The organism is Sphingomonas sp. IC-56 (assembly GCF_021043375.1).
Taxonomy (GTDB): Bacteria; Pseudomonadota; Alphaproteobacteria; order Sphingomonadales; family Sphingomonadaceae; genus Sphingomonas.
In genome coordinates this window covers 223,517-277,690 of sequence record NZ_JAJNDV010000004.1, presented here as the reverse complement: position 1 = coordinate 277,690, position 54,174 = coordinate 223,517, and the positions used below count along the sequence as shown (strand labels likewise).

61 protein-coding genes and 2 other RNA genes (1 of these 63 running past the window's edge) are annotated in these 54,174 nt (G+C 66.5%); 39 read left to right on the top strand and 24 right to left on the bottom strand.

What is annotated here, in order from left to right; all coding sequences use genetic code 11:
* Positions 1 to 19 precede the first annotated feature (19 nt).
* From LQ953_RS08035 to LQ953_RS07980, 12 genes are all read left to right on the top strand, one after another.
* Positions 20 to 1,519: an AMP-binding protein gene (locus LQ953_RS08035; protein ID WP_231030189.1), complete on the top strand. Its 1,500-nt coding sequence runs from the start codon at positions 20 to 22 to the stop codon at positions 1,517 to 1,519.
* Complete coding sequence (locus LQ953_RS08030) at positions 1,516 to 2,733, top strand: pyridoxal-dependent decarboxylase, exosortase A system-associated (protein ID WP_231030188.1); 1,218 nt, start codon at positions 1,516 to 1,518, stop codon at positions 2,731 to 2,733. The genes LQ953_RS08035 and LQ953_RS08030 overlap by 4 nt, the downstream gene beginning before the upstream one ends.
* A 114-nt stretch (positions 2,734 to 2,847) precedes the next feature.
* A complete protein-coding gene (locus tag LQ953_RS08025; protein ID WP_231030240.1) occupies positions 2,848 to 3,474 on the top strand; it encodes an XrtA/PEP-CTERM system exopolysaccharide export protein in 627 nt (208 codons plus the stop codon).
* A 2-nt stretch (positions 3,475 to 3,476) separates the two neighbouring features.
* Positions 3,477 to 4,991, top strand: a complete 1,515-nt coding sequence (locus LQ953_RS08020) for an XrtA system polysaccharide chain length determinant (RefSeq protein ID WP_231030187.1) — start codon at positions 3,477 to 3,479, stop codon at positions 4,989 to 4,991.
* A 1-nt stretch (position 4,992) separates the two neighbouring features.
* On the top strand, positions 4,993 to 6,039 hold the full coding sequence (locus LQ953_RS08015; RefSeq protein ID WP_231030186.1) for an AAA family ATPase: 1,047 nt from the start codon (positions 4,993 to 4,995) through the stop codon (positions 6,037 to 6,039).
* Entirely contained in the window at positions 6,036 to 7,628 is a 1,593-nt protein-coding gene (locus LQ953_RS08010) for a hypothetical protein (RefSeq protein ID WP_231030185.1), read from the top strand. Before LQ953_RS08015 ends, LQ953_RS08010 begins: the two co-directional genes overlap by 4 nt.
* Before the next feature lie 15 nt (positions 7,629 to 7,643).
* Positions 7,644 to 8,750 (top strand): AAA family ATPase, encoded by a 1,107-nt coding sequence (locus LQ953_RS08005; RefSeq protein ID WP_231030184.1) that lies wholly within the window; start codon positions 7,644 to 7,646, stop codon positions 8,748 to 8,750.
* 5 nt (positions 8,751 to 8,755) lie between these two features.
* Positions 8,756 to 9,598: an XrtA system polysaccharide deacetylase gene (locus tag LQ953_RS08000; protein WP_231030183.1), complete on the top strand. Its 843-nt coding sequence runs from the start codon at positions 8,756 to 8,758 to the stop codon at positions 9,596 to 9,598.
* Positions 9,595 to 10,668: a FemAB family XrtA/PEP-CTERM system-associated protein gene (locus LQ953_RS07995; RefSeq protein ID WP_231030182.1), complete on the top strand. Its 1,074-nt coding sequence runs from the start codon at positions 9,595 to 9,597 to the stop codon at positions 10,666 to 10,668. The genes LQ953_RS08000 and LQ953_RS07995 overlap by 4 nt, the downstream gene beginning before the upstream one ends.
* Positions 10,668 to 11,876 carry a TIGR03087 family PEP-CTERM/XrtA system glycosyltransferase gene (locus LQ953_RS07990; RefSeq protein ID WP_231030181.1) on the top strand — a complete coding sequence of 403 codons (1,209 nt, stop codon included), beginning with the start codon at positions 10,668 to 10,670 and terminating at the stop codon, positions 11,874 to 11,876. The genes LQ953_RS07995 and LQ953_RS07990 overlap by 1 nt, the downstream gene beginning before the upstream one ends.
* Positions 11,873 to 13,405, top strand: coding sequence for an exosortase A (xrtA, locus tag LQ953_RS07985; protein ID WP_231030180.1), 1,533 nt, complete (start codon positions 11,873 to 11,875; stop codon positions 13,403 to 13,405). Before LQ953_RS07990 ends, xrtA begins: the two co-directional genes overlap by 4 nt.
* A complete protein-coding gene (locus tag LQ953_RS07980; RefSeq protein ID WP_231030179.1) occupies positions 13,405 to 15,297 on the top strand; it encodes an XrtA/PEP-CTERM system amidotransferase in 1,893 nt (630 codons plus the stop codon). Before xrtA ends, LQ953_RS07980 begins: the two co-directional genes overlap by 1 nt.
* Here LQ953_RS07980 and LQ953_RS07975 read toward each other — a convergent pair whose 3' ends face one another.
* Together LQ953_RS07975 and LQ953_RS07970 are read right to left on the bottom strand one after the other, a co-directional pair.
* Positions 15,298 to 15,732, bottom strand: a complete 435-nt coding sequence (locus LQ953_RS07975; RefSeq protein WP_231030239.1) for an MAPEG family protein — start codon at positions 15,730 to 15,732, stop codon at positions 15,298 to 15,300.
* Positions 15,733 to 15,749: 17 nt separating this feature from the next.
* Complete coding sequence (locus LQ953_RS07970) at positions 15,750 to 16,712, bottom strand: alpha/beta hydrolase (protein WP_231030178.1); 963 nt, start codon at positions 16,710 to 16,712, stop codon at positions 15,750 to 15,752.
* Between the two features lie 99 nt (positions 16,713 to 16,811).
* On the opposite strand from LQ953_RS07970, the gene LQ953_RS07965 reads away from it, so the two are divergent.
* Positions 16,812 to 17,582 (top strand): SDR family oxidoreductase, encoded by a 771-nt coding sequence (locus LQ953_RS07965; protein WP_231030177.1) that lies wholly within the window; start codon positions 16,812 to 16,814, stop codon positions 17,580 to 17,582.
* A gap of 169 nt (positions 17,583 to 17,751) precedes the next feature.
* Here LQ953_RS07965 and LQ953_RS07960 read toward each other — a convergent pair whose 3' ends face one another.
* Together LQ953_RS07960 and LQ953_RS07955 are read right to left on the bottom strand one after the other, a co-directional pair.
* Positions 17,752 to 18,831 (bottom strand): 1,9-bis(guanidino)-5-aza-nonane synthase, encoded by a 1,080-nt coding sequence (locus LQ953_RS07960; protein WP_231030176.1) that lies wholly within the window; start codon positions 18,829 to 18,831, stop codon positions 17,752 to 17,754.
* A 109-nt stretch (positions 18,832 to 18,940) separates the two neighbouring features.
* A complete protein-coding gene (locus LQ953_RS07955; protein WP_231030175.1) occupies positions 18,941 to 20,161 on the bottom strand; it encodes a type III PLP-dependent enzyme in 1,221 nt (406 codons plus the stop codon).
* Positions 20,162 to 20,314: 153 nt separating this feature from the next.
* Between LQ953_RS07955 and LQ953_RS07950 the strand changes: the two genes are divergently transcribed.
* From LQ953_RS07950 to LQ953_RS07940, 3 genes are read left to right on the top strand one after another with little or no spacing between them, the layout of a single operon-like run.
* On the top strand, positions 20,315 to 21,283 hold the full coding sequence (locus tag LQ953_RS07950) for a threonine ammonia-lyase (protein WP_231030174.1): 969 nt from the start codon (positions 20,315 to 20,317) through the stop codon (positions 21,281 to 21,283).
* Positions 21,280 to 21,459, top strand: coding sequence for a hypothetical protein (locus LQ953_RS07945; RefSeq protein WP_231030173.1), 180 nt, complete (start codon positions 21,280 to 21,282; stop codon positions 21,457 to 21,459). The genes LQ953_RS07950 and LQ953_RS07945 overlap by 4 nt, the downstream gene beginning before the upstream one ends.
* Positions 21,459 to 21,626: a hypothetical protein gene (locus LQ953_RS07940; RefSeq protein WP_231030172.1), complete on the top strand. Its 168-nt coding sequence runs from the start codon at positions 21,459 to 21,461 to the stop codon at positions 21,624 to 21,626. The genes LQ953_RS07945 and LQ953_RS07940 overlap by 1 nt, the downstream gene beginning before the upstream one ends.
* A 33-nt stretch (positions 21,627 to 21,659) precedes the next feature.
* Here the strand turns inward: LQ953_RS07940 and LQ953_RS07935 are convergent, their stop codons facing one another.
* The gene (locus LQ953_RS07935) at positions 21,660 to 22,316 is read right to left on the bottom strand and encodes an alpha/beta hydrolase (RefSeq protein ID WP_231030171.1); all 657 of its coding nucleotides are present in this window, start codon (positions 22,314 to 22,316) and stop codon (positions 21,660 to 21,662) included.
* A gap of 95 nt (positions 22,317 to 22,411) precedes the next feature.
* Here LQ953_RS07935 and LQ953_RS07930 point away from each other — a divergent pair, with 95 nt between their 5' ends.
* The 7 genes from LQ953_RS07930 (at position 22,412) to LQ953_RS07900 (ending at position 27,488) form a co-directional block, all read left to right on the top strand.
* Positions 22,412 to 23,488: a cysteine desulfurase family protein gene (locus LQ953_RS07930; protein ID WP_231030170.1), complete on the top strand. Its 1,077-nt coding sequence runs from the start codon at positions 22,412 to 22,414 to the stop codon at positions 23,486 to 23,488.
* Positions 23,485 to 24,573, top strand: coding sequence for a cysteine desulfurase family protein (locus LQ953_RS07925; RefSeq protein WP_231030169.1), 1,089 nt, complete (start codon positions 23,485 to 23,487; stop codon positions 24,571 to 24,573). The genes LQ953_RS07930 and LQ953_RS07925 overlap by 4 nt, the downstream gene beginning before the upstream one ends.
* Positions 24,570 to 24,905: a 2Fe-2S iron-sulfur cluster-binding protein gene (locus LQ953_RS07920; RefSeq protein WP_231030168.1), complete on the top strand. Its 336-nt coding sequence runs from the start codon at positions 24,570 to 24,572 to the stop codon at positions 24,903 to 24,905. Before LQ953_RS07925 ends, LQ953_RS07920 begins: the two co-directional genes overlap by 4 nt.
* 52 nt (positions 24,906 to 24,957) lie before the next feature.
* Positions 24,958 to 25,055: signal recognition particle sRNA small type (gene ffs, locus LQ953_RS07915), an RNA gene on the top strand.
* A gap of 139 nt (positions 25,056 to 25,194) precedes the next feature.
* Positions 25,195 to 26,820, top strand: coding sequence for a DNA polymerase III subunit gamma/tau (locus tag LQ953_RS07910; protein WP_231030167.1), 1,626 nt, complete (start codon positions 25,195 to 25,197; stop codon positions 26,818 to 26,820).
* Positions 26,817 to 27,140 (top strand): YbaB/EbfC family nucleoid-associated protein, encoded by a 324-nt coding sequence (locus tag LQ953_RS07905; RefSeq protein WP_231030166.1) that lies wholly within the window; start codon positions 26,817 to 26,819, stop codon positions 27,138 to 27,140. Before LQ953_RS07910 ends, LQ953_RS07905 begins: the two co-directional genes overlap by 4 nt.
* A 66-nt stretch (positions 27,141 to 27,206) precedes the next feature.
* Entirely contained in the window at positions 27,207 to 27,488 is a 282-nt protein-coding gene (locus tag LQ953_RS07900; protein WP_231030165.1) for a hypothetical protein, read from the top strand.
* A gap of 45 nt (positions 27,489 to 27,533) precedes the next feature.
* Here LQ953_RS07900 and mtgA read toward each other — a convergent pair whose 3' ends face one another.
* From mtgA to LQ953_RS07880, 4 genes are all read right to left on the bottom strand, one after another.
* Positions 27,534 to 28,190, bottom strand: coding sequence for a monofunctional biosynthetic peptidoglycan transglycosylase (gene mtgA, locus LQ953_RS07895; protein WP_231030238.1), 657 nt, complete (start codon positions 28,188 to 28,190; stop codon positions 27,534 to 27,536).
* Between the two features lie 125 nt (positions 28,191 to 28,315).
* Entirely contained in the window at positions 28,316 to 28,828 is a 513-nt protein-coding gene (locus LQ953_RS07890; protein WP_231030164.1) for a hypothetical protein, read from the bottom strand.
* Positions 28,829 to 28,906: 78 nt separating this feature from the next.
* Positions 28,907 to 29,812: an RNA polymerase sigma factor RpoH gene (gene rpoH, locus LQ953_RS07885; RefSeq protein WP_231030163.1), complete on the bottom strand. Its 906-nt coding sequence runs from the start codon at positions 29,810 to 29,812 to the stop codon at positions 28,907 to 28,909.
* Positions 29,813 to 29,867: 55 nt separating this feature from the next.
* On the bottom strand, positions 29,868 to 30,821 hold the full coding sequence (locus LQ953_RS07880) for an RluA family pseudouridine synthase (protein WP_231030162.1): 954 nt from the start codon (positions 30,819 to 30,821) through the stop codon (positions 29,868 to 29,870).
* 18 nt (positions 30,822 to 30,839) lie between these two features.
* Between LQ953_RS07880 and LQ953_RS07875 the strand changes: the two genes are divergently transcribed.
* From LQ953_RS07875 to LQ953_RS07805, 14 genes are all read left to right on the top strand, one after another.
* On the top strand, positions 30,840 to 31,238 hold the full coding sequence (locus tag LQ953_RS07875) for a M67 family metallopeptidase (protein ID WP_231030161.1): 399 nt from the start codon (positions 30,840 to 30,842) through the stop codon (positions 31,236 to 31,238).
* A gap of 77 nt (positions 31,239 to 31,315) precedes the next feature.
* A complete protein-coding gene (locus LQ953_RS07870; RefSeq protein ID WP_231030160.1) occupies positions 31,316 to 31,465 on the top strand; it encodes a lmo0937 family membrane protein in 150 nt (49 codons plus the stop codon).
* Between the two features lie 90 nt (positions 31,466 to 31,555).
* Complete coding sequence (locus LQ953_RS07865; protein WP_231030159.1) at positions 31,556 to 32,200, top strand: histidine phosphotransferase family protein; 645 nt, start codon at positions 31,556 to 31,558, stop codon at positions 32,198 to 32,200.
* Between the two features lie 125 nt (positions 32,201 to 32,325).
* Entirely contained in the window at positions 32,326 to 35,208 is a 2,883-nt protein-coding gene (locus LQ953_RS07860) for a PAS domain S-box protein (protein WP_330999395.1), read from the top strand.
* Between the two features lie 64 nt (positions 35,209 to 35,272).
* Positions 35,273 to 37,600, top strand: a complete 2,328-nt coding sequence (locus LQ953_RS07850) for a chemotaxis protein CheA (RefSeq protein WP_231030158.1) — start codon at positions 35,273 to 35,275, stop codon at positions 37,598 to 37,600.
* Positions 37,600 to 38,025: a chemotaxis protein CheW gene (locus tag LQ953_RS07845; RefSeq protein WP_231030157.1), complete on the top strand. Its 426-nt coding sequence runs from the start codon at positions 37,600 to 37,602 to the stop codon at positions 38,023 to 38,025. Before LQ953_RS07850 ends, LQ953_RS07845 begins: the two co-directional genes overlap by 1 nt.
* 82 nt (positions 38,026 to 38,107) lie before the next feature.
* Entirely contained in the window at positions 38,108 to 38,473 is a 366-nt protein-coding gene (locus tag LQ953_RS07840) for a response regulator (RefSeq protein WP_231030156.1), read from the top strand.
* 84 nt (positions 38,474 to 38,557) lie between these two features.
* Positions 38,558 to 39,571: a chemotaxis protein CheB gene (locus tag LQ953_RS07835; RefSeq protein ID WP_330999399.1), complete on the top strand. Its 1,014-nt coding sequence runs from the start codon at positions 38,558 to 38,560 to the stop codon at positions 39,569 to 39,571.
* A gap of 41 nt (positions 39,572 to 39,612) precedes the next feature.
* Complete coding sequence (locus tag LQ953_RS07830; RefSeq protein ID WP_231030155.1) at positions 39,613 to 40,437, top strand: CheR family methyltransferase; 825 nt, start codon at positions 39,613 to 39,615, stop codon at positions 40,435 to 40,437.
* Positions 40,438 to 40,481: 44 nt separating this feature from the next.
* Positions 40,482 to 41,183, top strand: coding sequence for an N-acetylmuramoyl-L-alanine amidase (locus LQ953_RS07825; RefSeq protein ID WP_231030154.1), 702 nt, complete (start codon positions 40,482 to 40,484; stop codon positions 41,181 to 41,183).
* A gap of 105 nt (positions 41,184 to 41,288) precedes the next feature.
* A complete protein-coding gene (locus LQ953_RS07820) occupies positions 41,289 to 41,636 on the top strand; it encodes a hypothetical protein (RefSeq protein WP_231030153.1) in 348 nt (115 codons plus the stop codon).
* 66 nt (positions 41,637 to 41,702) lie between these two features.
* Positions 41,703 to 42,077: RNase P RNA component class A (gene rnpB, locus LQ953_RS07815), an RNA gene on the top strand.
* Between the two features lie 67 nt (positions 42,078 to 42,144).
* The gene (locus LQ953_RS07810) at positions 42,145 to 42,681 is read left to right on the top strand and encodes a J domain-containing protein (protein WP_231030152.1); all 537 of its coding nucleotides are present in this window, start codon (positions 42,145 to 42,147) and stop codon (positions 42,679 to 42,681) included.
* Complete coding sequence (locus tag LQ953_RS07805) at positions 42,678 to 42,977, top strand: (2Fe-2S) ferredoxin domain-containing protein (RefSeq protein ID WP_231030151.1); 300 nt, start codon at positions 42,678 to 42,680, stop codon at positions 42,975 to 42,977. Before LQ953_RS07810 ends, LQ953_RS07805 begins: the two co-directional genes overlap by 4 nt.
* A gap of 97 nt (positions 42,978 to 43,074) precedes the next feature.
* Here the strand turns inward: LQ953_RS07805 and LQ953_RS07800 are convergent, their stop codons facing one another.
* From LQ953_RS07800 to pspA, 10 genes are all read right to left on the bottom strand, one after another.
* Positions 43,075 to 43,482 carry a SufE family protein gene (locus LQ953_RS07800; RefSeq protein ID WP_231030150.1) on the bottom strand — a complete coding sequence of 136 codons (408 nt, stop codon included), beginning with the start codon at positions 43,480 to 43,482 and terminating at the stop codon, positions 43,075 to 43,077.
* Positions 43,483 to 43,543: 61 nt separating this feature from the next.
* Positions 43,544 to 43,732 carry a hypothetical protein gene (locus LQ953_RS07795; protein WP_231030236.1) on the bottom strand — a complete coding sequence of 63 codons (189 nt, stop codon included), beginning with the start codon at positions 43,730 to 43,732 and terminating at the stop codon, positions 43,544 to 43,546.
* Between the two features lie 75 nt (positions 43,733 to 43,807).
* Positions 43,808 to 44,083, bottom strand: a complete 276-nt coding sequence (locus tag LQ953_RS07790; protein WP_231030149.1) for a hypothetical protein — start codon at positions 44,081 to 44,083, stop codon at positions 43,808 to 43,810.
* A gap of 29 nt (positions 44,084 to 44,112) precedes the next feature.
* Positions 44,113 to 44,238, bottom strand: coding sequence for a hypothetical protein (locus tag LQ953_RS16195; protein ID WP_269141357.1), 126 nt, complete (start codon positions 44,236 to 44,238; stop codon positions 44,113 to 44,115).
* 12 nt (positions 44,239 to 44,250) lie between these two features.
* Entirely contained in the window at positions 44,251 to 44,517 is a 267-nt protein-coding gene (locus tag LQ953_RS07785) for a hypothetical protein (RefSeq protein WP_231030148.1), read from the bottom strand.
* Positions 44,518 to 44,530: 13 nt separating this feature from the next.
* The gene (locus tag LQ953_RS07780) at positions 44,531 to 44,839 is read right to left on the bottom strand and encodes a hypothetical protein (RefSeq protein ID WP_231030235.1); all 309 of its coding nucleotides are present in this window, start codon (positions 44,837 to 44,839) and stop codon (positions 44,531 to 44,533) included.
* Positions 44,840 to 44,871: 32 nt separating this feature from the next.
* Positions 44,872 to 45,162 carry a hypothetical protein gene (locus LQ953_RS07775; protein WP_231030147.1) on the bottom strand — a complete coding sequence of 97 codons (291 nt, stop codon included), beginning with the start codon at positions 45,160 to 45,162 and terminating at the stop codon, positions 44,872 to 44,874.
* A gap of 35 nt (positions 45,163 to 45,197) precedes the next feature.
* Complete coding sequence (pspC, locus tag LQ953_RS07770) at positions 45,198 to 45,572, bottom strand: envelope stress response membrane protein PspC (RefSeq protein WP_231030146.1); 375 nt, start codon at positions 45,570 to 45,572, stop codon at positions 45,198 to 45,200.
* Position 45,573: 1 nt separating this feature from the next.
* Positions 45,574 to 45,843 carry an envelope stress response membrane protein PspB gene (gene pspB, locus LQ953_RS07765; RefSeq protein ID WP_231030234.1) on the bottom strand — a complete coding sequence of 90 codons (270 nt, stop codon included), beginning with the start codon at positions 45,841 to 45,843 and terminating at the stop codon, positions 45,574 to 45,576.
* Positions 45,844 to 45,849: 6 nt separating this feature from the next.
* Positions 45,850 to 46,518: a phage shock protein PspA gene (gene pspA / locus LQ953_RS07760; RefSeq protein WP_231030145.1), complete on the bottom strand. Its 669-nt coding sequence runs from the start codon at positions 46,516 to 46,518 to the stop codon at positions 45,850 to 45,852.
* A 387-nt stretch (positions 46,519 to 46,905) separates the two neighbouring features.
* Between pspA and pspF the strand changes: the two genes are divergently transcribed.
* Entirely contained in the window at positions 46,906 to 47,931 is a 1,026-nt protein-coding gene (gene pspF, locus LQ953_RS07755; protein WP_231030144.1) for a phage shock protein operon transcriptional activator, read from the top strand.
* 126 nt (positions 47,932 to 48,057) lie between these two features.
* Positions 48,058 to 48,672: a superoxide dismutase gene (locus LQ953_RS07750; protein ID WP_231030143.1), complete on the top strand. Its 615-nt coding sequence runs from the start codon at positions 48,058 to 48,060 to the stop codon at positions 48,670 to 48,672.
* 90 nt (positions 48,673 to 48,762) lie between these two features.
* Here the strand turns inward: LQ953_RS07750 and LQ953_RS07745 are convergent, their stop codons facing one another.
* The 5 genes from LQ953_RS07745 to LQ953_RS07725 form a co-directional block, all read right to left on the bottom strand.
* A complete protein-coding gene (locus tag LQ953_RS07745) occupies positions 48,763 to 49,782 on the bottom strand; it encodes a glycoside hydrolase family 43 protein (RefSeq protein WP_231030142.1) in 1,020 nt (339 codons plus the stop codon).
* A 7-nt stretch (positions 49,783 to 49,789) separates the two neighbouring features.
* On the bottom strand, positions 49,790 to 50,407 hold the full coding sequence (ispZ, locus tag LQ953_RS07740) for a septation protein IspZ (protein ID WP_330999394.1): 618 nt from the start codon (positions 50,405 to 50,407) through the stop codon (positions 49,790 to 49,792).
* Positions 50,400 to 51,338 (bottom strand): signal recognition particle-docking protein FtsY, encoded by a 939-nt coding sequence (gene ftsY, locus LQ953_RS07735; protein WP_231030141.1) that lies wholly within the window; start codon positions 51,336 to 51,338, stop codon positions 50,400 to 50,402. The genes ispZ and ftsY overlap by 8 nt, the downstream gene beginning before the upstream one ends.
* Positions 51,335 to 52,609, bottom strand: coding sequence for a tRNA (N(6)-L-threonylcarbamoyladenosine(37)-C(2))-methylthiotransferase MtaB (gene mtaB, locus LQ953_RS07730; RefSeq protein WP_231030140.1), 1,275 nt, complete (start codon positions 52,607 to 52,609; stop codon positions 51,335 to 51,337). The genes ftsY and mtaB overlap by 4 nt, the downstream gene beginning before the upstream one ends.
* A 117-nt stretch (positions 52,610 to 52,726) precedes the next feature.
* Positions 52,727 to 54,174, bottom strand: the 3' portion of a protein-coding gene (locus tag LQ953_RS07725) for a putative bifunctional diguanylate cyclase/phosphodiesterase (protein ID WP_231030139.1). Its footprint extends 172 nt past the window's final position; the window shows 1,448 of its 1,620 coding nt (coding positions 173–1,620); the start codon falls outside the window, past its right edge; it ends in the stop codon at positions 52,727 to 52,729.

Below are 54,174 nucleotides of genomic sequence, written 5' to 3'. Positions count from 1 at the left end.
CAAGGGTAAGGGTGGCGGCATGATCGCACTGGATCCCGTTCCCCGCCCGATCGACCACTTGCCCGCACGTGGCGCGCCCGATGCCGTGGCACTGGAGGATCGTGCCGGCCCGCTGGACTATACCGGTCTGGAGAGCCTGGTCGGTCAAATGGCGCATGCGCTGTCGCGGCTTGGCCTACGAGCCGGCGAGCGCGTGGCGACGTGGCTGCCCAAGACCCGCGCGGCATGCCTGATGCCCCTGGCCGCGGCGCGGGCGGGGCTGGTACATGTACCGATCAATCCGGTGCTGAAGCGCGCGCAGGTGGCCCACATCCTGGCCGACAGCGGCGCGCGGGTGCTGGTGACGCAGGCGGCGCGGATGCAGGCGCTGGAAGCGGGCGACGTTCCGGGCGAGTGCCAGATCCTTGCGGAGGACGAACTGACGGGCAGCGACATGCTGCCGCTGTCCGACGCCGATCCGGCTGCGCTGGCGGCGATCCTCTACACCTCGGGTTCTACCGGACGGCCCAAGGGCGTGATGCTTAGCCACGCCAATTTGTGGCTCGGCGCCACCAGCGTGGCCCATTATCTTGAGATAGAATCTGAGGATCGGGTGCTGGGGGTTTTGCCGCTCAGCTTCGATTATGGGCAGAACCAACTCTTCTCGACCTGGGCGGCAGGTGGGCGCGTGGTGCCGCTGGATTACCTGACTGCGCGCGACGTGGTGAAGGCAGTGGAGCGGCATGGCATTACCACGCTGGCCGGGGTGCCGCCCTTGTGGGTGCAACTGTTGGAGGCGGAGTGGCCCATTGAGACTGCGTCCAAGCTGCGCCGGCTAACCAATTCTGGAGGTGCGCTGACGCCGCGGCTGGTACGCGGCCTGCGGGAGCACTTTCCGCAAGCGCGCTTGTACCCGATGTACGGACTGACCGAAGCCTTTCGCTCGACCTATCTCGATCCTGCGCTGGTCGACGCCAACCCAGACTCGATCGGGCGAGCGATCCCCTTTGCTGAGGTGCTGGTGGTGCGGCCCGATGGCGGCAAGGCAGCGGTCGGGGAGCCGGGGGAACTGGTGCATGCCGGGCCGCTGGTGGCGCAGGGATATTGGCAGGACCCGGAGCGCAGCGCGCAGCGGTTCCGGCCGGCGCCGCACTTTGCCGAAAGCGGCGGCATGGCAGTCTGGTCAGGTGACACCGTCGTGGAAGGCGAGGACGGGTTGCTGCGCTTCGTCGGGCGCGATGATGAGATGATCAAGTCGGCGGGGAATCGGATCAGCCCGACCGAAGTGGAAGAAGCCGTGCTTGCCGGCGGGGAGACCGCCGAAGCGGCGGCGTTCGGCGTTGCGGACGAGCGGCTGGGACAGGCCATCCTGGTGGTCGCGCGAGGTGACGGCAGCAGCGAAGCGGCACTGCGCGCGCGGTTGCGGCGCGATCTGCCGAACTTCCTGCAACCGGCAGAGTATGCATGGCGCGAGGCGCTGCCGCGCAACGCCAATGGCAAACTGGATCGCGCGGCATTGAAGGCGGAGATTGCGCGATGAAACCCGTTGGACCCATTCCGCCCGCCTATGCGGGGCAGGCCGTGCTCAGCGTTGCCGGACGGAGTGCGAAGGCTTGGGCCGAACAAGGCACGCCATTGTACCTGTATGATCTTGGCGCGATTACGCGTCGGATCGGTGATCTGCGGGCCAGTATTCCGGAACAAATCGGCTTGCATTACGCAGTTAAGGCTAATCCTTACGAGCCGTTGGTAGCAGCAGTGGCGCCGCTGGTGGATGGGTTGGACGTGGCGTCGGCGGGGGAGTTGTCGCTGGCGCTGCGGCACAAGCCGGCGGAGGCGATCAGCTTTGCCGGGCCGGGCAAGCGCGACTTCGAGCTGGAGGCGGCGATCGGCGCGGGGGCGACGCTGAACCTGGAATCCGAGGGAGAGGCGGAGCGGGCGCTGGCAGTTGGCGCACGGTTGGGCATCACGCCGAAGCTGGCGGTGCGAGTCAATCCGGACTTCGAATTACGCGGATCGGGCATGCGGATGGGCGGGCGGGCTTCGCCGTTCGGGATCGATGCCGCGCGCGTGCCGGCGCTGGTGAAGCGGCTAATTGCCGCAGGGGCGGACTGGCGGGGGTTTCACATCTTTGCCGGGTCGCAATCGCTCGACACGGCGGCGATCATCGAGACGCAGGCGGCGACGGTCGCACTGGCGCGGCGGTTGAGCGAGGAGGCTGGCGTCATGCCGCCGCTGGTCAATCTGGGCGGGGGTTTCGGCATTCCCTATTTCGCTGGTGATACACCGGTCGACCTGCCGGCGGTGGGCGCGGCGCTGGGGCAGGCGGTTGCGGCGTTTCCGGGCGCTCAGTTCGCCATCGAGCTCGGCCGCTGTCTTGTGGGCGAGGCAGGCATCTATCTGACGCGCGTGATCGACCGGAAGGAGAGTCAGGGCGAAACCTTCCTGGTGGTCGATGGCGGGCTGCACCAGCATCTTGCCGCCACCGGCAATTTCGGGATGGTGGTGCGGCGTAATTATCCGGTGGCGGTGGCCCACCGTATGGGGGATGCGCCCGAGGAGACGGTGAGCGTCGTCGGGCCGCTGTGCACGCCGCTCGATCGGTTGGCGGACAAGGTGGCGTTGCCGCGTGCGGAGGTGGGTGACGTCATCGCGATCTTCGCCTCTGGTGCGTATGGCGCGTCGGCCAGCCCAGCGGCTTTTCTGGGACATGCACCGGTTCGGGAAGTGCTGGCCGCTATCCCGCACACCTAACAGTATTTTTACCTATAGAGCGCATAGCCGGAGCTGATCCACGCGGAAAAGCGGCCGAAACAATGGTCGTGACCCAGCCGCCTGGAAGGGAGCTCGAGCATGGCGTTGTATCGGTTGGGCAGGGTTTCGCTGGCGCTTGGCGTCATGGGGGCCATCCTGCCGAGTTGTGCGGGGGGCAGCCGGCCCGAACTGCCGGCGGCGACCTTTGTCGCGACTCGGGAAATGCCGAGCGACGAATATGTGATCGGGCCGCTCGACCAGCTGAACGTCTTCGTGTGGCGCAACCCCGAGCTGTCCGCCAAGGTGCAGGTGCGTCCGGACGGCCGCATTACCACGCCGCTGATCAGCGACATGCCGGCAGTGGGCAAGACCCCGGCGATGCTGGCCGACGACATGAAGATTGCGCTGGGCGAGTTCATCAAGGACCCGATCGTGTCGGTGATCGTGGAGAATTTCTCCGGCACCTATAGCCAGCAGATCCGCGTCGTGGGTGCGACCGAGAAGCCGGCGTCGATCCCGTACCGCGCCAACATGACCGCGCTCGACGCGATGATCGCGGTGGGCGGGCTGAACGAATTCGCGTCGGGCAACCGGTCGCGGCTGGTGCGCTATGACCGGCAGACCGGCAAGCAGCGCGAATATCGCGTGCGGCTGGGCGACCTGCTCAAGAATGGCGACGTGTCGGCCAATGTGAGGCTGGAGCCCGGCGACGTGCTGATCATCCCGCAGAGCATGTTCTGATCATGGGCAGCCTGTACGACGAGCTGCGCGCGGCGCTGCATGCCGTTTGGATGCGCCGATGGATTGCCCTCGGCGTCGCCTGGGGCGTGTGCCTGCTCGGCTGGCTCGTCGTGTCGCAGATGCCCAACAGCTATGAGTCGCGCGCGCGGATCTTTGTGCAGATGCGCCAGATCCTGCCGGTGGACGGCGTGAGTGCCGCCCAGCAGCAAAAGGATATTGACCGGGTACGCCAGACGCTGACCTCGGCGGTGAACCTCGACAAGGTGGTGCGCAGCACCGACCTGATGAACACGGTGTCGGGCGAGCGCGACATTGCCGACCGGGTGGCCGGATTGCAGCAGGCGATCAAGCTGACCGCGCAGCAGGACAACCTGTTCGAGATCACGGTGACGGCGCCGAGCGGTAAGCTGGCCAAGCAGATCGCGCAGAAGCTGATCGACATCTTTGTCGAGGACAATCTGGCCGACAATCGCGACCAGTCCAGCCAGTCGCTGCAGTTCCTGGACGCGCAGCTGAGCGAGCGGCAGAAGCAGTTGCAGGATGCCGAGGCCAAGCGGGCGGACTTCCAGGCGCGCTATCTGGGTGCGCTGCCGGGGACCGGATCGTTGCAGGAGCGGGTGAGCGCTGCGCGGACGCAGCTGGCGCAGATTCAGGCGGACCTGGCGGCGGCGCAGAGCAGCCTGAGCGCCGTGAACGGGCAGATGGCGGGTACGCCGGCCAATCTGCCGGGAGCTGCCGGCGAGACGGTTACCGGCCCGGCGCGGGCGCGGCTGCTGGCGATCCAGGGACAGCTGGCCGATGCGCGTGCGAAGGGCTGGACCGATCAGCATCCCGATGTGGTGGCGCTGAACAGCCAACTCGCCGCGGCGCAGGCGGCTGCGCGGGGCGAGCCGATGGTGCGCGGCGGGGCGGCGGGATCGTCGAACCCTTATTACCTGGGGCTCAAGTCGATGCAGGCCGACAAGGCCTCGACCGTGGCGGCGCTCAACGAGCGGCGGAACCAGATCGAGGGAGACTTGGCGCAGCTTCAATCGAAGATGCAGCAGGATCCTGGCGTCGCCGCTGAGCAGGGCGAGATCGAACGTGAATACCAGGTTCTGAAAGACCAGTATGAGAAGCTGCTGGCAAATCGCGAGCAGGTAAAGATTTCTGCGCAGGCGCAGAACATTAGCGATGCGGTCAAGTTCAACGTGGTCGACCCTCCGACCCAGCCGCGCACGCCGACCAAGCCGAACCGGCCGCTGCTGCTGGCAGGCGTGCTGTTCGTCGGACTGGGCGCGGGTGTGGCGGCGGCGTTCGCGCTGGCCAAGCTGCAGACGACCTTTCCGACCGCGTCGCGGCTGGAGCAGGCGAGCGGCATGCCGGTGATCGGATCGATCGGCGAAGTGCTGACGACTGCCCAGGTCGCGATGCGCCAGCGCAGGCTGCGGCTGTTTGCCGGCGGGTTCGCGGCGCTGCTGGTGGCGTTTGTCGGGCTGGTGGGCATTGAATTCATCCAGCGCGGCATGGGGGCCTGACATGAACGACCATACCCCTCGTCGTTTGCGCGGATCGTTGCTGGAGCGCGCTGCCGGGCAGTTTGACTATGCCGGCATGCCGCCGCTGCCGCCGTTGGAGCCGCTGGCTGTAAAGCCGGTGCGTGCGCCTGAGCCTGTCGTCGCCCCTGCACCTGCGGTGGTGCCGGAGCCGGCCGATGTTTCGCCGTTTCTGAGCGAAGAGGCTTTTGCGCCGGCGGTGCCTGTGGTCGAGCCGGAGTTGGAAGCGTTCGACGATGCGCTCGAGCTGGATGCCGCGTTTGTGGCACCGGACGGGGTTGAGGGCGGGCCGGCGGTGATCGACCGGGCGCTGCTGCGCGAGCATGGCATGATCGTGCCCGGGGCGGCGATCACGCCACTGGCGGAGGAGTTCCGGATGGTGAAGCGCCAGCTGCTCACCACCGCCAAGGCAGTCGCGGCCAAGGGGACCGAGGAAGCCGGCGACCGGGCGCGCATGATCCTGGTGGGGTCGGCGCGGCCGAACGAGGGCAAGACTTTTTGCGCGATCAACCTGGCGCTTTCGATGGCGGCCGAGAAGGACATGGAGATCCTGCTGGTCGATGCCGATTTCGCCAAGCCTGATGTGCTGGCGCGGCTGGGGCTGGCGGATGGTCCGGGGCTGCTCGATGCGCTGAGCGGGGATGTGGCGGATGTGGAAAGCTGCATCGTCGCGACCGACGTGCCGCAGCTGTCGGTGCTGCCTGCGGGCACGCGGAGCAACAACGACACCGAGCTGCTGGCGAGTGATCGGGCGCGCGCGATCCTGGATGGGCTGGCTTCGGCCAATCCGCGCCGCATCGTGATCTTCGATTCGCCGCCGGCGCTGGCGGCGTCGCCGGCGTCGGTGCTCGCCTCGCATGTGGGGCAGGCGATGCTGGTGGTGCGGGCCGACACCACCACCGAGAGCGACCTGCGCGAGACAGTGAGCACGCTGGATGCGTGCGAGCATATTCAGTTGGTGCTGAACTCGGTCTCGTTCCAGCCGGGTGGGCAGCGCTTTGGCAGCTATTATGGGGAGGCCGCGGAATGAACCGGCACCTGATCCTGTTGACGCTGACGGCGAGTGTGGCGGCGCAGCCGGCCTGGGCGCAGCGCGCGCAGGTAACGCCCTATATCGAGGCGAGCCAGGTGCTGGTCGCCGATCTGGGTGATGGCGGCGACGTGCTGACCTATTCGACGCTGGGCGCTGGGTTCGACGCATCGGTAGAGACGCGTCGCGTGCAGGTGCAGGTGAGCTACCAGTATGAGCGCCGCTTCGCCTATGACGCCGATCTGGCCGATGACGACATCCATAGTGGGCTGGCGCGTGCCAATGTGGTGGTGGCGCCCGGCGTCACCATCGAAGGCGGGGCGATCGCCACGCGCACCCGCGCCGATGTTCGCGGCGACGCGCTGAATACGCAACAGGGCAATGTCCGCAATGTCAGTCAGGTATTCTCAGGCTATGTAGGGCCGAGCATCGCGACGCATATCGGGCCAGCCTTTGCCAATGCCGCCTATCGCTTTGGCTACACCAAGGTCGAGGAGCCGAACGGCACCGGCGTGGCGCCGGGGGCGGCGCCGCTCGACCTGTATGACGATTCCAAGGTGCATGTCGCCACCGCCAGCGTTGGCGTGAAGGCAGGCACGGTGCTGCCGGTCGGGGTCAGCGTCAGCGGTTCCTATACGCGCGAGGATGCCGGGCAGCTCGACCAGCGCTTTGAAGGCAAGTACGCCCGCGGCGACGTGGTGGTGCCGGTGGCGCGCGCCGTCGCGCTGACCGCCGGTGTCGGGTACGAGCAGATCGAAGTCAGTCAGCGCGACGCGCTGCGCAACGCCGCCGGGCAGCCGGTGCGTGACGGGGCGGGCCGCTTCGTGACCGATCCCGCCTCGCCGCGGCGCATTGCCTATGACCTGGACGGGGTGTTCTGGGACGCTGGCGTGATCTGGCGCCCTAGCCGCCGCACCTTCCTTGAGGCGCGCTATGGTCGGCGCTATGATTCGGACAGCTTCACCGGATCGTTCAGCTATGAGATGGGCGCGGGCAGCGGCATCCAGGTTGGCGTGTATGACTCGGTACAGACCTTTGGCCAGCAGCTGAACGGCACGCTGTCGCGGCTGCCGACGAGCTTCAACACCACCACGGATCCGTTCGGCAACGAATTCAGCGGCTGCATCTATGGCACCACCGGTGCCGCGGCGGGCGGATGCCTGAACAACGTGTTCGCGTCGTCAGTGACCTCCGCCTTCCGGGCGCGCGGGATCACGGCGGTGGCGGTGCGTAATCGCGGCGGCAAGACACTGGGGCTGGGTGGCGGCTATTCGCGGCGCACGTTCCTGGCGCCTTCGGAGGGTGGCAGTGCGCTGATCGACGGATCGTTCGACGAAAGCTTCTACGCGCAGCTGTTCGGGTCGAGCGATGTCGGCGCCAATGGCCAGCTGAGCACCAGCCTGCTTGCCAGCTACTATAATAGCAGTCTGGGCGAGGACGGTATTTTCGGTTGGGGCGCGAACGCGGCCTACACGCACCAGTTCGGGCGGCTTGGCGCGACCGCGTCGCTCGGCATGTTTGGTTTCGAACGGGACGGCGACTCCAGCGCTTCGGCGCAGGCGTTGCTGGGCCTGCGGTACGGTTTCTAAGTCGGGAAAAGCATGATGTACGACGATCATTATGGACTGAGCGGTCGGCCGTTCCAGCTGACGCCGGATCCCGATTTCTGGTTCGATACGGCGACGCACCGCAAGGCGATGGCGTATCTTGGCTATGGCTTGAGCCAGGGCGAAGGCTTTGTGGTGATCACTGGCGAGCCGGGCACGGGCAAGACCACGCTGATGGGGCATTTGCTGGCCGAGATCGACCGTGAGCGGCTGAACGTGCTGAAGCTGGTGTCGACGCAGATCGCGGCGGACGACCTGTTGCGCATGGTGTGCGCGGGGCTGGACATCGACAGCGTCGGCATGAGCAAGGCCGAGATGCTGTCGGCGATCGAGCGCGGGCTGCATACCGTTGCGCGTTCGGGCCGGCGCACGTTGCTGATCGTCGACGAGGCGCAGGCGCTGCCGATCGACAGCCTGGAGGAGCTGCGCATGCTCTCCAACTTCCAGGCCGGCGGCTATCCGCTGTTGCAGATCTTTCTGATGGGGCAGCCCGAGTTCCGCCAGACGCTGGGCGACCAGCGGCTGGAGCAGCTGCGCCAGCGCGTGATCGCGATGCACCATCTGGCGCCGATGGATACCGACGAGGTCGAGCCGTACCTGATCCACCGCCTGTCGTGCGTGGGCTGGCGGGGCAAGCCGCGCTTCACCAACGACGCGATCACGGGCATGCACCGCTGGTCGAACGGCATTCCGCGCCGGCTGAACCAGCTGGCGAGCCGGGTGATGCTGTTCGGCGCGATCGAGCGGATCGACACGTTCAGCGGGCATGACGTGGCGGCGGTGATTGCCGACCTGGACAGCGACACCGCGCCGCTGCGCTCCATCCCGACCCGGGCGTTCGAAGAGCGCTTCCCCGAGCGTGAGGCAAAGCCGGTGGCGGTCGAAGCGCTGCGGCCCGCCCCTGCGCCCGAGCCCGCATCCGAGCGATTGGAGCGCCGTATCGGCGACGCGGCGCTTAACCGTCGCATCGGCGAGCTGGAGCAGCAATTGCAGCAGCAGGACGCGGCGCTGCGCCGGGTGCTGACGCTGCTGGTCGACTGGGTGGAGACCGGTGCGACGCCGAGCAGCCCGGACATCGCGTCGCTGCACGGCACTGCCGCCTGAGCTTCATGGTCACGAACGCACTTTCCGTCGATGTCGAGGACTGGTTCCAGGTCGGCGCGTTCGAAACCGTGATCGACCGTGGTGACTGGGAAGGGCTGGACCGGCGGGTGGAGGCGAACACCGACCGGGTGCTCGACCTGTTCGCCGCCGCAGAGGTGAAGGGTACCTTCTTCACGCTGGGCTGGGTGGCGCATCGTCACCCGGCGCTGATCCGGCGCATCGCCGAGGCCGGGCATGAAGTCGCCAGCCATGGCTGGGACCATGCCCGGGTGTTCACCATGGACGCCGATGCTTTCCGCGACGATCTCGCGCGTGCGAGGGTGGCGTTGGAGGATGCCGGTGGGGTGGCCGTGACTGGGTACCGCGCGCCGAGCTTCTCGATCGACGGGCGTACGCCCTGGGCACACGCGGTGCTGGCCGAGGCCGGCTACCGCTATTCCTCCAGCGTCGCACCCATCCGGCACGATCATTATGGCGTCCCCGACGCACCGCGGCGGAGCTATCGGCCAGTGGCAGGGGCCGAGCTGATCGAAATGCCGATCACTATTGCCCAGGTGCTGGGGCGCGAAGTGACCACTGGCGGTGGTTTCTTCCGCCTGCTCCCGGGCGGGGTGACACGGCGGGCGATCCACGCGGCCAATGCGACGCAAGCGCCGGCGATCTTTTACTTCCACCCCTGGGAAATCGACCCGGCGCAGCCCCGGGTCCGGAATGCGCCGCTCAAGTCCAAGCTGCGGCATTATGCGCGGCTGGGGGCGATGGCGGGCAAGCTGGAGACGCTGATGGCGTCGCATCGTTGGGGCCGCATGGACGCCATCGCCGCGCACGAGGCGGCGCGGCTTTCGTGAACGCGCCGCTGCTCCAGCGCCCGCTGACGCTGCGCACCGCCGATCTGGGCGATGCGATCGAACGCGCGCGGATCGGCACCTGGGTGCATGACCACCCAGGAGGCACGCCGTTCCACTTGCCCAATTGGAGCATCGCGGTGGCGCGAGGCTGCGGCCAGCGCAGCCACTACCTGCTGGCCGAGCGGGCGAATGGCGACATCGCCGGGATATTGCCGCTGACCGAGCTGCATTCGCCATTGTTCGGGCGGGCGCTGGTGTCGGCCGGGTTCGGAGTCGGTGGGGGCGTATTGGCGGAGGTGCCGGGCGCCGCGCGGCGACTGGCCGATGCGGCGATGGTGCTGGCGAGCAGGCTGAGCTGCACCACCGTGGAGCTGCGCGGCGGCGGCGAGCCCGGCGGCGACTGGCATAGCGACGGCGACACCTATCTGGGCTTCGTCCGGCCGATCGCGGCCGATGACGAGGCGGAACTGCTGGCGATCCCGCGCAAGCAGCGCGCCGAGGTGCGGCGCTCCCTCGCGAACGATCTGGAGGTGCTTACCGGCGCCGGGGGCGACCATCTTCGCGATCATTATGCCGTCTATTCGGAAACGGTGCGCAATCTGGGCACGCCGGTGTTCCCGCGGCGCCTGTTCGCGGAAACGCTGGCGGCGTTCGGCAACTCAGCCGACCTGCTGAGCGTCCGGCATCAGGGCAGGGCATTGGCCAGCGTGCTGAGCCTCTATTGGCGCGGCACGGTCTACCCCTATTGGGGTGGCGGGACGCAGGCGGCGCGAGGGTTGCGCGCCAATGACCGGATGTATTTTGCGCTGATGGCGCATGCCCGTGCGCGGGGATATGAACGCTTCGACTTCGGCCGGTCCAAGGCGGGCACTGGCGCTGCGGCGTTCAAGAAGAATTGGGGCTTCGAGGCGACGCCGCTGACCTATTTCAAGCGGACGACCGATGGATCGGCGCCGCGCAGCATCAATCCGCTCGATCCCAAATTCAGCCTCCAGGTGCGGGCATGGAAGCGCATGCCGCTATGGCTCGCCAATCGCGTAGGCCCGTGGATCGCCAGGGGGCTGGGTTGATGGGCGACGTCCTGTTCCTCGCCCACCGGGTGCCGTACCCGCCGGATCGCGGCGACAAGATCCGCAGCTTTCACTTGCTGAAGCATCTGGCCGAGCGCCACCGTGTGCATCTGGTTGCCTTTGGCGACGGGCCGGGCGACCTTGGGCACGAGGCGGCGCTGGCGCGCCATGCCGCGACGGTGACCGTGGTGCGCCGGTCGAAGTCGCAGGCGATGGCCGCGGCGCAGGCGCTGCTATCGGGCAAGCCGGTGTCGTTGACTGCGTTCGACAATGCCGAACTGAAGGCAGCGGTGGATGGCGTGCTCGGGCGCGAGGCGATCGACGCGGTGTTCGTCTTTTCCGGACAGATGGCGCAGCATGTCCCGGCGGGTGCCCCGCCGCTGGTGATGGATTTCGTCGACATGGATTCGGCCAAGTTCGCCGGATATGCCGACAAGGCGCGCGGGCCGATGGCCTGGATGATGGCGCGTGAGGCACGGCTGCTGATGGCGCAGGAAGCGCAGGTGGCCGCGCAGGCGCATGCCAGCCTGTTCGTCAGCGCCGCGGAGGCGCAACTGTTCGAGCAGGAGACCGGGGCCGCGCGCGTCCACGTGGTGGAGAATGGCATCGATACGCTGTTCTTCGCGCCGGATGCATCGTTCGAGCGGCCGGGGCTTGGCCCGGCATCGATCGTGTTCACCGGGCAGATGGACTATCGGCCCAATGTCGAGGGCGTGGCGTGGTTCGCCCAGGCCGTATTGCCACGCATCCGTGCCGGGCGGCCCGACGCCGAGTTCGTGATCGTCGGGCGGAATCCCAGTGATGTGGTGCGTGCGCTCGGCCGGGCGACAGGCGTGCGGGTGATCGGCGAGGTCGCGGACGTGCGGGGTTGGCTGGCCGATGCGGACGTGGTCGTCGCACCGCTGCTGCTCGCGCGGGGCATCCAGAACAAGGTGCTGGAAGGCATGGCAATGGCGCGGCCGGTGGTCGCGTCGGCGCAAGCCGCCGAGGGGATCGACCATGGCGGCGCAATCAACGTGACGACGGACGCGCAGGCGATGGCGGCGGCGGTCCTGCGCCTGCTCGGCGAACCCGAAGATGCAGCGGCACTGGGCGAGCGCGCACGGCGACAGGTGATCGCGCGCTATGGCTGGGCGGCGGCGATGCGGAAGCTCGACGCGGTCATGGCGCCCTTGTTTGAAGCAACTTCGCAGAGGTCGGCGGCATGACCATCCACATGCCGATGCATCAGTTCCGGCCACCCGCGCTGCGCTTTCATGAGCGGTGGGCGAAGGCCGCGGTGGTGCTGGCGAGCGCCTGGATCGCGCTGCTGGTGATCTTCCATCGCGACACCGCCGACCTCGCGACGATCTATTGGACCAACACGACCTTTGGCCACTGCCTGTTCGTGGCGCCAGTGGTGGGCTGGCTGGTGTGGCAGCGACGGCGCGAACTTGCGCTGGTGCGTCCGGAGGGCTGGTGGCCAGGCCTGATGCTGGTGGCCGGCGGCGGCTTTTGCTGGCTGCTGGGCGACGCGGCGGGCGTGGCGCTGCTGCGCCATCTGGGGCTGGTGGTGATGCTTCAGGGCAGCGCGGTCAGCGTGCTGGGCTTCAACGTGGCGCGGGCGCTGCTGTTTCCGCTCGCCTACATGTTCTTCCTGGTGCCGTTCGGCGACTTTTTCGAGCCGCCGCTCCAGCAGCTGACCGTCGCGATGATCATGCCGCTGCTCCACCTTTTCGGGGTGCCGGCGAGCGTGGACGGGGTGCTGATCACCACGTCGAACGGCTATTTCGAAGTCGCCGAGGCGTGTTCGGGCGCCAAGTTCCTGATCGCCATGATCGCGTACGGCGTCCTGGTTGCCAATGTATGTTATCGCAGCTGGAGCCGCCGCATCGCCTTCATGGCGATGGCGCTGCTGGTGCCGGTGCTCGCCAACGGGCTGCGCGCGTTCGGGACGATTTACGCGGCCTGGTGGACCTCGGTCGAGCAGGCGACCGGCATGGACCATATCGTCTATGGCTGGTTCTTCTTCGCGTTCGTGATGGCCGCGGTGCTGGCGATCGGGTGGAAATGGTTCGACCGCGATCCCGACGCGCCCTGGTTCGATCCGGCGGCGCTCCAGGCAGCCGTTCCGGGCCGCGTGGATGCGCCGATCGTCGCGGCGGCAGCGCTGCTGATCGCCAGCCTGTTCTTCAGCTGGTCGGGAGCGATCGCCGCGCGGGTGACGCCGCTCGGCCCGCTCGTGGCGCTTCCGCAGATCGCCGGCTGGGAGCAAGAGGCGCCGACGGGGACCTGGTCGCCGAACTTCCCGGGCGCGGACCGCTTCCTCCAGGCGCGCTATGTCAATCGCGCCGGGCGCACCGTGGATGTGGCGGTGGCGCTATATGCCAGCCAGCATGAGGGGAAGGAGCTGGTCGGCTTCGGCATCGGCGCGATCCGCCAGAACGACCGGTGGGTGCGCGTTTCCGACGTCGATCCAGTCGAGGGTGGCCACGCGATCCGCATGGTCGGTCCCGAACGGGTGGAACGCCAGACGGTTAGTTGGTACCGCGTCGGCGGCACGCTGACCGGGAGCGACAACCGCGTGAAGATCGAGACGTTGAAGACCAAGTTGCTGGGGGGAAGCCAACGCGCGGCCGCCGTGCTGATCTCGGCCGAGCAGGGCCCGCGCGGCGATGCCGGCGCGGTGATCGGCGACTTCCTTGACGCGCTCGGCCCCGTGGAAGCGCTGTCCGACGAACTTTCCGGCGCCCACTGATGTGCGGCATCGCGGGGCTTTACTACCCCGCTCAGGCGAGGCCGGTCGATCCTGCACGGATCATGACCATGACCGATGCGCTGGCGCATCGCGGGCCCGACGGATCGGGCGTGTGGACCGCGCCGGGGGTGGGGCTGGGCCATCGCCGGCTTGCGATCATCGACCTGGAATGCGGTGCGCAGCCGATGGTCACGCCCGAGGCCGACCTGGTCACGGTGTTCAACGGCGAAATCTATAATTTCCGCGAGGTTCGCGCCGAGCTGACGGCCAAGGGTGCACACTTCGTGACCGACAGCGACACCGAGGTGCTGCTGCATGGCTGGCGCGCCTGGGGCCCCGCGATGCTGCCCCGGCTGAACGGCATGTTCGCCTTCGCGCTCTATGACGTGCGGCGGCAGAGCCTGTTCCTGGCGCGCGACCGCTTCGGTGTGAAGCCACTGCATTACACCCAGCTCTCCGACGGGGCGGTTGCCTTCGCGTCCGAGTTGAAGGGCCTGCTCGCCCACCCGCTGCTGCGGCGGTTACCGGATTTCCGCGCGGTCGAGGATTATCTGGGGCTCGGCTATGTGCCCGACGATGCTTCGATCGTCGCAGGGGTGCGGAAGCTGGCGGCGGGCCATTTCCTGCTGATGGAACGCGGCAAGCCGGTGCCCGAGCCCACCCGCTGGTGGGACATCGATTTCTCCCGCCGCGCGACCGGCAAGGTGAAGGACCTCGAGGCCGAGCTGGTCGAGCATATGCGCGCCGCGGTGCGTTCGCGGATGATCGCCGACGTGCCGCTCGGCGCCTTTCTGTCCGGCGGGGTCGACAGCAGCGCCGTGGTGGCGCTGATGGCGGAGACCAGCCGGGCAGCGGTGAAGACCTGCACCATCGGCTTTGCCGAGACCGATCATGACGAGACCGCGCATGCGCAGGCCGTCGCCGACCGCTTTGCGACCGCGCACCGCACCCGCACCGTCGCGGCCGACGATTTCGCGCTGATCGACACGTTGGTGGCTGCGTTCGATGAACCCTTTGCCGACGCCTCGGCGCTGCCGACCTACCGTGTCGCCCAGCTGGCGCGCGAGAGCGTCACGGTGGCGCTGTCCGGCGATGGCGCCGACGAGGCGATGGCGGGCTATCGCCGGTACAAGTTCTTCGCCGCGGAGGAGCGGGTTCGCGCGCTGCTGCCGCACGGATTTCGCACCAATGTGTTCGGGCGGCTGGGACAGATCTATCCCAAGGCCGACTGGGCGCCGCGCCCGTTCCGCGCCAAGACCACGTTGCTCGCGCTCGCTGAGGGTGGCGAGTTCGCCTATGCCAAGGCGGTTGGCGTCACCGGCCCCGCGCTGCGCGACCAGCTCTATACCAGTGCGGCGAAGCACATGTTGGCGGGGCATACCGCCGAGCGTCGGTATGTCGATGCGATGCGCCAGGCGCCGGCGCGCGACGGGCTGGACCGCGCGCAATATGCCGATATGCGCCACTGGTTGCCGGGCGACATCCTGACCAAGGTCGACCGCACCAGCATGGCAGTGGGCTTGGAGGCGCGCGAGCCTCTGCTCGACCACCGGCTGGTGGAGTTCGCCGCGACGTTGCCGCTGTCGCTCCGCATCAAGGCGGGGGAGGGCAAGTGGCTGATGAAGAAGGCGATGGAGCCCTGGCTGCCCAAGGAGATCCTCTACCGCCCGAAAATGGGCTTCGTCACGCCGGTGAGCGCCTGGTTCCGCAAGGCGTTGGCGGAGGAAGCCGCCGGGCTGGCGCGCTCGCGGGTGCTGGCGGGCACGGGCTGGTTCGAAGCCTCGACAATCGAAAAGCTTGCCGCCGACCACAAGGCTGGGCGCGCCGAGCATGGGCGCACCTTGTGGCAGCTGCTGATGCTGGAGCGGAGCCTGGCGCGGCTGTTCGGTTGATCAGTGGAGTTCGAACACCGCCATTGCCGCGTGCAGCGTCAGGGCGGCCAGCGTGAAGGTGGACAGGCCGAACAGCCAGAAGCGGACGCGGACCCGGTTCACCGTCGCCTGCCACAGGCTGTGCGCAATGCGCAGGGCGACATAGACCCAGGCGATCCAGGCGTTCACGCCGTCGCCCTGTCCGATCATCGCCAGCACCAGCGCGACGGCATAGAACAGGGTCGGCTGTTCGGTCAGGTGGTTGTAGTTGTGCGCTTTCCACTGCACCTGCGCCGGCAGGCCGCGATCGGCATGCGAGGCGGTGGTGCCGACGAGCCTCCCCATGTCGATGCCCGCGCCGCGCATCGCCGGCAGCCGCGTGGCGATGGTCCAGATGAGCATCACCAGCGTCCAGGCGATCAGCGCCACGACGGGTTGCAGGATGTCGCTGTGCATCAGGGTAGCTCCATCGGTCATGCGCGGCGCGTCCAGCGTGCGAAGACGTCTGGCCAGGAGCGGCCCGGCGAGTCGGCGGGCAAGTGCATCGCACCGAAGCCGTGCCCACCCTTTTCGAGCAGATGCGCTTCGACGGGCACATTCGCGCGGCGGCAGGCGTCGATCATGGCGAGGCTCTGCGCCACCGGTACGGTTGCGTCATCCATGGCGTGGAGCAGCCAGACCGGGGGCGTCTCTGCGGTGACCCGATCGACTGGCGTGTAGCGGGCGAGCAGGGCGGGGTCCTTGTCGTCGCCCAGCAGCATGGAACTCGAGCGGCTGTTCAGCCCAGCGGTCGCGAACGACACCACCGGATAGACCAAGCCAGCAAAGGCGGGGCGCGCCGATTGCTGGTCGGCAGCGTCAAGCGGCGCGTAGACCCGGTCGGCATGCCCAACCGCCATCATGGCGCCGAGATGCCCGCCGGCGGAGAAACCGAGGAGGCCGAGCCTTGCGGGATCGATCGCGTATTTGCCGGCATTGGCGCGGATCAGCCGCATCGCGCGCTGGGCATCCTGGAGCGGCACGTCGGCGCGCTTCGCCCAGCCCTCGCCGGGCAATCGGTAGGCGAGCACGAACACGGTGATTCCAAGCGGGTTCAGCATTGCGGCGACGTCGATCCCTTCGTTGCTCGCCGACACGAAGCCATAGCCGCCGCCCGGGATCGACAGCACCGCGCGCCCGTCGGGCTTCTTGGGGCGGTACACAGCGACATAGGGCCGGTCGATGCCGCGCAGCCAAAGCTCCGCGCCCTGATAACCGGCACGCTCGTTGCGAGGCGTGGGCAGAGGCGAGGGCGCGCCCGGCGGGTTGCCGGGCCAGAGCGGGAAGTGCTCGGCCGGTGGCCAGGCGAGCGGCGGGGGTGCCGACTGCGCCTGTGCGACGCCGGCCAGCGGCAAGCTGGCGGCGGCTCCCAGCAGCGTGCGTCGATCGATCGGCATGGCGTGTCCTCCCTTAGCCAAGGCGGCTTCTTTCGGGCGCGCCTCTTATCGCGCGAGGCTAGCGGAATATATCGGGCCGGCAATAGAGGGAGACGGCAGATGAAGCGCAGCGGCAATACGATCCTGATCACCGGTGGCGGCAGCGGCATTGGCGAGGCGCTGGCGCATCGCTTCCACGACCAGGGCAACACGGTGGTCGTCGCGGGGCGGCGGATGGAGGCTTTGGAGCAGGCCTGTGCCGGTCGGGCGAACATGCATGCGCTGACGCTGGACATCGACAGCGCGGATGGCGTGAAGGACTTTGCCGCGCGGGCGATTGAGGCGCATCCGACGCTCAACGTGGTGATCCACAGCGCCGGAATCATGCGGTTCGAGGCACTCGACCAGTCGCGCGATCTGGCGGATGCCGAGGCGACGATCGCGACCAATTTGCTGGGGCCGATCCGGCTGACCGACGCGCTGATCGATCATCTGGTGGCGCAGAGCGACGCGGCGATCGTGACGGTGACCTCCGGGTTGGCGTTCGTGCCGCTGCTCACGACGCCGACCTACAACGCGACCAAGGCGGCGATCCACAGCTACACCGTGTCGCTGCGCGAGGTGCTGAAGGGCAGGATCGAAGTGATCGAGCTGGCGCCGCCAGCGGTGCAGACCGGGCTGACGCCGGGGCAGGAGAACCGGCCGGGATACCAGCCGCTCGACGAATTTGCCGACGAGGTAATGGCGCTGTTCAATCAGGAGCCAACGCCGAGCGAGATACTTGTCGAACGCGTGAAGTTCCTGCGCAACGCCGAGGGCGAGGGGCGGTTCGATGCGACGGTGAAGCAGTTGAACGACTTCGCCACGGCGGCGCGCGAGGGGCAAGGGTAAATCATATCGCGCTCCCCTCCCTGTAAGGGAGGGGCCGGGGGTGGGTGCGAGGGAAGCGAGCCTGATTGCGCGGAGTAAAAGAAAAGGCCGAGGCATCGAGCCCCGGCCTTTCCAAAACCCACCCCTTGATCCCCTCCCTTGCAGGGAGGGGAAAGAAGGTCGGAAGGGCTTACTTGAAGAGCTTGGCCCAACCGCGCTTGGCGCGGTCCTTCCAGTGGCCGCGATGGTAGGCGTCCGATGCCAGCAGCGGCATGACCGAGCCGGCTTCGGCGAACACCATCTGCTCGATGCCGGTGTTGACCTTGCCCCAGCTTGCGGCTTCCTGCAGCGTCGAAGATGAGCAGGCGCCGTCGCGCACGTCGGCGACGGTGATCTGCACCGCATACTTGTGCACCGCGACATCGTCATGGCCGAGGATCTCGGCGCAAACGACAGTGTCCTGGATGAAGTTCTTCGGCACGCCGCCGCCGATCATGAGGAGGCCGGTGGTGCCGGCTTCGATCTTGATCTGCGTAAGCTCGCGGAAGTCCGCGACCGCGTCGATCATCAGGTACGGACGGCCTTCCTTGGCCGCGTCGACCTGGTGCTTGACCAGGCCGAAGCCAGCCGAGCTGTCGACGAACGCGGGGCAGAAGATCGGCACGTCATGCTCGTAGGCGAGCTTGACGAGGCTGTTTTCCTTCTTCCCGTGCTCGACGAGATACTTGCCCATCTCGCGGATGAACGCGCGCGAGCTATATGCCTTGGGCTCCAGCGATTCCGCGATCTCGAAGATCGTGTGGTCGACGTTCTGGAGCGCTTCCTCGTCGATATACGTGTCGTAGATGCGGTCGATATAGAGCGAGCGCAGCGTATCGTCGTCCGGGATCTCCAGCGCCTGATAGTGCTTGTGGCCCAGGCCTTCGAAGAAATCCATGTCGACGATGGTGGCACCGGTGGCGACGATGCAGTCGACCATGTTGTTGCGCACCAGCTCGGCATATAGGTCCATGCAGCCGCCGGCCGAGGTCGAACCCGCGATCACCAGGCAGACCGTGCAGTCCTTGTCGGCCAGCATCTGGTTGTAGATGCCGGTGGCGCGGCCGAGATCACGGCTGGTGAAGCTCATGTCCGACATCGCGTCGATGATCGGGCGCGCGTCGAACGACTTGATGTCGACGTGCTTCACTTCCTTCGAAAGCAGTTCCTGCTTGCGGGTATCGTTGATCGGCGCATTGGCAGCGGCCGTCTTGGTGAGGGTATCGGTCATGGGAACTCCCAAACTGTCCTATGCCCGCCGTCATTCAAGGGGACGCGGAAACCCATAAGCTTCCCTCCCGGCGAACCGGGAGGGAAGGAACCAGCAAAATCTGTTGGTGTTACAGCTTGACGACGTTGGTCGCCGCGACCGGATTTTCAACTCCGGTATAAAGCGAAGTCATCGGTTCATCGCCGACAATCACGGTCTCGTCCGATCCGAAGCCGTTGAACGCGGTGCGCATGGCCGAGCCGTAGGCGCCGAGCATGCCAATCTCGATATAGTCACCCGCCTGGATGTCGGCGGGCAGCAGGAACGGGCCTGCCATATGGTCGAGATCGTCGCAGGTCGGGCCGTAGAAACTAAACTCCATGTCCTTGGCGTTCGAATCCGGCTCGCGCTGCAACTGCACGGGAAAGCGCCAGCCGATATGCGCTGCATCGAACAGTGCGCCATAGGCGCCGTCGTTGATGTACAGCTCCGACCCACGGCGCCGCTCGACGCGCACGATCAGCGAACTGTACTCGGCGCACAGCGCGCGACCAGGCTCGGCCCAGAGTTCCGCCGAATAGGAGATCGGCAGGCTCTCGAACGCGCGGTGGATCGTCGCGAAGTAACGCTCGAGCGGCGGCGGCTCCATCCCCGGATAAGAGGACGGGAACCCGCCACCCACATCGACCACGTCCACGGTGACGCCTGCTTCGACGATGGCCGCGCGGACGCGCTCCATGGCATTGGAATAGGCCTCGGGCGACATGGCCTGGCTGCCCACATGGAAGCAGATGCCCAGGGCATCGGCGACCTGGCGGACGGCCATCAGCAGATCCTTGGACTCGCCAGGAGCGACCCCGAACTTGGACGCGAGGCTGAGCTTCGAGTGATCTGACGAGACGCGCATGCGCACGCACAAAGTCAGGTCTTCGGCCTCGTTGGTGGCGCGGACGATCTTTTCCAGCTCTTCCATGCTGTCGAGGCTGAACACCCGCACACCGTGCGTGTGATAGGCCTCAGCGATCGCTTCCTCCGCCTTGACCGGGTGCATGAAGCACAGGGTCGCTTCCGGCAGGGTGCGGGCGGCGAGCCGCACTTCCGCAATCGACGCGACGTCGTAATGCGTGATGCCGCTGTCCCACAGGATCTGCAGGAGGTCGGGAGAGGGATTCGCCTTCACGGCATACATCGAGCGGCCCGGAAACTTCTCTGCGAAGAAGCGAGCGGCACGCGACGCTGCGTGGGGGCGAGTCAGCGTAACCGGGTTCACCGGGCAGCGCTGGGCGATGTCGATGCCACGAGGGGCAGTCGAGAGGGGCGCTAACCCCAGCGCGCGAGGATGCTGGTGCAATTCAAGGGACCTCCAAATGCCTTGCGGCAAACATTGACGAAACAGCTGCCTTGCGGTTGGAAGTCCCATGGGGCAGCGGAAGGCGGCATTTAGGGGCGAGGTCCCCCCATGTAAAGCGATTCGAGATACGGTTTTTCACGGCGGGGATGAGAAGTGACTATTCTGCGACAACCCACCCGCGCCGGGGTTCGCGACGCAGCCGCCAAGGTGGCGGCGATCCTGCCGCAAACGCCTCTGCTGATTGAGGAATTCCGCGGCGTCGCCGTCGCTTTCAAAGCAGAATCCTTGCAGCCGATCGGGGCATTCAAGATCCGTGGGGCGTGGCACCGGCTGACTGCGCTGGACGAACAGGCGCGAGCGAAAGGCGTGGTGGCCTTTTCCTCAGGCAACCACGCCCAAGGCGTCGCCTGGGCTGCGAAGAAGTTGGGGATGCCGGCGATCATCGTCATGCCGGCCGATGCGCCAAGAGTGAAGCTGGAGGCGACGCTGGCGCTTGGCGCGGAGGTGGTGCGCTATGACCGCGCCACGGAGAGCCGCGAGGAGATTGCCGCGCGTCTCGCGGAGGCGCGTGGCGCGACGCTGGTGCCGAGCTTCGACGATCCCTGGATCATCGAGGGGCAGGGCAGCGCCGGCATTGAGGCGGCCCAACAGATGACGGCGGCGAAGTTGCCTGAGCCGTCGCATGTAGTGATCCCCTGTGGCGGCGGCGGACTTGCGGCGGGAGTCGCGCTGGCGCTGCCCGATGCGCAGGTAACGGCGGTGGAGCCCGAGGGTTGGGATGACATGCGCCGCAGCCTGGAAGCGGGGCGGATCGTGCCGGTCGGCGACGACGCGCCCGAGACCGCCTGCGATGCCCTCCAGACCAAGCTGGTGTCGCCGCTCACCTTCGGTGTCCTTGCCCGGCGACGCGCCACTGGCGTGACAGTGAGCGAGGCAGAGATCCGCGACGCGCAGCGCTGGGCTGCGGCGAAGCTGCGCATCGTGGTCGAGCCCGGCGGCGCGGTGGCGTTGGCGGCATTGCTTGCAGGCAAGGTCGACGTTGCGCCGGGTCTGTTGGTGATGCTGTCGGGCGGCAATGCCGATCCCGAAGCCTATGCGCGCGTGCTAGGGGGTGCTGCATGAAAGTTACTCCCATGGGCGCCGTGCTGGCCAATATCCTGAGCGTGGCCACGCGGGGGCTTGGCTACTTCCTCTACGCGCTGCTGTTCGCCATTTATCGGCGCGACCTGCGCTTCATCACGCTGTTCGCGTGCGTCGCGCTGGTAGCCGGCGCGTTTATCTGGTGGTGGTGGCTTTGATGATGGACCCTTCGCTCAACCCGATCATGCTGAGCATCGCGGTGCTGGCGATGTTCGCGCTGATCTGGGGCGGCGTCCGCACGCTGCGGACCGAGCGTACTCGCGGCGTGCTGATGCTGATCGCCGCGCTGGTGTTGCTCGGCAACCTGCTGATCTGGACGGTCTAGCGGCCTCCCCGGCTGGCGGGGAGGCGCAGAAGCTCACTTGATCGGCGAGTTCGGGTCGAGCCGCATGTCGAGATAATTGTCCACCGAGCCCATCAGCTGCGTCATCTCATGCTCGAAGAAATGGTTCGCGCCCGGGATGGTGTCGTGGTGGATGGTGATGTGCTTCTGGGTGCGCAGCTTGTCGACCAGCTTCTGCACTGCGCCGGGCGTGACGACTTCGTCATTCTCGCCCTGAATGATGATGCCCGACGACGGGCAGGGCGCGAGGAAGGTGAAGTCGAACATGTTGGCCGGCGGCGCGATCGAGATGAAGCCCCGAATTTCCGGACGCCGCATCAGCAGCTGCATGCCGATCCAGGCGCCGAAGCCGAAGCCAGCGACCCAGGTGGTCTGCGCTTCGGGGTGGAAGCTCTGCACCCAGTCGAGCGCGCTCGCCGCATCCGACAATTCGCCGATGCCGTTGTCAAACGTGCCCTGGCTCTTGCCGACGCCGCGGAAGTTGAAGCGCAGCGTCGCGAAACCGCGGCGCTGGAAGGTCTTGTAGAGCTCCTGCACGATGCGGTTGTTCATCGTGCCGCCCGCGTTGGGATGCGGGTGGAGGATCATCGCCACGGGCGCGCGCGGGCGCGGGGCGGGAGCGAAACGGCCTTCGAGGCGACCTTCGGGGCCGGGGAAAATGACTTCGGGCAACGCGAGGACCCTTCTGATCTGGAGACGCGCGGTGGAGCGCGGGAATTTGCGCGCTATATAAGCGCCGCGCCCTTTTGCGCAAATGGAACACGATTTTGGCCGAGCGCATCTACCTGGACCACGCCGCGACGACCCCGATGCTGCCGGAGGCGATGGCCGCGGTTCAGGCGGGAATGGCAGCCTGGGCGAACCCTTCCTCGCCGCATGCCGCGGGACGGGCGGCGCGCGCGCAACTAGAGGCTGCACGGGCGCGGATCGCGGCCGCCTATGGCTGGGCGCATGAGCTGGTGCTGACCGGTGGGGCGAGCGAATCGCTCCACATCGCGCTCACCCGCTCGCTGGCCGAGCGGCGGCTGATCACGGCGGTCGAGCATGACGCAGTGCTGCGCTTCTCCGAGGGTGCCGGCGTGCTGCCGGTAGATGGGCAGGGGCTGGTGCGCTTTGACGCCCTGCGTGCCGCCCTGGCGGGTAGTGAGCGTACCCTGGTGTGCATCCAGTGGGCGAACAGCGAAACCGGTGTGCGCCAGCCGATCGAGACGATTGCGGCAATCGTCCACGAGGCTGGCGGCATCCTTCTTGTCGACGCGGCGCAGATGCCGGCGCGGGCGGATGCGGCGGTGCTGCGTCAAGCGGACCTCGTAGCGGTTTCCGCGCATAAGCGTGGAGGGCCCCCTGGGGTCGGCGCGCTGCTGGTGCGGGACTTTGGCCTGTTGCTGCCGACCGGCGGGCAGGAAAAGGGCTATCGCGCCGGTACGGAGAACCTGCCCGGGGCGCTCGGCTACGCCACCGCGCTTGAGGTTGTGGAGGACCTTGGCGGAGTGACGGCGCTGCGGCAGCGGTTGGAGGCACGGATCGCCGAGGCAGGTGGGCGGATTGTCGGCGCCGGCACGCTGCGCAACCCGTTGATCGGCGCCTATCGCATGCCGGGTGTTTCTGCCGCCGCGCAGTTGATCCGCTTCGATCTGGCCGGCATCGCTGTTTCGGCGGGCAGCGCCTGTTCTTCGGGAAGCATGCGGCCCAGCCATGTGCTGACCGCAATGGGCTGGCAGGAGCCTGAACTGCGCGAAGTGATCCGCGTAAGCTTCGGCCGTTCGACCAGCGAGGCGGAGATCGACCGCTTCGCCGACCTGTGGTGCAGTATCGCCGCTGAAGCACGGGCGCGGGCGGCATGATCTATCTCGATTACCAGGCGACGACTCCGCTGGCGCCCGAGGCGCTGGCGGCGATGCTGCCCTGGCTTCAGAACAGCCATGCCAACCCGCACTCCGCGCATGCCCCCGGGCGCGCTGCGAAGGCGGCCGTTGAGGTCGCGCGCCAGCAGGTGTCGGCGCTGCTCCCGGCGGGCGGAACGCTCAGCTTCACCAGCGGCGCCACCGAGGCACTCAACTGGGCGATCAAGGGCAGCAGCGGTCCGATCGTCACCATCGCCACCGAACATGCCGCGGTGCTCGACACCGTTGCAGCAGAGGCGCGTAGGGGCAGGGAGGTGACGGTTCTTCCGGTTCGGCCGGACGGGATCGTAGACCTGGACGCAGCGCGCACCGCCATTCGGCCGGGCGTCGGCCTGGTCGCGGCGATGCTGGTCAACAACGAGATCGGCGTGATCCAGCCGGCCGCCGAACTGGCGGCGATGGCGCATGCCGCGGGTGCGCTGATGCTGTGCGACGCCGTGCAGGGCTTTGGCCGGGTGGCCATCCCCGCCGCGTGCGACCTTGTTGCCATTTCGGCGCACAAGATCCACGGACCCAAGGGCATCGGTGCGCTGTGGATCCGCGAGGGCGCGCGGATCGAGCCATTGATGCACGGGGGCGGGCAAGAGGCGGCGGGGCGGTCGGGCACCTTGTCCCCGGCGCTCTGTGCCGGGTTCGGTGCTGCTGCCGCGCTTGCGATCTCGCGCATGGAGGCTGACCGCGCGCATGTCGAAGCGCTGTTCGCCGCGGCGCGCGAGCGGATGGGCGGCTGGGCGCTCAACGGCGCGGCCGAGCAACGCTATCGCGGCAATCTCAACCTGCATCTGCCGGGGCTGGACGTCGCCCGGCTGATGTCCGACCTGCGTGGGATCGCTTTTTCCGCGGGTTCGGCATGTGCCAGCGGGTCGGGGCGGCCCAGCCATGTGCTGCGCGCGATTGGCTTAAGCGACGGTGAGGCGCGATCCAGCATCCGCCTGGGCTTTGGCCGCTACACGACGGCGGAGGAACTGGAGACGGCTTTGACCCGGATCGACACGGCGGCACGCGCGCAACGGATCGCGGCATGATCGAGGTTCGTTTTGTCACCGCCGATGGCAGCCGCACGCATAGTGCCCAGGGGGCGGAGGGCGATCGCCTGCTCACCGTGGCTCAGAACGCCGGCCAGCCGCTGGAAGGTACGTGCGAGGGGCAGATGGCCTGCTCGACCTGCCACGTGATCGTCACGCCGAAGGATTTCGGCCGACTGCCGCAAGCAAGCGAAGAAGAGGAGGACATGCTCGACCTCGCTTTGGGCGCAGTTCGCACCAGCCGGCTGGCCTGTCAAATCGTGCTGTCGCCCGAACTCGACGGGCTTACCGTGCAGATGCCGGGTGGTCACCGCGACATGCACGGGCGCTGAGGCGGCAAAACCGCAGCCTCTTGCCTCAGGCGCCGGCTTGGACCATATGCGCCGCGGGAGTCGGGCGGACGATGCCGTCGCCAACCCGGTCAGGTCCGGAAGGAAGCAGCCGCAACGATTTCGTGTCGGGTCGTTCCGGCTCCCACCCACGCAAGCCGCTGCGCCGACATCAGGTCCGCAGATGCGCTGCTCACAAAACCGAAATCTCCGGTCCGGTATGTCTGCACTAGGTGGTGCGTGCGCCGCTGATCCTTCGACAAACGGAGCCGCGCGTCCTACATAGGCCGCGATGTCCGAATCCCTTCTTGGCCTCGACGAACCGCCTCAAGCCCGGCAGGAGGCTTATCGCGTCCTTGCGCGCAAATACCGGCCGCAGACTTTCAGCCAGCTGATTGGCCAGGATGCGATGGTGCAGACGCTAGGCAACGCGATCAAGCGCGGCCGGCTGGCCCATGCGTTCCTGCTCACCGGGGTGCGCGGAGTAGGCAAGACGTCCACCGCGCGGCTGATCGCCAAGGCGCTGAACTGCGTCGGGCCGGACGGCGAGGGTGGGCCGACGATCGATCCATGCGGCGCGTGTGAGCCCTGCCGCGCGATTGCCGAAGGGCGCCATATCGACGTGATCGAGATGGACGCCGCCTCCCACACCGGCATCGACGACATCCGTGAGATCATCGAGGCGTCGCGTTATTCGGCCGTATCGGCGCGCTATAAGATCTACATCATTGACGAAGTTCACATGCTCTCCAAGGCAGCGTTCAACGGCCTGCTGAAGACGCTGGAGGAGCCGCCGGCGCATGTGAAGTTCCTGTTCGCCACGACCGAGGTGAACAAGGTGCCGGTAACGGTGCTGTCGCGCTGCCAGCGGTTCGACCTGCGGCGCATTCCGGCCGAGACTTTGGCCGAGCATTTCGCGCGCGTGGTCTCTGCCGAACAGGTCGAGGCCGAGCCGGGAGCGCTTGCGCTGATCGCCCGCGCGGCGGAAGGATCGGCGCGCGACGGTCTGTCCATCCTTGACCAGGCGATCGCGCATGCGGGCCTGGAGGGCGAGGGGGTGCGCACCGACGCGGTGCGCCAGATGCTCGGGCTGTCCGATCGTGGCGCGATGCGGGCCTTGTTCGGATTGCTGCTGGAGGCCGACGCACCCGGGGCGCTTGCCGCTTTGCGCGGGCAGTATGATCTCGGCGTGGATCCACAGGCGGTGCTGAAGACCCTGCTGGAGACGGTGCACGGGGTGACGCTGGCCAAGCTCAACAGCACGCCTGCGGCCGCGCAATCCGCTGAGGAACTGGCGGCGCTGCAGGAATGGGCAAGTGCGCTGTCATTTCCGGCGCTACACCGCCTGTGGCAATTGCTGCTGCGCGGGCATGACGAAGTCGCCAAGGCAGTGCTGCCCATCGAAGCGTGCGAGATGGCGCTGCTTCGCGTGATCCATGCCTCACAGCTGCCCGATCCGGGCGAGCTCGCCCGGCAGATCGCGTCGGGTGTGATAACGGCACCCGCGCCCGTGGCGCCGCAGCCCAGTGCCGCCGCCGATCCGGCGATGCCGGCGAGCATGGCTGCGCTTGCGGCGCATCTGGAAGAGAATAAGCGCTATCAGCTGGCGCAGCAGGTGCGCGACTATCTGCGCCCGGTGAAGTTCGACGGGGCGGATATCGAGTTCGGCGCTGCCCGGTCGCTGCCCATCGACTTCCTCAAGGAGCTTGGCGCGGCGCTGCGTGACACGACCGGCACCAATTGGCGCTTTCGCCAAGTCGAAGGCGCGACGGCGATGACCTTGCGCGAAGAGCGGGCCGCCAATGCGGAAGCGGAGCGCAACGCCGTGTTGAACTCCCCGCTGGTCCGCGCCGCGCGCGAAGCCTTTCCCGAAGCCGAGCTTGTCGGCTGGAGCAATCAACGGAGTAACTACGGATGAAGAGCCTAGAAGACATTATGGCCATGGCGCAGAACGTCCAGGCCGAACTCAGCAAGGCGCAGGAAAATCTCGACACAATCGAAGTTGAGGGTGCGTCGGGTGGTGGCCTCGTCAAGGTGCGTGCTTCGGCCAAGGGCCGCATCATCGGCATCGACATCGATGACTCGCTGCTCAACCCGTCCGAGAAGGGCATGCTAGAGGATCTGCTTGCCGCCGCATTCAACGATGCGCGCGCCAAGGCGGATGCGCAGTCGCACGAAGCGATGAGCAAGATGACCAGTGGCCTGCCGCTGCCGCCGGGCTTCAAGCTGCCGTTCTGATCTGTATCAGGAACAATCCTCCGACCTCCTCGGTTCGAGCCGAGAGGGAAACAGAGGAGAAAGTTCATGGTGGATCGTATTGTTGAGCGCACCGACGGCGTAAATGCTGAGCGCGTGACCGAAACCAACAGCGGCGGCACTGTCGTGGTCGAGCGCCGTGGCGGCGGTGCGGGCTTGCTGATCGGTCTGGCCGTGCTGATCTTGGTAGTGCTCGGCGCACTGTACCTGATCAACCAGAACAATCGCGAGGCGGTGAAGACCGACGCGATCACCGGCGCGGCCGAGAGCGTCGGCGATGCGGCCAAGGATGTCGGCTCCGCCGCCAAGGACGCGACCAAGCCGAACTGATTGAATGGCCTGCCGTCACCTGCTCATCAGGTGGCGGCGGGCTTTTTATCGCAGGCAGGCGTCCAGCCCGTCATTGCGGACCACTCCGATGCGTGCCGTGATCGAATTGCCATAGCGGCGGGTGTAGCCGCGCGGCGAGATGCCTGCCCGCTTCTTGGGCAGGGGAAGCACTGCGGCGATCTGCGCGGCCTCACGAGCGCTCATGCGCGAAGCGTCATGCTTGAAGTAGCGGATCGATCCCGCGTTCACGCCGTATGTGCCGATCCCCGTCTCGGCGACGTTGAGATAGACCTCCATGATCCGGCGCTTGCCCCAGATGTTTTCGATCAGGACGGTGAACCAGGCCTCCAGGCCTTTGCGGACATAGCCGCCGCCCTGCCAGAGGAAGACGTTCTTTGCGGTCTGCTGGCTGATCGTCGATCCGCCGCGGATGCGCTTGCCGCTCTGGTTGCGGCGATAGGCGGCCTGAATGGCGTCGAAGTCGAAGCCGCGGTGCTGGCAGAAGCGGGCGTCCTCTGCAGCGATGACTGCGCGGGGCATGGTGCGGTCGATGCGGCCAATCGGCATCCAGCGCTTCGTCACGCCGTGGCCCTGCACGACGTCTCCCAGCATCGTCAGGGTGATGGGCGGATTGACGAAGCGGGACAGCACGACGAGCAGCAGCGAGCCGATCAGGAAGGCTAGCACCAGCTTGGCCAGCATCTTGGCGACGCGGAAAAACAGGGAGCCACGCTTTCTGGAGGCCGCTGGAACCTTGCCGCTCTGGGTGGTGTGCTGCCGATCAGTCATGCGGATCGCTTGCCGGATCAGGGCTGGCGGGGCAACTCCTACCGGCGCTGCTCGAAGTCAGGGTCCTTGCCGCTGAGGACCAAGGCTGCGATTGCGGCTGCTGCAAGCAGCGCCGCGAGTGCGAGCCAATAGCCGTAGTGCCAGTTGACGTTGATCATCGAGGCGGCGGCTTGTTCCACCTCCGAAACGGCGGTGGCGCGGGTCTTGGATGCTTGTTCCAGCACGGCGGCCTTGGTGTAGCGAGAGGTGCCGAGCCAGATGAACAGGAGGGCGGCGGCAGTGGTGGTGAGCGACAGGCCGGCGGTGGTCCGGCCGCGGCGCAGGAAGGCGATGACCAAGCCCATGACGAGCGCGGTAATCGCGATCACAAGGTACAGGTTCCACTCACCGGTGGCCGGGGTACGGCCTGGCAGTTCGGAGGTGAACTTGCCGGCGGCCAGGCCGAAGCCGGTTGCCGAGACCAGCGTGTTGTTGGAGCAGGATACGCTCATCCAAGGGAGCAGGAAGGCGAGCAGCGCCACCGCCTTTGGTATCTTGATCCAACGCCACATGAAAAATGCCCCCGGCTTTTACACCGAGGGCATTCTATTGAGGCTACTGGACCCTGTCCAACACAGTCGGGAAGGCGATCAGTGGGCGGCCAGGAGCCGCTTCTCGCCGGCCAAGCGCATCATCGCCTTTTGCAGCTTTTCGAAAGCACGGACCTCGATCTGACGGACGCGCTCGCGCGAAACGCCATAGACCTGGCTGAGCTCTTCCAACGTCTTGGGGTCATCGGTCAGGCGACGCTCGGTTAGGATGTGCCGCTCACGCTCATTCAGGTCGCCGAACGCTTCCTGGAGCATCGTGTGGCGGACATCGGCCTCCTGCGCCTCGGCGACGGTCTCGTCCTGAAGCTGGCTGTCATCCTGCAACCAATCCTGCCACTGGCCCTCGCCATCCTCGCGCATGGGCACGTTGAGCGACGTGTCGCCGCCCATCGCCATGCGGCGGTTCATCGAGGTGACTTCTTCCTCGGTCACGCCCAGATCGGTGGCGATCTTGGCGAGGTGCTCGGGGGACAGGTCGCCATCCTCGAACGCGTCGAGCTTGGCCTTCATGCGGCGCAGGTTGAAGAACAGCTTCTTCTGTGCAGCCGTGGTGCCCATCTTCACGAGCGACCAGCTGCGCAGGATGAATTCCTGGATCGAGGCGCGGATCCACCACATCGCATAGGTGGCGAGGCGGAAACCTCGGTCCGGTTCAAACTTCTTCACGCCCTGCATCAGGCCGATATTGCCCTCCGAGATCAGCTCGGACACGGGCAGGCCATAGCCGCGATAGCCCATGGCGATCTTTGCCACGAGACGCAGGTGCGAAGTGACCAGCTGAGCCGCCGCGTCGGTGTCGCCATGCTCCTGGAAGCGTTTGGCGAGCATATATTCCTTCTCAGGGCTCAGGATCGGAAATTTCTTGATCTCGGCCAGGTAGCGATTGAGGCTCGCCTCACCGCCGAGAGCGGGGATCGTCGCTGGGACGTTGCTGCCGCTAGCCATGATCACATTCTCCCTTCAGATGGCCCACCAGCTTTGCAAGCGGTGAGCCAGAAACTCATACGATGAGTTTGTTGAACAGTTCCTGCATGTCAGCAGGCATTTCGCTTTCGAACGCCAAAGCGTGGCTTTTCACCGGGTGGATGAACCCGAGATGCGCCGCGTGCAAGGCCTGGCGCTGGAAACCCAGCGTTGCCAGCAGTCCGCGATGGGCGGGCCGGTTGCTGCCATAGACCGGGTCGCCGAGCAGCGGATGGCCGATCGACGTCATGTGCACGCGCACCTGATGCGTTCGCCCGGTTTCCAGCCGGCACTCTACCAGCGACGCTTCGCGCAGCGGCTGAAGCTGCCGCCAATGCGTGGTCGCATGCTTGCCTTGACCCACCGGAACCACCGCCATTTTCTTGCGGTTGGTGGACGAGCGGGCCAGGTTCGCGTGAACCGTGCCGGTCGACGCCGATGGACGCCCCGCCACGATCGCCTTGTAGCGCCGGTCGATCGAGTGAACCTTGAACTGGCGCGCCAGCCCTTCGTGCGTGCGGTCGTTCTTGGCCGCGACCATCAGGCCCGAGGTGTCCTTGTCGATGCGGTGGACGATGCCGGGCCGCGCTACGCCGCCGATGCCGGACAGCTGCCCGGCGCAGTGGTGGAGCAGGGCGTTGACCAGCGTGCCGTCGAGGTTGCCGGCGGCGGGATGGACGACCAGCCCGGCCTGCTTGTCGATGACGATCAGATGCTCGTCCTCGAACACCACGTTCAGCGCAATGTCTTGCGCTTCGTTATGCGCGGGCTCGGGATCGGGTATTGCGACGCTGAAAACGGTACCGGCCGCCGCCTTGCGAGCGGGATCGCGGGCGAGGCCATCGGGCCCGGTCACCGCGCCTGACGAGATCAGCACCTTGAGCCGTTCGCGCGACAGGACGGGCACCGCCTCGGCAAGCGCACGGTCGAGCCGCCAGCCATGCGCGCCCTCCGAAATGCGCGCTTCGATGATGGAAACCCCCCGGTTCATTGTGTTAACAAGATGGGAATGGCGTGTAGGATTTCAAGCGCGATACTGGAGGCCATCCGGCGGGAATCCGCGATCGTTGCGCCTGAGGAAGGATGCGGGCTGCTGTTCGGGACCCCCGAACAGGTAAGTGGCTGGCAGGCGACGCGAAATGTATCGGACCAGCCCGAGCGGCGCTTCGAAATCGATCCCGCCGCCCTGTTCGCCGCGTTGCGGGCGGAGCGGGCAGGCGGTCCCAGACTGATCGGTTATTGGCATTCGCACCCGAGCGGAGACCCGACGCCTTCGCGTACCGATGCGGAGATGGCGCAGGCCGATGGCAAGCTGTGGCTGATCCTTGGGGACCGCTTCCGCCTGTGGCGGGCGGGCGGGACAGGATTGCACGGGCGGTTCGAGGAAGTGGCGATGGAAATCGGCTGAAGCGGGCAAACGCCGCCGGAACGTTCCGGGCCCGCAACACGTTAGCCTTGCTCCCTTCCACACATGGAGCGCTTACCATGCTTTGGACTCTTGCGATTATCCTTCTCGTGCTTTGGGCACTCGGCTTCCTGGCGTTCCACGTCGCCGGCGGCCTGATCCATATCCTGTTGGTCGTGGCGATCATCGTCGGGCTGATCCAGCTCTTCTCTGGCCGTCGCGCGCTATAGCATGACGAAGGCGTCCCCGGTGCGCGCTGCTTGCAGCTTGGGCCTTGCTGGGCCAAAGAAGCCGCTGGGGACAGCCGGAGCCGAAATCCTTTGAACATCAGCGCAACCGATTTCGCCAGCCTGCTTTGCTCAAGGCTGTGCCACGACCTGCTGAGCCCGGTCGGGGCGCTTAACAACGGGTTGGAACTGCTCGCGGACGAGCATGACCCGGAGATGCGGGCGAGGGTGCTCGAACTATTGAGCGAGAGCGCCAAGGCGTCCGCCAACAAGCTGAAATTCTTTCGCCTAGCGTTCGGCGCCGCGGGCGGCTTTGGCGAAACCGTCGACACGCGCGAGGCGCAGGCGGCCATCGAGGGGCTGTTCGGCGACAACCACCGCGTCAAGATCGGCTGGATGGTCGAGGACCCGGTGCTGCCCAAACAGGCGATCAAGGTCCTGTTGAACCTGGCGCTGATCGGCGGCGACGCGCTGATCCGCGGTGGGCAGCTCGACATCGGCGCTGAGATCTCCGACGGAAACATGGAGATCGTGGTGCGCGCCGATGGGCCGCGCATCGTGCTCGATCCCGAGCTGCGCAGTGCGTTGGCAGGGGGCAGTGCCGACCTGCCGATCACGCCGCGCGCGGCTGCGGCCTATCTGGCGCACGCGCTGGCGACGCAGAATGGCGGCGTGCTGCAGGTGAGCCCGCCGGAATCGGATGTTCTGCTGTTCGGCGCGAGCTTCAGCGTCGCCTGATCCCCATCATCGGGGAAGCATTTGTACGTCATATCGAACGCGACATGCGGACGGTCCCGAGCCTTTGGGTGACGGCGCGTTAACCCTGTCCGGCTAGCCTGCGGGTCCATTTTGAAGGACTCTGCGTGCTCGCGATCTATTCCTGTTTGCGCGATCAGCATGATTTGCGCCTGGTGCTTCTCGCCGGGCTGATCTGCATCGCGTCGACGGCGACGGCGGTGTGGCTGTTGCGCCAGCTGCCCCAGTTGGCCGGACGCGACCGGCGCATTGCGACACTGGCAGCCGGTGCGGCGACGGGCACGGGGATCTGGGCTACGCACTTCGTAGCGATGCTGGGCTTCGATCCGGGCATCGCAACCGGGTACCAGGTGGTGCTGACGCTGCTGTCGCTGGCCGTGTCGATCGTGATGGTCACCGCGGGTATCCACGTCGCGGTCGAACGGCGCGCACGCTGGGCGCTGCCGCTGGGCGCGGCGATGATCGGCATCGGCATCGCCGCGATGCACTATACGGGCATGAAGGCGGTGCAGTTCCAGGGGTGGCTGGCGTTTTCGCCCGCTTACGTGCTGGCGTCGGTTGCGTTTGCGATCGCGCCGGTGATCCCTGCGCTGAGCCTGACCTTGACGCGCAGAAGCACTCGGTCGGCCGTTGGGGCTGCGGCGCTGCTTACAGCCGCCATCCTGTTGCTGCACTTCACCGGCGTGGCGGCGAGCAGCGTCGTGCCATCCGCCGAGATCGGGACGCCGGGGCTGGCGATCCAGGCGCCGGGCATGGCCCTGTCAGCCACGCTGGCGGCGCTGGCGATCCTGAGCATCGCCATATGGGCGGCCCGCGCGCGCATGCGGCGCGAGCAGCGGCATCGCAGCACGTCGGATTCGGCATGGGCCGCAGTGGTCCGCTCCAGCCTGGCCGCCGAGCTGGATCTGGAAGGCAGGGTTTTGTGGGCGAATGACCGCTTTCTGGAGACCCTGGGGCATACAGCCGAAACGCTCTTCGGGCAGGACCACAGCATCTTCTGTAGCGCCGACGAAGCCGAGAGCGGTTCCTATGCGGCGTTCTGCGCCCGGCTGATCGAGGGCGGAGTCGAAGCGGGCACCTATCGCCGGGTCACGGCGGACGGCACGATCGTGTGGCTGAACGCGACCTATAATCCGGTGTTCGCGCCGAGCGGGCGGCTGGAGCGCATCCTGAAGATCGCCACCGACGTGACGGCGGTGAAGCATGCCGAGGCGGAGGCGAATGCGACGCTGGCTGCGCTCAACCGGAGCCAGGCCGTGGTCGAGTTCGACCTGGACGGCGTGGTGCTGAACGCCAATGACAATTTCCTGACCCTGACGCGCTATGCGCGCGAGGATGTGGTCGGGCGGCACGAGGCGATGTTCTGCGCCGCCGAGGAGCGCGGCGGGGATGCGCCTCGTGCGCTGTGGGCAACGCTGCGCCAGGGGCTTCCCGCAAGCGGGGTGTACAAGCGGATCGGGCGCGACGGGCGCGAATTGTGGTTGCAGGCCAGCTATAGCCCCGTGCTGGACCCCGACGGGCGGCCGGTGCGCATCACCCAGTTGGCGACCGACGTCACCGCCGACCGGATGCGCACGGCCGAGCTGAAGGCGATCTCCACCGCCGTCGACGGCAGCCAGGCGACCATCGAGTTCGCGCTGGACGGCACCGTGCTGGAGGCCAACGCCAATTTCCTGGCCATCATGGGCTTCACCCGCGACGAAGTGCTGGGGCAGCATCACCGGCTGTTCTGTGGGCCCCTGGAGGCAGAGAGCGCGGGCTATGCCGAGTTCTGGCGCAAGCTGTCGAGCGGAGCGCATGACGCTGGCGTGTACAAGCGGCGCACCAGGGATGGCGGCGACGTGTGGTTGCAGGCGACCTATACGCCGGTGCTCGACCCCGAGGGGCGGCCGCTCAAGGTGGTGAAGTTCGCCACCGACGTGACCGCGGCCAAGCTGCGCGAGGCCGATTTCGAGGCGCGGACGGTGGCGATGGACCGCAGCCAGGCAGTGATCGAGTTCGCGCTGAACGGTACGGTGCTGCACGCCAATGCGAACTTCCTGGACGCGATGGGGTATCGGCTGGACGAAGTGGTGGGGCGGCACCACCGGCTGTTCTGCGCGCCCGAGGATGCGGCATCCGAGCGGTACCAGCGCTTCTGGGAGAAGCTGGGCACGGGGGCGTTCGACGCCGGCGTGTACAAACGCCGGTCCAGGGATGGGCGTGATGTGTGGTTGCAGGCGACCTACAATCCGATCCTGGATCCGGACGGCAGGCCGGTCCGGATTGTCGAGTTCGCGATGGACATCACCGAGGCGACCGAGCGCGGCGCTGAGGCGCAGGGGCAGGTGCATGCCATCGGCCGCAGCCAGGCGGTGGTGGAGTTCGATCTTTTCGGGCGCATCCTGGCCGTGAACGATCAGTTCCTGGCGGCGGTCGGCTATCGAAGGGCAGACCTTGTCGGGGCGCAGCACGCCATCTTGTGCCCGCCAGAGGTGGTTTCGTCCGATGGGTATCGCGCGTTCTGGCAGCGGCTGGCGCGCGGGGAGATCGAGAGCGGCCGCTTCCGCCGCATCGGCGCGGACGGGCGCGACGTGTGGATCCGTGCGACCTACAGCCCGATCCTGGATGCCGAGGGACGGCCGTGCAAGATCGTCAAGATCGCCAGCGACGTGACCGCGCAGGTGGAGCTGGAAGAGGAACTCCAGAGCCGGCTGGCCGAGAGCGAGCAGCTCCAGCAAGAGCTGGAAGGGCGGCGCGAGGCGTTGCAGGGGACGATGGCAGAGCTGGAGACGATCGTGACCACGATCGGCAGCATCGCCGCGCAGACCAACCTGCTGGCGCTGAACGCGACCATCGAGGCGGCGCGGGCTGGGGAGGCCGGGCGCGGTTTTGCCGTGGTGGCGAGCGAAGTGAAGAAGCTGGCTAACGATACCCGCACCGCGACCGAGCGCGCGACCGGCATGATTGCCGAGCGGTATGAGCGCGGCGGCTACGGGCAGGTGGGCTGAAGCCCGGCTAACGTGGAATTAACCCTCCAACGCCCATGACACGGGCGCATATTTGCGGGGCCCCATGGACGATCTGCTTCAGGAATTCATTGCCGAAACGCGCGAAACGCTGGAAGCGTTGTCGGGCGAGATCGTCGCGTGGGAGGCGCATCCCGAGGACAGCGCTCGGCTCGATGCGATTTTCCGCTTCGTACACACGGTGAAGGGAAGCTGCGGCTTTCTGGACCTGCCGCGGCTGGGGCGGCTGAGCCATGCCGCAGAGGATGTGCTGGCGCAGGTGCGCGTCGGCGAGCGGGTGCCCGATCGGGCACTGGTGAACTCCGTGCTGGCGGTGGTGGACCGCATTGGCGAGCTGGTCGAGGCGATCGAATCGGGGGCGAGCCTGGACGCGAGCGGGGATGAATTGCTGATCGCGGCGCTTGCGGAGGGCACGCAGGAAGTGGCGCAGGCGAGCGGGCCGGCCGCCCCGCGGGCGGCGGCGCGCAGCGTCCGGCTGAACGTCGATCTGCTCGACCGGATGATGTCGGGCATGTCCGACATGGTGCTGGCGCGCAACGAACTCGCACGGCGGCTGCGCCAGGGCGACATCGATCCGGCGATCGAGGCGGCGCTGGAGCGGCTGTCGATGACGGTGGGCGAAATGCGCGACACGGTGACGCGCACCCGCATGCAGAAGATCGACGCGCTGTTCTCCGCATTGCCGCGCATGGTGCGCGACACGGCGGCGGGGCTGGGCAAGTCGGTGACGCTGCATGTCGACGGATCGGACGTCGAGCTTGATCGCGAGATGATCGAAGTCATGCGCGATCCGCTGGTGCACATCATCCGCAATTCGATCGACCATGGCATCGAGGCTCCGAACAAGCGCCGCGCGGCTGGGAAGCGCGAGAATGGCCGGCTGAGTGTCGCCGCGCGCCAGTCGGGCAACCAGATCATCATCGAGATCGCCGATGACGGGCGCGGCATCGATACCGAGAAGCTGATCGCCAAGCTTGTGGCGAGCGGGCGCGACGAGCAGCAGCTGCGCCGCCTTTCCGACCGCGCCAAGCTTGGCCTGATCTTTGAGCCCGGGCTGTCGAGCAAGGATGAGGTCAGCGAAGTTTCAGGGCGCGGCGTCGGCATGGACGTGGTGCGCGCGGCGATCGAGCAGATCGGCGGGCGGATCGAGCTGGACAGCGTGCCCGGCAAGGGGCTGCGCATCGCCATCCACGTGCCGCTGACGCTGTCGATCATTTCGGCGATTGTGGTGGGCGTGGGCAGCCAGCGTTTCGCGATCTCCCGCCAGGCGATCGAGGAAATCGTGACCGAACGCAGCGACGCGATCCGCATCGACACGCTGGGCGGCACCCGTGTCGCCACCGTGCGCGACCGGCGGATGCCGGTGATCGACCTGTCCACGTTGCTGGGCGTGGAACGCTCCGAGGAGGGCGTCGCAAGCGGGATGCTGGCGATCGTGAGCGTGAGCGACGGCAGCTATGCGCTGGCGGTCGACACGGTGCTGGACAATGAGGAGCTGGTGGTAAAGCCGGCTTCGCCCGCGGTCATGTCGACCGGGCTTTATGCCGGGCAGACGCTGCCCGACAGCGGGCTACCGATGCTGATGCTGGACTGCGCCGGCATGGCACAGGTCGCGGCGCTCGATTTCAGCCGCGATGCAAGCGAGGCGTTCGACGAGGAGGCGCCCGCGCAGGAGCCGGTGGGGACGCCGGCCTTGCTGTTCTGCGACCTGGACGGGGTACGGCGCGCGGTGCCGCTGGAGGCGGTCGACCGCGTCGAGCAGGTCGAAGGTTCGGCAGTGCGCTTCGCCGCAGGCCGGTTCCGAGTCACGATCGATGGGCGTATCCTGCCGCTGGCGGCACAGGGATCGATTCAAGGCCGCGACAAGCTGAGCGTGCTGCGCCTGAAGGATGGCGACAACGAAGTAAGCTACGCGATCGACGAGGCCATCGACATCATCCTGCTGCCCGAGGAACTGGTGCCCGCGCGCGAGCCGGGGCCGATTGCCGGGGTCGCGCTGATCGATGGCGAGCAGATCGAGTTGCTCGATATCCTGTGGGTGTTTGACGAGCATGCCGACCGTGCCGGCGACGCGAGCGGGGCGCCGCTCTGCCTGATCGCCGGCGACAGCGACGGGTGGATGCGATCGTTCGTGCGGCCGTTGCTGGAAACCGCCGGCTATCGCGTAGTGACCAGCCTGAACCCGGGCGATGTGCCTGCCGTGGTGCTGGCCGCCGAAGGCGATGTGCCGCGCGAGGTGGCCGAGGGGCCGCTGGTGCGGCTGCGCCGGCGCCGATCGGCCGCGGGCGTCGGGGATGACAGCGTCTATCGCTATGACCGCGCAGGGCTGCTTTGCGCGCTGGAGGCTCGCATGGCGGGCGGAGGGCTGCGCTGATGTCGAACCTGTATCTGATCGCCCATGTCGCCGGACGCACCGTGGCGATCGATTCCGACCAGGTGGAGTCCGTGGTCGATATTGGCGAAGTGACGGCGGTGCCGCGCGCGTCGCGCCATGTGCGCGGACTGGCGGCGCTGCGTAGCCGCGTGGTGACGGTGGTCGATACCCAGTCGGCACTGGGGCAAGAAGGCCAGTCGGCGGCCACCCGCGCAGTGATCACGCAAGTGGACGGGCACCACTACGCGCTGTTGGTCGACCAGCTGGACGATGTCGCACCGTTCGAGTTGCGTCCGCTGGGGGGCGGTGTGACTCTGGACAAGGCGTGGCGCGCGGCGGGGCGGGGCATCGTCGAGCGTGACGGCGAGCCGATCCTGGCGATCGACCTGGCCGCGCTGGTGCCAGGGCAATCCACCGCGCACTGAAGTTTTTGCGGCTTAACCCCGCCTTATCGCTTCGTAGCCACTATGAATAATAAGACACCGGAAACCGGGAACAGGGAACAGCATGAAGACTTGTCTCGTCGTTGACGACTCCAAGGTTATCCGCAAGGTCGCGCGGCACATCCTTGAAACGCTGAACTTTCAGGTGCGCGAGGCCGGTGACGGCCGCGAGGCGCTGGACGCGTGCCTGGAAACGGCACCCGACGTGATCCTGCTCGACTGGAACATGCCGGTGATGAGCGGCATGGACTTCCTGCGTGCGCTGAAGGACTCCGACATTCCCCAGCGGCCCAAGGTCGTGTTCTGCACCACCGAGAACGGCATGGCCTATATCCGCGCCGCGATCGAAGCTGGCGCCGACGAATATGTGATGAAGCCGTTCGACCGCGAGACGCTGGAAAGCAAGCTGCAGATCGTCGGCGTCGCCTGATCCTGACGGCGGGAAGCTGACGTGGCGTACAGCCAGCCCAGAGCGGTGCTTCCAGATGTGCGCGGCGCCACCAGGCCCGCGCAGATCCTCATCATCGATGACTCGCTAGTGGCGCGCTCGGTGCTGGGCCGGATGGTTGCGACGAGCGGCCGTTTCGAGGTTGCAGCCGCGCTGAGCGGTGTACCCGCGGCGCTCGACTATCTGCAGGCGAACCGCGTCGACCTCATTTTGCTCGACATCGACATGCCCGGTATCGACGGGCTGACTGCCTTGCCCGATGTGATCCAGGCGGGGCGTGGCGCCAAAGTGCTGATCGTATCGTCCTCCGCCGACGAAGGCGCCGCCGCCTCGGTGCAGGCGCTGGCGCTTGGCGCTGCCGATACGCTGGTGAAGCCAGGCATCGGGGCGTTTGGCGGCCGTTTTTCCGACGTGCTGTGCGAACGGCTGGCGCGGCTGCTGGACTCTCCGGCAGAAATCCCCGTGAGTCTCACGAAGAGTCCGGGGCCAGTGGCCACGCCGGGCGACTTCGACGTGGTGGCGATTGGTGCTTCGACGGGCGGCATTCACGCGCTTGGCCATTTGCTGCGTGGCATCCCACAGGATTTCCGCGTGCCGATCCTGGTGACCCAGCATCTGCCGATCTCGTTCATGGGCTATTTCGCCGCGCAGCTGGCAGTGCTTGGCGGACGCCCCTGCGACGTCGCAACCGACCGGATGCGGCTTCGCCCGGGTCGGATCATCATCGCTCCTGGGGACGCGCATATGCGCGTGGCGCGCATGACGGACGGCGTGGCCATCCGCCTGACCGAGGAAAGGTCTCGTAGCGGCTGCATGCCGTCGGTCGACCCGATGTTCGAAACGATCGCCGAGGTGTTCGGCGCGCGTGCGCTGGGCGTCGTCCTGAGCGGCATGGGGCGCGACGGTTCGGAAGGCGCGAAGATGCTGTTCGAGCGCGGCGGACGCGTCTTCGTGCAGGATCGGGAAACCTCAGTGGTCTGGGGCATGCCCGGTGCCGTGGCCAAGGGCGGATATGCGACCGCAGTGTTGCCGCCCGACGAAATCGGCCAGCTGATCGCCCGGGGAGGACGCCCCGCGTGAAGGTTTCGCTGACGCCTTCTGCCAGTGGCTCATCCAGTGCCATGAACATGATTGCGGCGCTGCTGGAGCAGCGTGCGGGCCAGCAGATCGCCGCCAATCGCGCCTGGCGGATCGAGACCGCGCTCAAGCCGTTGCTGCGCACGCGTGGGCTGAAGACGCTCGACGAACTGGTCGCGCAGTTGATTGCCTCGCGCACCGGCGAGCTCGGCGACCAGGTGGTCGATGCGCTGCTCAATCAGGAAACCAGCTTTTTTCGCGATGCCGCGGTGCTTGACATGGTGGCTGAGGCGGCGCGAGCGTTGCAGGCGGCGAACCCGGATCGCAGACTGCGTATCTGGTCGGCGGGCTGTTCGACCGGGCAGGAGCCGTTGAGCCTGGCGATGCTGCTTGCGGAGAAAGGGATGATGGACGGCGCACTGGCGCCCGAGATCGTCGCCACCGACATTTCGCCCGCGGCGCTCAGCCGAGCGCGGGCCGGGCGGTATTCCCAGTTTGAGATCCAGCGCGGTCTGCCGGTCCGCCGGATGATGCAATGGTTCGACAGCACCGGCGGCGACTGGGTCGCGAAGCCCGAACTCGTCCGGCGCATCCAGTTCCGGCAGCACAACCTGACGGCCGACTGCGCGCCGCCTGGGCGGTTCGACATGATCCTGTGCCGCAATGTCATGCTGTACTTCTCGACCGCAGTGCGTCGGCAGGTGTTCGACATCCTGTCGAGCGCGGTGCGGCCGGGCGCGCTGCTGGTGCTAGGTGCAGGCGAGACGGTGATCGACCTGACTGAGCATTTCAGCCCCAGCCCGGCGTTTCGCGGCTTCTATGCGGCGGCGCAGCCCGATGCGCCGCCACTGGCCACCGGCACGCACTGATCGGCGCTTGCCGCCAGCCGTCTGGCGGCCTTAACGTCCGCGCCATGCAGAACGGGCTTTCCTTCATCGACGCGCCTTCGCCGAACTTCGACGCGCGCGCGTTGCCGATCACGATGATCGTGCTGCACTATACCGGCATGGAGAGCGGCGAGGCGGCGATCGCCCGGCTGCGTGATCCCGAGGCCAAGGTGTCGGCGCATTATCTGGTCGAGGAGGACGGCACGATCCTGCGCATGGTCGCGGAGGAACAGCGCGCTTGGCACGCCGGGCGGTCGCACTGGCGCGGGATCAAGGACGTGAACTCGGCCTCGGTCGGGATCGAGATCGTCAATCCGGGCCATCAGTTCGGCTATCGCCCGTTCACCCAGGCGCAGATGAGTTCGCTGATCCCGCTGGTGGCCGACATCAAGGAGCGCCACAGCATCACCCGCGGCAACGTGGTCGGTCATTCCGACATTGCCCCGGCGCGCAAGCAGGATCCGGGCGAGCTGTTCAACTGGCATGCGCTGGCGCGATTGCGGCTGGCACTGCCGCGTCCCACCCGGAACCTGGTCGATCCGGGCTGGCCCGATGCTGGCTTCATGCTGGCGCTGGAGCGGTTCGGCTACGATGTGAGCGATGCGACGGCCGCAGTAACGGCATTCCAGCGCCGGTTCCGGCCGGAGATGATCGACGGCGAGATCGACATGGAGTGCCGGTGCCTGTTGCTGGCGCTGTTGTTGCCCAAGCCGCAGGGCGACGACTGAAGCTTCGCGCGAGAAAGAGGGTTTCGCGCAGCTTCATCATCTTCTGACATTGGTTGTCCGTTTTCTCGCTGTCACGCTCCCGCACCAGAGGGATCGGAGACTGATATGCTCGACAATGGAGGACTGCGGCGGCCCGTAGCGCTTGGTCCCGTTCGCGTGCGCCTGAGCGGCGTCATCAAGGGGGAGTCGGATCAGATCGTCGCGTCGGTGAACGCGCCAACCGTTGCCGAAGCCACTGCCGCGCTGCATCGGACCGCGCGGGTGAACGGCGCGGACGCGGTGGTGCAGGTCAGCTCCGATCACCGCCGGACCACGCTCGCGACCGGCCCGCTGTCGGTACAGACCTTGGTCGAGGTCCAGGCTTGGGGGGTTGCAGTGGCAGAGGCGGAGGAGCCGCACGGTGACGAGGCGGCAAAGCCCGAGCGTTTGCCGGAACCTGACGCAGGCGCCTGACGTCTTCTTTCTCCGCTATGCGGATAAGGCTTCCATCCTGCGCGCTTGGCGTTATCAGCGCTCCGGTCAGAGGGTTGGGCGGCCGCGTTGACACCGCAAGGTGTTGCCGAGGAAAGTCCGGGCTCCACGGAACAACGGTGCCGGGTAATGCCCGGCGGGGGTGACCCCAGGGAAAGTGCCACAGAGAGCAGACCGCCCACTGCCGGCAACGGTAAGGGTAAGGGTGAAAGGGTGCGGCAAGAGCGCACCGCGCGACCGGTAACGGAAGCGGCATGGTAAACCCCACCGGGAGCAAGACCGAATAGGGACGGCACATGCGCCTTGTTCCGGCGCGTCGTCCGGGTTGGTTGCTTGAGCGGCGGAGTAATCCGTCGCCTAGAGGAATGGTCGCACAGCCCTTTCGGGGGTGGACAAAACCCGGCTTATAGACCCTCTGGCACCTTTCCCTTCCCGCAGGGGACGTGGCGCCTAGCCTTTCACGGCTCGCGCTCCTATCTGCCTCAAATCTATGGCAAGACATACCCGATCCAGCGACTGGGGCTTTCCGCGGTGGCGACCATATGGTGCCGAGCGCGAGGCCGTGACGGTCCGCCTGTGCGACCGGCACGGGTGCGAATCTCCCGGCGACCGGCCCGCGCCCAAATCGCCCAACAATCCCGAGCGCTGGTATTTCTGCGAAACGCATGCCGCGGAGTACAACCGCAACTGGAATTACTTCGAGGGCCTCGACGCCGAAGAAGCGGCGCGCCGGGAAGCCGATGAGCGGCGGGATGCGAGCGGCTATACCGAATCGCGGCACAATGGCTGGGCGGGGCCAGGTGACGGCAGCCGTTCGCGCGACGAGATGCGTGCGCTTGAGGTGCTCGACCTGGAGGCGGATGCTGACTTCGACGCAGTGAAGATCGCCTGGCGGCGGCTGGCCAAGTCCAACCATCCCGATGTGAAGCCGAATGACGCCGAAGCGGCCAAGCGCTTCCAAGCGATTCAGGCGGCGTATGAAGTTCTGAAGGCCGCCGAGGAGCGTCGGACCTGGAAGCCGGATTGAAGACGGTTCGGTCGAACTGGTCGGACGCGATCCTGGTGTGCGCCAAATGCTCGAAGAAGCTGGATGGCGGGTTCGGGCCGGAGGGCAAGACGCCGCTGGGCAAGGCGCTGCGCAAGCATCTGCGCCTGAAAAAGGGCCGCAAGGCCGAAGCGGGCATCGTCGAGGTGAAATGCCTGGGCATCTGTCCGCGTGGCGCCGTGACGGTGGTGAATGGCGCGCAGAGCCGCGAATGGCTGTTGGTGCCGGAGGGTGCGGACCTTGGCGACGTCGCGCGTGATCTGGGGCTTTCGGGCTAGGTGCTTGCCTGGGCCGGAGTTATCCCCCTTCATTACTCCGGCCTCCAGGCGCAGAAGAAGCGGGACCCCGGCTCAAGGCCGGGGTGACGGACGAAAATTAGTCCGCATAGCGGCCCGCGGTTTCGCGGATCAGCGCGATCATGTTGGGGATGCCCTGGGTCCGGTTCGAGCTTAGCTGGTTGCGCAGGTCGAATGGGGCGAGCGCGGCATCCATGTCCGTGGCGAGGATCTCAGCGGGCGCCTTATCCTGTACCGCCAGCAGCACCAGAGCGATGATGCCCTTGGTGATCGCGGCGTTCGAATCCGCCAGGAAGTGTAGCGTCCCGTCGTCGCGGCGGGTTGGGTACACCCAGACCGATGCCGAGCAGCCGCGCACGAGCGTGGCATCAGTCTTGAGCGGATCGGGCATGGGCTCCAGCGCCCGGCCCAGGTCGATCAGCAGGCGATAGCGGTCGTCTGCGTCGAGGAATTCATATTCGTCCTGGAGATCGGCTAGGCTGGTCATGCCGGCGCTATAGCGGGCGATGCTTCATGCCGTCATCCCCCTGTGCAGGGGATGGTGTGGCTTAAAGGTCGACGCCGGCGGCGATGGCTTCGAGCTTGCGGATCCGTTCCTTCAGATCCGCCATTTCGATGCGCGATGCGGCGGAGGGCTGGGCGGGCGTTGCATCGAGCGCGGGCTGGGCGCGGCCGAGTTCCTGCTGCTTCAGCGTCAGCCAGCCGCGCCAGCCCGAGAGCCCGGCGGCGGTGACCATGGCGAGGCCGGCAAGGCCCGATACCGCGCAAGTGATGTAGAGTTCGGGGTCGTAGGTCACGTCATACCTCCCTGGTCAGACGTTGTTCTTGGTACGCAGCGCCTCGATCTCGCGTTCGAGCCGGATGCTGCCAGTTTCATTGTCGGTCACTACGCGTTCGAGCACCTGTACCCGGTCCTTCAATGCGCGGACCTCGTCGCGGAGCTTGGCCGCCTCGGCAGCCGCGGCCGGATCGGGCGCGCGGAAGACTTCGTTGCCGTGGCGGTCCTTGTGGATCCCGTGCCGCGCCTTGATGACGTTGCCGATGGTGACGACGATCACGATCGCGACAACCATGGAGAACGGGTCCATTACTTCACTCCCTGTTTCGACGTCCGGCCTTAGCCGGCGGCTTTCTGTTCTTCCGCCAGGCGAAGCGCGCGGCGGACCGGGCGATCCCGACTTTCGGCGAGGACAATAGCTCCCCCGCACAGTGCCGTCAGCACTGCGAATACTACGATCATCATTGATGTGGTCCTTTAGTTGAGCGGCGCGTCGCGCAGCCGTTCGATTTCATCCGCGACGGCAATGCCGCGGTCGGTGACGATGCGTTCGAGAACCCGGACCCGCTGTTCAAGCCGTTCGGTCTGGGCGGCATATTGCGCCGCCTTTTCCGCGACCATCTGCGACTCCAGCTCCATCTGGCGCTCCTTGAGCTTGAACCAGGGGCGGAGGAACACGCCGCCGAAGATGGCGAGCAGTCCGCAGCTGATGCCGAGGATCGGAATGAGAATGGGGCTGATCATGCTACGCTTCCTCTCAGTTGGACTTGCCGCGGAGCTGCTCGATCTCGCGGTCGAGGCTCACGGCGCTGTCGGTGACGATGCGTTCAACATTGGCAAGGCGATCCTTGACCGAGCCGAGTTCGGCGCGAAGCTGGGCGTTCTCCTGGCTGAGCAGCCGGATGCGCTCCACCGCCTCGTCATTGTTCTTTGGATAGATCGCCTGTCCCCAGGCGCCATCGAGCGGATAGCCGTTCTTGATCCTGAGCCAGGTGGTGACCACCCAACCCGCGACCGCAACGGAGACGATGATCGCGATCAGTGGGAAGATGCCCTGGACGAACATCAGCTTGTCGGCACTTTCCATGGTTCTTCTCCTTAGCGCAGTGCGTCGATTTCGCGGGCGGTGCGCTCGGCCGGATCGGTGGCGATGCGTTCGAGCACTGCGATGCGGTCCTCAAGGCGCGAGATCTGGCCGGTGAGGCGCTCGTTCTCGCTCGAGAGCAGTTCGATCTTCCGCTCGGCATTGGGGTCGCCCTTGTGGCTGACCCCGTTCCAATCGCTCTCAACCGGGTAGCCGTGGCGGGCACGGATCCAGTTGTTGAGCACCACGCCCAAGGTCGAGATCGCGATGATGGCGATGACGAAGCCTGGTCCACTCCAGCTCATGATTTTCCTCCCTGTTACGACGCCCCGCGATTGGCTCAGCGCAGGCTGTCGATCTCGTCCGCCAGGCGCGTGTTGCGGCTGGTGTAGAACATTTCGATGTCAGCTAGGCGACGGTCGATGTCGCGGAACTTGGACCGAACCTCGGCTGTGGAGCGGCTCGGGTTCGAGCGCACGCCCTGCCAGAACTTGGCTTCCTCAGGTCCCTGGTAAAGCCCGGCCGGCTTGTTCGGCGCCATCCAGGCGATCAGCAGGTACGCCACGATGTTCATCGGGAAGATCGCGAAGCTGAGCATCACGAAGCCGACGCGGAGCCAGATGGCATCGATGCCGGTATATTCCGCCAGGCCCGAGCACACGCCCAGCCACTTGCTGTTCTGCTTGTCGAGATAGAATTTGGTGCGAGCGGACATCTTAGTTCCTCCTCGAATGATCGTAGTGGCTCGGTTCGCGGTGGGCGGACAGCGCCCGGAAATCGGGGTTGTCGGCGGCGATAATGCGTTCGACGGTGAGCAGGCGCTCCTCGAGCTGCTTGGCGGTGTAGAAGAGTTCGTCGAGCAGCTTCTCATCCTCGCCGGTGATCGTAGCCGACTGCTTCCACTTCGTGATGTAGTGCATGATCACCCAGGGGAGCCCGATGAAGAGCATCCCCACGACGACGATCGGCAAGAGCACTTCGTCCAACATCGCTTAGGCTCCCTTGCTCAGCCGCGCCTTGAGCGCTTCGAGCTCGGCATCGACCTTTTCCGACGAACGGAGCTCGGCGATCTCTTCCTCCAGCGTCTTGGGCTGGCCGCCGAAACCCATGGCGTCGGCGCGGCCCTCGGCCATGTCGACCCGGCGTTCCAGCACGTCGAAGCGCGAGAAGGCATCCTGCATCTTGGCGCCGTTGGTCATCTCACGCAGGCGGAAGCGGTTGTTGGCGCTTTCCAGCCGGGCCGTGATCGAGTTCTGGCGGGTGCGGGCTTCGCGCAGCTTGTTCTGCAGCTTGTTGATGTCCTCTTCGGACGCCTTGAGCGCATCGTCGAGCACGGCGATTTCGGCACTCAGCTGCTCGCACATGTCCTTGGCCTTCTGACGCTCGACCAGGGCTGCCTTGGCCAGGTCCTCGCGGCCCTTGCTCAGTGCCAGCTCGGCTTTCTCGGTCCAGCTTTCCTGAAGCTTTTCGAGCTTGGCGATGTGGCGGCGCATTTCCTTCTGGTCCGCGATGGTGCGGGCTGCGGAGGCGCGAACCTCGACCAGCGTTTCCTCCATCTCGAGGATGATCATGCGGATCATCTTGGCCGGGTCCTCGGCCTTGTCGAGAAGGTCGGTGACGTTGGCGGCGATGATGTCTCGGGTTCGCGAAAAGATACCCATGTCATACTCCTTCATGTTGGAAGCCGCCGGGAGGATCTTTGGGGTTGACCCTCCCGGCGGGGGTCCGCTCGCCGGGGCATTGGCGAGCGGAAACTTGGTGCCTCAGGCGATCGCGGGTCCGACTGCCCCGGCCATCAGCACGACGCTGGCGACGAGGGAGATGGTGACTGCGAAGAAGGCGTTGCGAGCGTTGGTGGCTTGGTAGGTCATTGTCTCGTTCCCTGAACCTTGGTTGTTTGGTTCGCCCGTTGTCCGGGCTTGCCAGTACATCAGCAGGAAGCGTGCCAATTCGCGAAAGCGGCGGAAAACCGGGCTTTTTGCACCTGCGGAGCTCCAGGTGTAACTTTGCAGTTGCCAAGGATTGGGGATTTACCCCAAAGTTTCGCCATGGAGCGCACCACGCAAGTCATCGGCCAGTCTGGCGCCTTTCTGGACGCCTTGGAGCGCGCCAGCCGCGCCGCTGCGTTGGACCGCCCGGTGCTGGTCATCGGCGAGCGCGGCACCGGCAAGGAATTGGTGGCCGAGCGGCTGCATCGCCTGTCGCCGCGTTGGGACCAGCCTTTGGTGGTGATGAACTGCGCGGCGCTCCCTGAGACACTGATCGAGGCCGAACTGTTCGGCCATGAGGCGGGCGCCTTCACCGGCGCCACCAAGGCGCGGACGGGTCGGTTCGAAGAAGCCGATGGCGGCACGCTGTTCCTGGACGAACTCGGCACGTTATCGATGGGCGCGCAGGAGCGACTGTTGCGCGCAGTGGAATATGGCGAAGTCACTCGCATCGGCGCGTCGCGGCCGATCCGGGTGGATGTGCGGATCGTGGCTGCCACCAACGAGCATCTGCCCGAGCGTGTGGAAAAGGGCACGTTTCGCGCCGACTTGCTCGACCGGTTGAGCTTCGAGGTCGTGACCTTGCCGCCGCTGCGCGCGCGGCGTGGCGATGTGGAAGTGCTTGCCGACTTCTACGGCCGGCGGATGGCGGCTGAGATCGGCAGGGGAGACTGGCCCGGCTGGGGCGCGAACGCGCTCGACACGCTGCTCCACTATGAGTGGCCGGGCAATGTCCGTGAGCTGCGCAACGTGGTGGAGCGGGCGGTGTATCGCTGGGAGCGGGAAGGGCCGATCGACGCCATCGAGCTTGATCCGTTCGCCTCTCCCTACCGGCCACGGTCGGCGGCGGCTGCCGCACCGCCGGTGCCTGCCAGCGCGGTGCCTGAGGCGCCCGAGCCGCCGATGCCGGTCGAACCTGGCGGCGACTTCAAGACGCGGGTTGCTGCGTTCGAGCGGCAATTGCTTACCCGTGCGCTGGCCGAGCATCGCTTCAACCAGCGTTCGACGGCGGAAGCACTGGGGCTCACTTATGACCAGCTTCGCCACGCGTTGAAGCGGCATGAGCTGCTCGGCGCTGGCGGGTAGGGCTGATCGTCCACGCGCGGCAACGCCACGCCGAAAATGCTTTCAGATACGCTGGCGAAACGAAGCCGAGGGAGCCATATGCGCTCCATCGCGTTGCTCGCGTGAACCCTGATAAGGAGATTTCCGATGGCTTTCGAACTGCCGCCGCTTCCCTATGCCTATGACGCGCTGGAGCCGACCATCGACAAGGAGACGATGACGCTCCACCACGACAAGCACCACGCAGCCTATACCGCCAAGCTGAACGAGGCAGTGACCGAAGATCCTTCGCTGGAAGGCAAGTCGATCGAGGACCTGCTGGGCCAGATGTCGAGCGCCCCGGCCAAGCTGCGCAACAATGGCGGCGGCTTCTGGAACCACGACTTCTTCTGGAAGACGATGGGCCCGAACGGCGGCGGTGCGCCGACGGGCGAGCTGGCCCAGGCGATCGATGCCAAGTTCGGCTCGTTCGATGCCCTGAAGGAGCAGTTCAACACGGCGGGCGCCAATCAGTTCGGCTCGGGCTGGGCGTGGCTGATCGTGAACGGGTCGGGCAAACTGGAGATTACCTCCACGCCGAACCAGGACAACCCGCTGATGGACGTGGCGCCAGTCAAGGGCACCCCGATCCTGGGTAATGACGTGTGGGAGCACGCCTATTACGTCACCTACCGCAACGATCGTCCGGGCTATCTGAAGGCCTGGTGGAACGTGGTGAACTGGGACGTGGTGGCCGAGCGCTACGCAGCCGCCAAGGGCTGAACCCGGACACCTTCCAGGTCTCCGCAAGCGGCCTGGAGAACAGATCCGGAGCGGCCGGGGCGTGATGCCTCGGCCGTTTCTTTTTCTCTCTCAGCGCGGCGCCGCCAGGGGGGTGTCCGGGCCGGTGGGTGCCGCGAACACTGGGCGGCCATCCTTGCTGAAGGTCACGCGCTGCATCCGCGGCGAGCGCTTGGGCGTGCACTTCATGTCGGGACCAGGATTCGCGTGATACACGATCCAGTGCTCGCCAGAGGGCGAGGTAAAGAAGCCGTTATGACCAGGGGCATGGACGCTCGCAGTGGGCGCCTTGGCGATTACCGGCCTAGGTGACTTGGTCCAGGCGCTGGCATCCATCGGGTCGCTTCCCGCCGGCGCGTGCAGCAGGCCGATGGCGTAGTCGTCCGACCAGCAGGCGCTGCCTGAATAGCTGAGGAACAGGTCACCCTTGGGCCCTTGCAGGAATTCGGGTCCTTCCAGAATCTGGCGGCCGCCCTGGCGCTCCCAAGGCTGGTCGGGCCGGGCGATGATCGTCTCTGGCCCTTTCAGCGTCCACGGGTTTGCCATGGCGACGATCGCAAGCACACTGTCGCTGCCGACATAGGGCGAATAGACGAAGTAGCGCTTGCCGCCGTGCGCGAAGGTGGTGCCGTCGATGCCGGTATGTTGGGTCTTCAATTGGCCGCGGTCGATCCACTGCCCCTGCCTGGGGTCCGCGCTCGCATTCTCCAGCACAAAGATACCACGATGCGCGTCGTCGTCATGCTGCGCGTCGGCGGCGGTGTAGTAGAGATACCATTTGCCATCGATGCGGTGCAGCTCGGGCGCCCAGATCGAGCGGGCGTTCGGTCCGGTCGGCGCTGGCCGCCAGACCACCACTTCTTCTGCTTGGGCCAGCCGGGTAAGGTCGTGCGTGGCCCGGATCGCCAGTCGGTCACCCAGGGTGTGCATGTAGTAATAGGTGGAACCGTCCCGAACGATCCACGGGTCGGCGCCCGAATCCAGGAGCGGGTTGGTGAAGCGCTTCGGCGCGTCACTCGCGGTGAGCAGCGGCGCGACGGCGAGGAGCGCCGCGACCATCATCATCGACTTGCGGGGTCGTGCCACTGGCATGCTCCTATTAACCCTCTGGCGGGAGCGGCGTGTCCTCGGGCTTTTCGAGCTGAAGGCCGTGGCGCAGCAGCGTGGGGATGTTGATCATCGCGAAGACCAGCGTCAGCGGGATCACTGCCCAGGTCTTGAACGTCACCCACTGGTCCCAGGTGAGAACCGCGCGCATGACTTCGTTGAGAACCGCCATCGCGACGAAGAAGCCCGCCCAGTTGATCGTCAGCAGCCGCCAGCCCTTGGCCGACAGCCCGGGATAGGCAGTCTCCAGCAGCATCTGGAGCAGCGGCTTCCGCGCGATCACGCCATAGCCAAGGATCACCGCGAACATAGTGTAGACGATGGTCGGCTTGATCTGGATAAAGGTCTGGTCGTGGAAATAGATCGTCAGCGCGCCGAACGGCAGCACCAGCAGCGCCGTGATCCACAACATTGGCGACACGTGCTTGGCCTTCCACCAGGAAAGCAGCATCGCCGCGACCATGGCAACCATGAAGGCAGCAGTCGCGGTGATGACGCGCTGGATCTGCAATCCGGGCGCATAGCTGTTGACCGCGAAGAAGACGGCGAGCGGGCCGAAGTCGATCAGCATCCGCATACCCGGCGAGAGCGGCGTCTTGGGCTCAGCCACGGGTAAGTTCCTCGACGCCGGCGATGATGCGCGCGACTTCATTGGGGTTGAACGGGCGCAGGTCGTCGACCTTCTCCCCGACGCCGATGGCATGGATCGGCAGGCCGTATTTCTCCGCCGCCGCAACCAGCACACCGCCGCGGGCAGTGCCGTCGAGCTTGGTCATGACGAGCCCGGTTACGCCGGCCACTTCCTTGAAGACCTGGATCTGGTTCAGCGCGTTCTGCCCGGTGGTCGCGTCGAGGACGAGCACCACGTCATGCGGGGAGGCCGGATTGATCCGCCCGAGCACGCGGCGGATCTTGGCGAGCTCGTCCATCAGCTCGCGCTTGTTCTGAAGGCGCCCGGCGGTGTCGACGATCAGAATGTCGGTGCCGCGGTCGGTCGCCTGCTTGACAGCCTCGAACACGATGCCCGCCGCGTCGCCGCCCTCTGCGCCCGATACGATCGGCACGCCGATTCGTTCGGCCCAGGTGCGCAGCTGGCCGATCGCGGCAGCGCGGAAGGTGTCGCCGGCCGCGACCATGACGCTGTAATCCTGTTCCAGGAACAGGTTCGCCAGCTTGGCGATGGTGGTGGTCTTGCCCGATCCGTTGACGCCGATCACCAGAATGACCTGCGGGCGCGGAAAGGCTTCGATCTCGAGCGGCTTGGCAACTTTGGCGAGGACCTTCTCGACTTCCTCGGCCACCACCAGGCGGATGCCCAGTTCCTCCATGTTGCGCTCGAACTGCCCCTCGGCCAGGCGCGTGCGGACGCGGGCGGCGGTCTCCGGCCCAAGATCGGAGGCGATCAGCGCTTCCTCGATCTCGTCCAGCGTGGCTTCGTCGAGACGCGCGAGGCTGAGGCCTGCGAGATTGCCGAGCAGCCGGTCGGACGTCTTGCGAAAGCCCCCGAGCAGACGGTCGTGCCAGGAAGGATTGGTGCTCATGCGTGGATCTCTGTCATCGGTTCTTGGGCGCGGGCGGCGCCGGAAAGGCTGGCGATCAGCCCTGTATCGGTAGCGTCGAGGATCGTCACCTGCTGGATCGAGCCGACCGGGCTTTCGGGCAGGCGGACCTCGGCGAAATTGCCGGCATGGCCGCGCTCGCCTGGACGTTCGACCAGCACGGCCTGCGTGGTGCCGATCAGGCTGCGCAGCCAGGTGTCGCGGCGTTCGGCGGCGCGGGCGCGCAGGCGTGCAGCGCGGGCCTTCACTACTGGTGGTGCGACTGCTGGCATGCGTGCGGCGGGGGTGCCGGCGCGCGGGGAGTAGGGGAAGATGTGCGCATGGACGATGTCACAATCGTCGAGCAGGGCGAGGGTGTTGGCGAACATCGCTCCGTCTTCGGTGGGAAAGCCCGCGATCAGATCCGCGCCGACCGCGATCTCCGGACGCGCCGCCTTTAGGCGCTGGATCAACGCTACGCTGTCGGCGCGCAGGTGACGCCGCTTCATGCGCTTGAGGACCAGGTCGTCGCCCGCCTGAAGCGACAGGTGGACGTGCGGCATCACCCGCGGCTCCTGCGTGAGCAGCGCAAAGAGGCGGTCGTCAATCTCGACACCGTCGAGGGAGGAGAGACGAAGCCGCTGCAAGGTTGGCACGTGGCGCAGGATGCGCTCCACGAGCTGGCCGAGCGTCGGTGCGCCGGGGAGGTCGGGGCCGTAGCTGGTGAGGTCCACGCCGGTGAGAACGATTTCGGCATGCTTCTCGGCCAGCGCGGCGATGCGGTCGATCACAGCGCCGGCAGGCACCGAGCGGCTGTTGCCGCGGCCTTGCGGGATGGCGCAGAAGGTGCAGCGATGGTCGCAGCCATTCTGGACTTCCACAAACGCGCGGGCGTGGGTGGAGAAGCTGGCAGCGAGGTGCGGCGCGGTTGCGCGCACGGCCATGATGTCCTGGACCAGCACGGGCGCGGTGGCCGCCCAGGCCTGGGGATCGAGCTTTTCGACATTGCCGATCACGCGGTCGACTTCCGGCATGGCGCTGAAGCTGGCGGGATCAATTTGTGCCGCGCAGCCGGTGACGACTAGTTCGGCGTCGGGCCGCTCGCGGCGGGCGCGGCGGATTGCCTGGCGGGTCTGCTTCACCGCTTCATTGGTGACGGCGCAGCTGTTGACGACCACCGTGTCGCGCTCACCCAGCAGTGCGCGGATGCTCTCGCCCTCCGCGAGGTTGAGGCGGCAGCCCATGTTGACCACGTGAGGGGAGGCGGTTGGCATCGGCCCGCGATCTAGGGTTGCGGGCGCAGGAAGTCCACGGCGGCAACTATCTGGTAGACGCGGAAATCGTGCAGCCATTAGTGGCCAAAAAGCAGAAACCTTTTAAAAGACAGATGGTTAGCTGGCGATGCGCCTCAGCTGGCCGGCAGGCAGGTTCGACGGCTGCTGGAGGAGGCGGCGTTCGGCCAGCAGGCGGCGGACGCCGGCTTGGGGCAGGGGGCGACCATAGTGCCAGCCCTGTGCCTTGGCGCAGCCCATGGCGCGCAGCCGCTCCTCGATCGCGGCATCCTCCACGCCCTCGGCCGTGATCGGCAGGTTGAGGCTTGCCCCCAGCGACACGATCGCATGGACGATCGCCACCGAATCCGCGTTGTCATTCAACGACATGACGAAACTCTTGTCGATCTTGATGCGGTCAAAGGGCAGCGCGCGCAGATGGGCGAGCGAGGAATAGCCCGTGCCGAAATCATCGAGCGCGATGCGCACACCCTGGTTCTTCAGGCTGCCGATGATCGACTGGGCGAGCGGCAGATTGTCGAAAAGGGAGCTTTCGGTGATCTCCACTTCGAGCCGATTGGCGGGGAAGCCGGTTTCGGTCAGCGTCTTGATGATCTTTTGCGCCAGCCAGGCGTCGCGCAGCTGCCAGGGCGAGATGTTGATCGAAACGCTGAGCGACGGGTCCCAATCGCGCGCCGCCTGGAACGCCTGGCGCATGATCGAAAGCGACAGGTCGGCGATCATGCCGGTTTCCTCGGCGATCGGGATGAACTGTTCGGGGCTGATCATGCCGCGGGTGGGATGCTCCCAGCGGGCGAGCACTTCGAAGCCATGGAGCCGCCCGGTGGTGAGGTCGATCTGCTGCTCGAAATAGGGGACGATCTCGTGGCGCGGAATGGCCAGGCGCAGCCCGGATTCGAGCTCGTTGCGCAGCTGGAGGTCGCGCTCCATCGACTGATCGAACCAGGCATAGCGGTTCCGCCCGGCCTTCTTGGCCTGGTACATGGCGATGTCGGCCGAGCGCATCAGCGTGTCGATGCCGGCGCAGTCGAAGTCGGAGCGGGCGACGCCCACCGAGCAGCTGACATGGACCTGGAAGCCTTCGGCGTCGAAGGGCTGCGCCATGCGGCTGACCAGCTTTTCGGCGATGCGCTCAACGATGGAGGGTTCTGCCGGATCGAACAGGAATGCGCAGGCGAATTCGTCGCCGCCCAGCCGCGCAGTGAGCGAGGAAGGGGGCAGGAGCGCCGCCATTTCCGCAGCCACCGTGCGGAGCAGCGCGTCGCCCGCGGCATGCCCGTGCATGTCGTTGATGGTCTTGAAATGGTCGAGATCGAGCATGATCAGCGCCATGGCGCGGCGGCGGCGCTCGGCGCGGGCGAACATCGCCGCGCCTTCGTCGGCCAGGCTGCGGCGGTTGAGGAAGCCGGTCAGCGGATCGCGGCTGGCGAGCAGCTGGGCGCGTTCCTCCGCAGCGGTCCGGACGCGCACTTCCTGGCTGAGCGCGCGGTGACGGCGCCAGCCGATCAGGATCAACGCCACGTTGAGCAGCAAGGCGATCACCAGCT

Bases quoted from the DNA above. Each gene is read 5' to 3' on its own strand.
- LQ953_RS08035 (WP_231030189.1), top strand. From the start codon at position 20: ATGATCGCACTGGATCCCGTTCCCCGCCCGATCGACCACTTGCCCGCA.
- LQ953_RS08030 (WP_231030188.1), top strand. From the start codon at position 1,516: ATGAAACCCGTTGGACCCATTCCGCCCGCCTATGCGGGGCAGGCCGTG.
- LQ953_RS08020 (WP_231030187.1), top strand. From the start codon at position 3,477: ATGGGCAGCCTGTACGACGAGCTGCGCGCGGCGCTGCATGCCGTTTGG.
- LQ953_RS08015 (WP_231030186.1), top strand. From the start codon at position 4,993: ATGAACGACCATACCCCTCGTCGTTTGCGCGGATCGTTGCTGGAGCGC.
- LQ953_RS08010 (WP_231030185.1), top strand. From the start codon at position 6,036: ATGAACCGGCACCTGATCCTGTTGACGCTGACGGCGAGTGTGGCGGCG.
- LQ953_RS08005 (WP_231030184.1), top strand. From the start codon at position 7,644: ATGTACGACGATCATTATGGACTGAGCGGTCGGCCGTTCCAGCTGACG.
- LQ953_RS08000 (WP_231030183.1), top strand. From the start codon at position 8,756: ATGGTCACGAACGCACTTTCCGTCGATGTCGAGGACTGGTTCCAGGTC.
- LQ953_RS07990 (WP_231030181.1), top strand. From the start codon at position 10,668: ATGGGCGACGTCCTGTTCCTCGCCCACCGGGTGCCGTACCCGCCGGAT.
- xrtA (WP_231030180.1), top strand. From the start codon at position 11,873: ATGACCATCCACATGCCGATGCATCAGTTCCGGCCACCCGCGCTGCGC.
- LQ953_RS07980 (WP_231030179.1), top strand. From the start codon at position 13,405: ATGTGCGGCATCGCGGGGCTTTACTACCCCGCTCAGGCGAGGCCGGTC.
- LQ953_RS07975 (WP_231030239.1), bottom strand. From the start codon at position 15,732: ATGCACAGCGACATCCTGCAACCCGTCGTGGCGCTGATCGCCTGGACG.
- LQ953_RS07970 (WP_231030178.1), bottom strand. From the start codon at position 16,712: ATGCCGATCGATCGACGCACGCTGCTGGGAGCCGCCGCCAGCTTGCCG.
- LQ953_RS07965 (WP_231030177.1), top strand. From the start codon at position 16,812: ATGAAGCGCAGCGGCAATACGATCCTGATCACCGGTGGCGGCAGCGGC.
- LQ953_RS07960 (WP_231030176.1), bottom strand. From the start codon at position 18,831: ATGACCGATACCCTCACCAAGACGGCCGCTGCCAATGCGCCGATCAAC.
- LQ953_RS07945 (WP_231030173.1), top strand. From the start codon at position 21,280: ATGAAAGTTACTCCCATGGGCGCCGTGCTGGCCAATATCCTGAGCGTG.
- LQ953_RS07940 (WP_231030172.1), top strand. From the start codon at position 21,459: ATGATGGACCCTTCGCTCAACCCGATCATGCTGAGCATCGCGGTGCTG.
- LQ953_RS07925 (WP_231030169.1), top strand. From the start codon at position 23,485: ATGATCTATCTCGATTACCAGGCGACGACTCCGCTGGCGCCCGAGGCG.
- LQ953_RS07920 (WP_231030168.1), top strand. From the start codon at position 24,570: ATGATCGAGGTTCGTTTTGTCACCGCCGATGGCAGCCGCACGCATAGT.
- LQ953_RS07910 (WP_231030167.1), top strand. From the start codon at position 25,195: ATGTCCGAATCCCTTCTTGGCCTCGACGAACCGCCTCAAGCCCGGCAG.
- LQ953_RS07905 (WP_231030166.1), top strand. From the start codon at position 26,817: ATGAAGAGCCTAGAAGACATTATGGCCATGGCGCAGAACGTCCAGGCC.
- LQ953_RS07900 (WP_231030165.1), top strand. From the start codon at position 27,207: ATGGTGGATCGTATTGTTGAGCGCACCGACGGCGTAAATGCTGAGCGC.
- mtgA (WP_231030238.1), bottom strand. From the start codon at position 28,190: ATGCTGGCCAAGCTGGTGCTAGCCTTCCTGATCGGCTCGCTGCTGCTC.
- LQ953_RS07890 (WP_231030164.1), bottom strand. From the start codon at position 28,828: ATGTGGCGTTGGATCAAGATACCAAAGGCGGTGGCGCTGCTCGCCTTC.
- rpoH (WP_231030163.1), bottom strand. From the start codon at position 29,812: ATGGCTAGCGGCAGCAACGTCCCAGCGACGATCCCCGCTCTCGGCGGT.
- LQ953_RS07880 (WP_231030162.1), bottom strand. From the start codon at position 30,821: ATGAACCGGGGGGTTTCCATCATCGAAGCGCGCATTTCGGAGGGCGCG.
- LQ953_RS07875 (WP_231030161.1), top strand. From the start codon at position 30,840: ATGGCGTGTAGGATTTCAAGCGCGATACTGGAGGCCATCCGGCGGGAA.
- LQ953_RS07870 (WP_231030160.1), top strand. From the start codon at position 31,316: ATGCTTTGGACTCTTGCGATTATCCTTCTCGTGCTTTGGGCACTCGGC.
- LQ953_RS07850 (WP_231030158.1), top strand. From the start codon at position 35,273: ATGGACGATCTGCTTCAGGAATTCATTGCCGAAACGCGCGAAACGCTG.
- LQ953_RS07845 (WP_231030157.1), top strand. From the start codon at position 37,600: ATGTCGAACCTGTATCTGATCGCCCATGTCGCCGGACGCACCGTGGCG.
- LQ953_RS07840 (WP_231030156.1), top strand. From the start codon at position 38,108: ATGAAGACTTGTCTCGTCGTTGACGACTCCAAGGTTATCCGCAAGGTC.
- LQ953_RS07830 (WP_231030155.1), top strand. From the start codon at position 39,613: ATGAACATGATTGCGGCGCTGCTGGAGCAGCGTGCGGGCCAGCAGATC.
- LQ953_RS07825 (WP_231030154.1), top strand. From the start codon at position 40,482: ATGCAGAACGGGCTTTCCTTCATCGACGCGCCTTCGCCGAACTTCGAC.
- LQ953_RS07820 (WP_231030153.1), top strand. From the start codon at position 41,289: ATGCTCGACAATGGAGGACTGCGGCGGCCCGTAGCGCTTGGTCCCGTT.
- LQ953_RS07810 (WP_231030152.1), top strand. From the start codon at position 42,145: ATGGCAAGACATACCCGATCCAGCGACTGGGGCTTTCCGCGGTGGCGA.
- LQ953_RS07800 (WP_231030150.1), bottom strand. From the start codon at position 43,482: ATGACCAGCCTAGCCGATCTCCAGGACGAATATGAATTCCTCGACGCA.
- LQ953_RS07795 (WP_231030236.1), bottom strand. From the start codon at position 43,732: ATGGTCACCGCCGCCGGGCTCTCGGGCTGGCGCGGCTGGCTGACGCTG.
- LQ953_RS07790 (WP_231030149.1), bottom strand. From the start codon at position 44,083: ATGGACCCGTTCTCCATGGTTGTCGCGATCGTGATCGTCGTCACCATC.
- LQ953_RS16195 (WP_269141357.1), bottom strand. From the start codon at position 44,238: ATGATGATCGTAGTATTCGCAGTGCTGACGGCACTGTGCGGGGGAGCT.
- LQ953_RS07785 (WP_231030148.1), bottom strand. From the start codon at position 44,517: ATGATCAGCCCCATTCTCATTCCGATCCTCGGCATCAGCTGCGGACTG.
- LQ953_RS07780 (WP_231030235.1), bottom strand. From the start codon at position 44,839: ATGTTCGTCCAGGGCATCTTCCCACTGATCGCGATCATCGTCTCCGTT.
- LQ953_RS07775 (WP_231030147.1), bottom strand. From the start codon at position 45,162: ATGAGCTGGAGTGGACCAGGCTTCGTCATCGCCATCATCGCGATCTCG.
- pspC (WP_231030146.1), bottom strand. From the start codon at position 45,572: ATGTCCGCTCGCACCAAATTCTATCTCGACAAGCAGAACAGCAAGTGG.
- pspA (WP_231030145.1), bottom strand. From the start codon at position 46,518: ATGGGTATCTTTTCGCGAACCCGAGACATCATCGCCGCCAACGTCACC.
- pspF (WP_231030144.1), top strand. From the start codon at position 46,906: ATGGAGCGCACCACGCAAGTCATCGGCCAGTCTGGCGCCTTTCTGGAC.
- LQ953_RS07750 (WP_231030143.1), top strand. From the start codon at position 48,058: ATGGCTTTCGAACTGCCGCCGCTTCCCTATGCCTATGACGCGCTGGAG.
- LQ953_RS07745 (WP_231030142.1), bottom strand. From the start codon at position 49,782: ATGCCAGTGGCACGACCCCGCAAGTCGATGATGATGGTCGCGGCGCTC.
- ftsY (WP_231030141.1), bottom strand. From the start codon at position 51,338: ATGAGCACCAATCCTTCCTGGCACGACCGTCTGCTCGGGGGCTTTCGC.
- mtaB (WP_231030140.1), bottom strand. From the start codon at position 52,609: ATGCCAACCGCCTCCCCTCACGTGGTCAACATGGGCTGCCGCCTCAAC.